This window comes from Kineococcus sp. NPDC059986, from assembly GCF_040702905.1.
Classification (GTDB): domain Bacteria; phylum Actinomycetota; class Actinomycetes; order Actinomycetales; family Kineococcaceae; genus Kineococcus.
The window spans coordinates 1-57671 of record NZ_JBFBND010000029.1; the positions used below are offsets into that span (position 1 = coordinate 1).

General features: G+C 71.1%; 54 protein-coding genes (1 of these 54 running past the window's edge). 16 read left to right on the forward strand and 38 right to left on the reverse strand.

The features are described 5' to 3' along the window. Window positions 1-91: 91 nt before the first annotated feature. The 5 genes from hrpA to AB0637_RS18620 form a co-directional block, all read right to left on the reverse strand. A complete protein-coding gene (gene hrpA / locus AB0637_RS18600) occupies window positions 92-4294 on the reverse strand; it encodes an ATP-dependent RNA helicase HrpA (protein ID WP_366174147.1) in 4203 nt (1400 codons plus the stop codon). A 29-nt stretch (window positions 4295-4323) separates the two neighbouring features. Continuing rightward, a complete protein-coding gene (locus AB0637_RS18605; protein ID WP_366174149.1) occupies window positions 4324-5700 on the reverse strand; it encodes an NtaA/DmoA family FMN-dependent monooxygenase in 1377 nt (458 codons plus the stop codon). A gap of 16 nt (window positions 5701-5716) precedes the next feature. Beyond that, the gene (locus AB0637_RS18610) at window positions 5717-6811 is read right to left on the reverse strand and encodes an ABC transporter substrate-binding protein (protein WP_366174151.1); all 1095 of its coding nucleotides are present in this window, start codon (window positions 6809-6811) and stop codon (window positions 5717-5719) included. A 63-nt stretch (window positions 6812-6874) separates the two neighbouring features. Further along, window positions 6875-7648 (reverse strand): ABC transporter permease, encoded by a 774-nt coding sequence (locus AB0637_RS18615; RefSeq protein ID WP_366174152.1) that lies wholly within the window; start codon window positions 7646-7648, stop codon window positions 6875-6877. Further along, on the reverse strand, window positions 7645-8493 hold the full coding sequence (locus AB0637_RS18620; RefSeq protein WP_366174153.1) for an ABC transporter ATP-binding protein: 849 nt from the start codon (window positions 8491-8493) through the stop codon (window positions 7645-7647). Before AB0637_RS18620 ends, AB0637_RS18615 begins: the two co-directional genes overlap by 4 nt. 127 nt (window positions 8494-8620) lie before the next feature. On the opposite strand from AB0637_RS18620, the gene AB0637_RS18625 reads away from it, so the two are divergent. The 3 genes from AB0637_RS18625 to AB0637_RS18635 are packed head-to-tail and all read left to right on the forward strand — an operon-like array spanning window position 8621 to window position 10727. Then, window positions 8621-9790: a glycerol dehydrogenase gene (locus tag AB0637_RS18625; RefSeq protein WP_366174155.1), complete on the forward strand. Its 1170-nt coding sequence runs from the start codon at window positions 8621-8623 to the stop codon at window positions 9788-9790. Window positions 9791-9797: 7 nt separating this feature from the next. Next, window positions 9798-10136 (forward strand): YnfA family protein, encoded by a 339-nt coding sequence (locus AB0637_RS18630; protein ID WP_366174156.1) that lies wholly within the window; start codon window positions 9798-9800, stop codon window positions 10134-10136. 24 nt (window positions 10137-10160) lie between these two features. Then, on the forward strand, window positions 10161-10727 hold the full coding sequence (locus AB0637_RS18635; protein WP_366174157.1) for a TetR/AcrR family transcriptional regulator: 567 nt from the start codon (window positions 10161-10163) through the stop codon (window positions 10725-10727). A gap of 34 nt (window positions 10728-10761) precedes the next feature. On the opposite strand, the gene AB0637_RS18640 is transcribed toward AB0637_RS18635, so the two are convergent. The 3 genes from AB0637_RS18640 to AB0637_RS18650 are packed head-to-tail and all read right to left on the reverse strand — an operon-like array spanning window position 10762 to window position 12195. After that, the gene (locus AB0637_RS18640; RefSeq protein ID WP_366174158.1) at window positions 10762-11190 is read right to left on the reverse strand and encodes a low molecular weight phosphatase family protein; all 429 of its coding nucleotides are present in this window, start codon (window positions 11188-11190) and stop codon (window positions 10762-10764) included. A gap of 43 nt (window positions 11191-11233) precedes the next feature. Then, window positions 11234-11761, reverse strand: coding sequence for an N-acetyltransferase family protein (locus AB0637_RS18645; RefSeq protein ID WP_366174220.1), 528 nt, complete (start codon window positions 11759-11761; stop codon window positions 11234-11236). 38 nt (window positions 11762-11799) lie between these two features. Next, window positions 11800-12195, reverse strand: coding sequence for a metalloregulator ArsR/SmtB family transcription factor (locus AB0637_RS18650; RefSeq protein ID WP_366174160.1), 396 nt, complete (start codon window positions 12193-12195; stop codon window positions 11800-11802). A gap of 100 nt (window positions 12196-12295) precedes the next feature. Between AB0637_RS18650 and arsB the strand changes: the two genes are divergently transcribed. After that, window positions 12296-13423 (forward strand): ACR3 family arsenite efflux transporter, encoded by a 1128-nt coding sequence (arsB, locus tag AB0637_RS18655; protein WP_366174161.1) that lies wholly within the window; start codon window positions 12296-12298, stop codon window positions 13421-13423. Window positions 13424-13759: 336 nt separating this feature from the next. On the opposite strand, the gene AB0637_RS18660 is transcribed toward arsB, so the two are convergent. Together AB0637_RS18660 and AB0637_RS18665 are read right to left on the reverse strand one after the other, a co-directional pair. After that, complete coding sequence (locus AB0637_RS18660) at window positions 13760-14308, reverse strand: hypothetical protein (RefSeq protein WP_366174163.1); 549 nt, start codon at window positions 14306-14308, stop codon at window positions 13760-13762. A 72-nt stretch (window positions 14309-14380) separates the two neighbouring features. Further along, the gene (locus AB0637_RS18665; protein ID WP_366174165.1) at window positions 14381-14515 is read right to left on the reverse strand and encodes a hypothetical protein; all 135 of its coding nucleotides are present in this window, start codon (window positions 14513-14515) and stop codon (window positions 14381-14383) included. Window positions 14516-14604: 89 nt separating this feature from the next. Here AB0637_RS18665 and AB0637_RS18670 point away from each other — a divergent pair, with 89 nt between their 5' ends. The 7 genes from AB0637_RS18670 to AB0637_RS18700 all read left to right on the forward strand — a co-directional run bounded on the left by AB0637_RS18670 (window position 14605) and on the right by AB0637_RS18700 (window position 20369). Then, complete coding sequence (locus tag AB0637_RS18670; RefSeq protein ID WP_366174167.1) at window positions 14605-15561, forward strand: hypothetical protein; 957 nt, start codon at window positions 14605-14607, stop codon at window positions 15559-15561. Between the two features lie 317 nt (window positions 15562-15878). Then, the gene (locus AB0637_RS18675) at window positions 15879-16112 is read left to right on the forward strand and encodes a helix-turn-helix domain-containing protein (protein ID WP_366174168.1); all 234 of its coding nucleotides are present in this window, start codon (window positions 15879-15881) and stop codon (window positions 16110-16112) included. 445 nt (window positions 16113-16557) lie between these two features. Then, window positions 16558-16797, forward strand: coding sequence for a hypothetical protein (locus AB0637_RS18680; RefSeq protein ID WP_366174169.1), 240 nt, complete (start codon window positions 16558-16560; stop codon window positions 16795-16797). Next, window positions 16695-16994 carry an ANTAR domain-containing protein gene (locus AB0637_RS18685; RefSeq protein ID WP_366174221.1) on the forward strand — a complete coding sequence of 100 codons (300 nt, stop codon included), beginning with the start codon at window positions 16695-16697 and terminating at the stop codon, window positions 16992-16994. Before AB0637_RS18680 ends, AB0637_RS18685 begins: the two co-directional genes overlap by 103 nt. A 36-nt stretch (window positions 16995-17030) precedes the next feature. Further along, window positions 17031-17219, forward strand: a complete 189-nt coding sequence (locus AB0637_RS18690; RefSeq protein ID WP_366174171.1) for a hypothetical protein — start codon at window positions 17031-17033, stop codon at window positions 17217-17219. A 729-nt stretch (window positions 17220-17948) separates the two neighbouring features. Further along, window positions 17949-19769, forward strand: a complete 1821-nt coding sequence (locus AB0637_RS18695; RefSeq protein WP_366174172.1) for an EAL domain-containing protein — start codon at window positions 17949-17951, stop codon at window positions 19767-19769. 135 nt (window positions 19770-19904) lie between these two features. Next, the gene (locus AB0637_RS18700; protein ID WP_366174174.1) at window positions 19905-20369 is read left to right on the forward strand and encodes an ANTAR domain-containing protein; all 465 of its coding nucleotides are present in this window, start codon (window positions 19905-19907) and stop codon (window positions 20367-20369) included. A gap of 413 nt (window positions 20370-20782) precedes the next feature. Here AB0637_RS18700 and AB0637_RS18705 read toward each other — a convergent pair whose 3' ends face one another. The 11 genes from AB0637_RS18705 to AB0637_RS18755 all read right to left on the reverse strand — a co-directional run bounded on the left by AB0637_RS18705 (window position 20783) and on the right by AB0637_RS18755 (window position 32112). After that, a complete protein-coding gene (locus AB0637_RS18705; protein WP_366174176.1) occupies window positions 20783-21910 on the reverse strand; it encodes a glycosyltransferase family 4 protein in 1128 nt (375 codons plus the stop codon). A gap of 56 nt (window positions 21911-21966) precedes the next feature. Next, window positions 21967-24138, reverse strand: coding sequence for a glycogen debranching N-terminal domain-containing protein (locus AB0637_RS18710; protein ID WP_366174177.1), 2172 nt, complete (start codon window positions 24136-24138; stop codon window positions 21967-21969). Window positions 24139-24169: 31 nt separating this feature from the next. Further along, the gene (locus AB0637_RS18715) at window positions 24170-25126 is read right to left on the reverse strand and encodes a universal stress protein (RefSeq protein WP_366174178.1); all 957 of its coding nucleotides are present in this window, start codon (window positions 25124-25126) and stop codon (window positions 24170-24172) included. Further along, window positions 25126-26040, reverse strand: coding sequence for a universal stress protein (locus AB0637_RS18720; RefSeq protein WP_366174180.1), 915 nt, complete (start codon window positions 26038-26040; stop codon window positions 25126-25128). Before AB0637_RS18720 ends, AB0637_RS18715 begins: the two co-directional genes overlap by 1 nt. A 126-nt stretch (window positions 26041-26166) precedes the next feature. Continuing rightward, window positions 26167-26742: an ANTAR domain-containing protein gene (locus AB0637_RS18725; RefSeq protein ID WP_366174182.1), complete on the reverse strand. Its 576-nt coding sequence runs from the start codon at window positions 26740-26742 to the stop codon at window positions 26167-26169. Window positions 26743-26876: 134 nt separating this feature from the next. Next, window positions 26877-27614, reverse strand: a complete 738-nt coding sequence (locus tag AB0637_RS18730) for a GAF and ANTAR domain-containing protein (protein ID WP_366174184.1) — start codon at window positions 27612-27614, stop codon at window positions 26877-26879. Between the two features lie 100 nt (window positions 27615-27714). After that, window positions 27715-28161 carry a pyridoxamine 5'-phosphate oxidase family protein gene (locus tag AB0637_RS18735; protein ID WP_366174186.1) on the reverse strand — a complete coding sequence of 149 codons (447 nt, stop codon included), beginning with the start codon at window positions 28159-28161 and terminating at the stop codon, window positions 27715-27717. 135 nt (window positions 28162-28296) lie between these two features. After that, window positions 28297-29511 (reverse strand): histidine kinase, encoded by a 1215-nt coding sequence (locus AB0637_RS18740; RefSeq protein WP_366174188.1) that lies wholly within the window; start codon window positions 29509-29511, stop codon window positions 28297-28299. Beyond that, the gene (locus AB0637_RS18745) at window positions 29477-30154 is read right to left on the reverse strand and encodes a response regulator transcription factor (protein WP_366174190.1); all 678 of its coding nucleotides are present in this window, start codon (window positions 30152-30154) and stop codon (window positions 29477-29479) included. The genes AB0637_RS18740 and AB0637_RS18745 overlap by 35 nt, the downstream gene beginning before the upstream one ends. Beyond that, window positions 30151-31122, reverse strand: a complete 972-nt coding sequence (locus AB0637_RS18750; RefSeq protein ID WP_366174192.1) for a universal stress protein — start codon at window positions 31120-31122, stop codon at window positions 30151-30153. The genes AB0637_RS18745 and AB0637_RS18750 overlap by 4 nt, the downstream gene beginning before the upstream one ends. Before the next feature lie 96 nt (window positions 31123-31218). Further along, window positions 31219-32112 carry an SPFH domain-containing protein gene (locus AB0637_RS18755; RefSeq protein ID WP_366174222.1) on the reverse strand — a complete coding sequence of 298 codons (894 nt, stop codon included), beginning with the start codon at window positions 32110-32112 and terminating at the stop codon, window positions 31219-31221. Window positions 32113-32505: 393 nt separating this feature from the next. Here AB0637_RS18755 and AB0637_RS18760 point away from each other — a divergent pair, with 393 nt between their 5' ends. Together AB0637_RS18760 and AB0637_RS18765 are read left to right on the forward strand one after the other, a co-directional pair. Beyond that, on the forward strand, window positions 32506-33480 hold the full coding sequence (locus tag AB0637_RS18760; protein WP_366174194.1) for a hypothetical protein: 975 nt from the start codon (window positions 32506-32508) through the stop codon (window positions 33478-33480). A 125-nt stretch (window positions 33481-33605) separates the two neighbouring features. Next, on the forward strand, window positions 33606-34001 hold the full coding sequence (locus tag AB0637_RS18765) for a DUF1003 domain-containing protein (protein WP_366174196.1): 396 nt from the start codon (window positions 33606-33608) through the stop codon (window positions 33999-34001). 725 nt (window positions 34002-34726) lie between these two features. Here the strand turns inward: AB0637_RS18765 and AB0637_RS18770 are convergent. From AB0637_RS18770 to AB0637_RS18815, 10 genes are all read right to left on the reverse strand, one after another. Continuing rightward, the gene (locus AB0637_RS18770; protein WP_366174198.1) at window positions 34727-35164 is read right to left on the reverse strand and encodes a BON domain-containing protein; all 438 of its coding nucleotides are present in this window, start codon (window positions 35162-35164) and stop codon (window positions 34727-34729) included. Window positions 35165-35238: 74 nt separating this feature from the next. Continuing rightward, the gene (locus tag AB0637_RS18775; RefSeq protein ID WP_366174200.1) at window positions 35239-35514 is read right to left on the reverse strand and encodes a pyridoxamine 5'-phosphate oxidase family protein; all 276 of its coding nucleotides are present in this window, start codon (window positions 35512-35514) and stop codon (window positions 35239-35241) included. After that, window positions 35420-36661, reverse strand: coding sequence for a YbhN family protein (locus AB0637_RS18780; RefSeq protein ID WP_366174202.1), 1242 nt, complete (start codon window positions 36659-36661; stop codon window positions 35420-35422). The genes AB0637_RS18775 and AB0637_RS18780 overlap by 95 nt, the downstream gene beginning before the upstream one ends. An 88-nt stretch (window positions 36662-36749) precedes the next feature. Next, the gene (locus tag AB0637_RS18785) at window positions 36750-37448 is read right to left on the reverse strand and encodes a hypothetical protein (protein ID WP_366174203.1); all 699 of its coding nucleotides are present in this window, start codon (window positions 37446-37448) and stop codon (window positions 36750-36752) included. 49 nt (window positions 37449-37497) lie between these two features. Continuing rightward, window positions 37498-38565, reverse strand: coding sequence for a zinc-dependent alcohol dehydrogenase (locus AB0637_RS18790; RefSeq protein WP_366174204.1), 1068 nt, complete (start codon window positions 38563-38565; stop codon window positions 37498-37500). A 48-nt stretch (window positions 38566-38613) separates the two neighbouring features. After that, window positions 38614-39195, reverse strand: coding sequence for a general stress protein (locus AB0637_RS18795; protein WP_366174205.1), 582 nt, complete (start codon window positions 39193-39195; stop codon window positions 38614-38616). Next, window positions 39195-39857: a BON domain-containing protein gene (locus AB0637_RS18800; RefSeq protein ID WP_366174206.1), complete on the reverse strand. Its 663-nt coding sequence runs from the start codon at window positions 39855-39857 to the stop codon at window positions 39195-39197. Before AB0637_RS18800 ends, AB0637_RS18795 begins: the two co-directional genes overlap by 1 nt. A gap of 367 nt (window positions 39858-40224) precedes the next feature. Further along, window positions 40225-41814, reverse strand: coding sequence for an amino acid permease (locus AB0637_RS18805; RefSeq protein ID WP_366174207.1), 1590 nt, complete (start codon window positions 41812-41814; stop codon window positions 40225-40227). Further along, entirely contained in the window at window positions 41811-43241 is a 1431-nt protein-coding gene (locus tag AB0637_RS18810; protein WP_366174208.1) for a glutamate decarboxylase, read from the reverse strand. The genes AB0637_RS18805 and AB0637_RS18810 overlap by 4 nt, the downstream gene beginning before the upstream one ends. Before the next feature lie 155 nt (window positions 43242-43396). Next, on the reverse strand, window positions 43397-45832 hold the full coding sequence (locus AB0637_RS18815; RefSeq protein WP_366174209.1) for a phosphoketolase family protein: 2436 nt from the start codon (window positions 45830-45832) through the stop codon (window positions 43397-43399). Between the two features lie 788 nt (window positions 45833-46620). On the opposite strand from AB0637_RS18815, the gene AB0637_RS18820 reads away from it, so the two are divergent. Further along, window positions 46621-47283: a BON domain-containing protein gene (locus tag AB0637_RS18820; RefSeq protein ID WP_366174210.1), complete on the forward strand. Its 663-nt coding sequence runs from the start codon at window positions 46621-46623 to the stop codon at window positions 47281-47283. 779 nt (window positions 47284-48062) lie between these two features. Here AB0637_RS18820 and AB0637_RS18825 read toward each other — a convergent pair. Together AB0637_RS18825 and AB0637_RS18830 are read right to left on the reverse strand one after the other, a co-directional pair. After that, window positions 48063-48947 (reverse strand): universal stress protein, encoded by an 885-nt coding sequence (locus AB0637_RS18825; protein ID WP_366174211.1) that lies wholly within the window; start codon window positions 48945-48947, stop codon window positions 48063-48065. A 562-nt stretch (window positions 48948-49509) separates the two neighbouring features. Further along, window positions 49510-50076 carry a flavodoxin domain-containing protein gene (locus tag AB0637_RS18830; protein ID WP_366174212.1) on the reverse strand — a complete coding sequence of 189 codons (567 nt, stop codon included), beginning with the start codon at window positions 50074-50076 and terminating at the stop codon, window positions 49510-49512. A gap of 362 nt (window positions 50077-50438) precedes the next feature. Between AB0637_RS18830 and AB0637_RS18835 the strand changes: the two genes are divergently transcribed. Together AB0637_RS18835 and AB0637_RS18840 are read left to right on the forward strand one after the other, a co-directional pair. Beyond that, window positions 50439-51155 carry a pyridoxamine 5'-phosphate oxidase family protein gene (locus AB0637_RS18835; RefSeq protein WP_366174213.1) on the forward strand — a complete coding sequence of 239 codons (717 nt, stop codon included), beginning with the start codon at window positions 50439-50441 and terminating at the stop codon, window positions 51153-51155. 235 nt (window positions 51156-51390) lie between these two features. Then, window positions 51391-52242 (forward strand): universal stress protein, encoded by an 852-nt coding sequence (locus tag AB0637_RS18840; RefSeq protein ID WP_366174214.1) that lies wholly within the window; start codon window positions 51391-51393, stop codon window positions 52240-52242. A 298-nt stretch (window positions 52243-52540) separates the two neighbouring features. Here AB0637_RS18840 and AB0637_RS18845 read toward each other — a convergent pair whose 3' ends face one another. From AB0637_RS18845 to AB0637_RS18865, 5 genes are all read right to left on the reverse strand, one after another. Next, complete coding sequence (locus AB0637_RS18845; RefSeq protein WP_366174215.1) at window positions 52541-53146, reverse strand: universal stress protein; 606 nt, start codon at window positions 53144-53146, stop codon at window positions 52541-52543. Next, window positions 53146-54108 (reverse strand): carbamate kinase, encoded by a 963-nt coding sequence (locus tag AB0637_RS18850; protein ID WP_366174216.1) that lies wholly within the window; start codon window positions 54106-54108, stop codon window positions 53146-53148. The genes AB0637_RS18845 and AB0637_RS18850 overlap by 1 nt, the downstream gene beginning before the upstream one ends. A 1-nt stretch (window position 54109) precedes the next feature. Continuing rightward, entirely contained in the window at window positions 54110-55081 is a 972-nt protein-coding gene (gene argF, locus AB0637_RS18855) for an ornithine carbamoyltransferase (protein ID WP_366174223.1), read from the reverse strand. Window positions 55082-55146: 65 nt separating this feature from the next. Then, the gene (locus AB0637_RS18860) at window positions 55147-56463 is read right to left on the reverse strand and encodes an arginine deiminase (protein WP_366174217.1); all 1317 of its coding nucleotides are present in this window, start codon (window positions 56461-56463) and stop codon (window positions 55147-55149) included. Further along, on the reverse strand, window positions 56460-57671 hold the final stretch of the coding sequence (locus AB0637_RS18865; RefSeq protein ID WP_366174218.1) for a cation-transporting P-type ATPase. Its footprint extends 1593 nt past the window's final position; the window shows 1212 of its 2805 coding nt (coding positions 1594-2805); the start codon falls outside the window, past its right edge; the stop codon is at window positions 56460-56462. The genes AB0637_RS18860 and AB0637_RS18865 overlap by 4 nt, the downstream gene beginning before the upstream one ends.

The following is a 57671-nucleotide window of genomic DNA, read 5'->3' on the forward strand; positions in this document are numbered from 1 at the left end:
AGAACCCTCGTCCCTACGTCTGGGTCAAGACCGCCGAGCAGATCCTGGAGTCGCTCGGCGACTACTGCCAACGAATCATCGACTCACGACACTAGCCGAACTCGGCCAGGGCTTTGAGCACCCTCTCGTCGCTCACCGGGTGGGCCGTCGGAACCCCCTGGGCGAACTTCTGCAACCGCAGTTCCTCCAGGGTCCAGCGCAGGCGCGCGAGGTCCGGGGGCACCTGTCCCCCGCCCGCACCCGCGGCCCGCCGGACCGCGGCCCGCCACGCGTCCCGGACCCGGGTGAACTCGGCCATCCGCACCCGGTCGCGCTGGGGGTTGTCCGGCATGGTCGCCAGCCGCCGGTCGATGCCCTGCAGGTACCGCAGCAGGTCCGGGAGCCGGTCGACCCCCGTCTGCGCCACGAACCCCGCGTGGACGAGGCCGGTGAACTGCTCGCGCACGTCCGCCAGCGACGGCACGAGGGCCAGGCTGCTCGTGCGGGAGATGTTCCGCTCGACCGCGGCGGCCGTCCGCAGCACGCGCAGGGTGCGGTCGACGGTGGTCCTCGTGAGCTCGTCGAAGCGCGGGCGGGCGGCGGCCACGAGGGCGCCGAACGCGTCCCGCGTCCGGACCTGCGCACCCCCGAGCTCCTCTAGCAGGTGGGCCGCCGCCGCGTGGGCCGCGTCGGCCACGACGGCGTTCGCGTTCCCGTGCGGGGCACGGGCCAGGAGCAGCTTGGCGTCGTTGGCCAACCCGTCCTGCACGGCGCGGGCCGGGGACGGGAGCGCGAGCAGGAGCAGCCGCAGCACGCCCTCGCGGTGCGCCGTCCGCGCGGCGGCCTCGGTCGGGAACGTGCGCAGCCCGACGGACTCCCCCTCGTCGACCAGGGCCGGGAAGGACGTGACGTCGGTGCCGCGCACGACGCTCGTGTGCGTCACCGGCACCGGGTCGGGCAGCTCGTCCCACTCCGTCGCCCCCGTGCGCTGCACGTCGTCGGCGGCCGCCGTGAGGGTCTCCTCGACCGTCGTCTCCAGCTGCGCCCGCAGCCGGGGGAAGTCCTTGCCCGCCGCGATGACCGTCCCGTCGGCCCCGCGCACGCGGAACGTGGGCCGCAGGTGCGCGGGCACCTTGGACCAGTCGACGTCCTGTTCGTAGATCTCCGTCCCGTCGCCCAGGAGCGGCAGTTCCCGTTCGAAGGCCGCCCAGAACTGTTCTCGCCGCGGGTCGACGCGTTCGAGGAACCGCGCCGCCTTGTCCGGAGCCGGCGCGAGGTTCTTGCGCAGCTCCTTGGGCAGCGAGCGGATCATCGCGGTCACCAGGTCGAGCCGGAACCCCGGGACCTGCCACAGCAGGTCCCGGTCGTCGAAGCGGTTGACGACCTCCACCGGGACCTCGACGGTGAGCCCGTCGGCCGCCGACCCCGGTTCGAAGACGTACTCCAGCACCAGGTCCAGGTCGCCCTGGCGCCACGAGCGCGGGAACTGCTCCTCGCTCACGGCGTCGTCCTCGGTGACGAGCATGGCCGGGTCGAACGTCAGGAGGTCGGGGTCCTCGCGCCGGGCCTGCTTCCACCAGGCGTCGAAGTGCCGACCGGAGACGACGTCGGCCGGGACCCGCGCGTCGTAGAACGCGAAGAGCACCTCGTCGTCGACGACGATGTCGCGTCGCCGCGCGCGGTGCTCGAGCTCCTCCGCCTCGGCGAGGAGTTCGCGGTTGCGGTGGAAGAACGCGTGCCGGGTCTCGAAGTCGCCCTCCACGAGCGCGTGCCGCAGGAACAGGTCGCGCGAGAGCTCCGCGTCGATCCCGCCGTAGGTCACCGTGCGGCCCGCGACGACCGGCACCCCGTACAGGGTCACGCGTTCGGTCGCGACGACGGCCGCCCGCTTGCGCGACCACCGCGGTTCGGAGTACGTGCGCTTGACGACGTGCTCCGCGAGCGGCTCGATCCACCGCGGGTCGATGCCGCCGACGACGCGCGCCCACAGCCGCGACGTCTCGACGAGTTCGGCGGCCACCACCCAGTCGGGGTTCTTGCGCCCCAGCGCCGACCCCGGCGAGAGCGCGAACTTCGCCCCGCGGGCGCCGAGGTACTCCACCTGGGCGCGGCGCGGTTCACGGCGCCCGCCCCGATCCCCGGCCTTCGTCCCGGTCTTCTCCTCGCGGACGTCCTTGAGGCCGATGTTCCCCAGCAACCCCGCGAGCAGCGAGCGGTGCACGGCGTCGGCGTCGTACCCGGGATCGGGGAACACCTCCCCCTCGGCGAGCTCGGCCGGTTCCGGCCGGTCGACCTCGAACTGCAGGTCGCGGACGACCCGGCGCAGCTGGGAGAACGTGTCCTGCCACTCCCGGATGCGCAGGAAGTGCAGCATCTCGGACTTCACCCGGCGGCGGAACGCCGAGCTCGACAGGTCGGCCTGCAGGTGCTGCAGGTAGGACCAGAGGTTGAGGTAGGTGAGGAAGTCGGACGTCTCGTCGCGGAACCGCGCGTGCAGCTGCGCGGCCCGGTCGCGCTGTTCCAGCGGCCGTTCCCGCGGGTCCTGCACGGACAGCGCGGCCACGATGACGAGGACGTCCCGCAGGCAGCCGTTGCGCTGGCCCTCCAGCACCATCCGGCCCAGCCGCGGGTCGATGGGCAGCCGGGCGAGGTCGCGGCCGGTGCGCGTCAGCCGCGGCACCCCGCGGTCACCGGCACGGGCGTCCTCCAGAGCGCCCAGCTCGGACAGCAGCGCCAGACCGTCGGCCACGGCGCGGGACTCGGGGGGTTCGACGAACGGGAACGCCGCGATGTCGCCGAGTCCCAGCGACGTCATCTGCAGGATGACGGCGGCCAGGTTGGTGCGCAGGATCTCGGGGTCGGTGAACTCCGGACGGGACTCGTAGTCGGCCTGGGAGTACAGCCGGATGCAGATCCCGTCGGCGACACGACCGCACCGACCGGCCCGCTGGTTCGCCGACGCCTGCGAGATCCGTTCCACGGGAAGGCGTTGCACCTTCGTGCGGTGGCTGTACCGGGAGATGCGCGCCGTCCCGGCGTCCACGACGTACCGGATCCCCGGGACCGTCAGCGACGTCTCGGCGACGTTGGTGGCCAGCACGATCCGCCGGTTCCCGGAGGTGCGGAACACCCGGTGCTGCTCCTCGGCGGACAGCCGGGCGAACAGCGGCAGGATCTCCGTCCCGCGCAGTTCCCGGGTCTTGACGAGGTCGGCGAGGGCGTCGGCGGTGTCGCGGATCTCCCGCTCCCCCGGCAGGAACACCAGGACGTCCCCCGGGCCCTCGGCGGCGAGTTCCTTGACGGCGTCGAGGATGGCCTCGGTCTGGTCGCGGTCGTCGCCGACCAGAGCCGTCAGGTCGTCGCGGTCGTCGAGGGAGTCGCCGTCCTCCTCGCCGAGGTCGCCGAGGAGTTCCTCGGCCAGTTCGGTGGCCAGCAGGGGCCGGTACCGCACCTCGACGGGGTACGTGCGCCCCGACACCTCCAGGACGGGCGCCCCGCCGAAGTGCCGGGAGAACCGCTGCGGGTCGATGGTGGCCGAGGTGATGACGAGCTTGAGGTCGGGCCGGCGCGGCAGCAGCTGCGCGAGGTACCCGAGCAGGAAGTCGATGGTGAGGCTGCGCTCGTGGGCCTCGTCCACGATGAGCGTGTCGTACTGCAGGAGCTCGGGGTCGCGCTGGATCTCGGCCAGCAGGATCCCGTCGGTCATGACCTTGACGAGGCTGTCCTCACCGACGGTGTCGGTGAACCGGACCGCGTAGCCGACGGTGCCGCCGAGTTCGGTGTGCAGTTCCTCCGCGACGCGTTCGGCCACGGCGCGGGCGGCGATCCGCCGGGGCTGGGTGTGCCCGATCCGCCCGCGGACCCCGCGACCGACCTCGAGGGCGATCTTCGGCAGCTGGGTCGTCTTGCCCGAGCCGGTCTCGCCCGCCACGACGATCACCTGGTGCCCGGCGAGGGCGCGGGCGATCTCGTCCTTCGCCTGGCTGACCGGCAGCTGCTCGGGGTACTCCAGCTCCGGGACGGACGCCGCCCGCCGCGCGGTGCGCGCCTCGGCCGCGGCCGTCAGCTCCTCGAGCTGGTCCAGGTCGGCGGCGAACGCCTCGGCCGGACGCCGGGCCAGCGCGGCGAGCCGGCGACGCAGCCGGTGCTCGTCGCGCAGCGAGACCGTGGCCAGCCGCTGCGCCAGCGCCCGCGCACGGGGGTCGTCGGGCAGGGCACGGGCCTCCGGACCCGGGCGGCGGCCCGCGGGTCGCCCGGAGCGCCCCCGGGAGGAGGACGGGCGGGAGCTGCGGGAGCGCTGCGGGGTGCGGGACATGACCCGCCGAGTCTAGGTCCGCCCGGGCCTCAGCCGCCCCCGGGATTCCGGTCGCCTCCCGGCCGGCGGTGCGCGGCGGCGGGGTGCGTGCGGGGCAGGACGGGTGAGCGCGATCCGGTCAGGCGTTCGCGGAGCGTCTCCCCGTCCCGGTACCCGCCGGTGACGGCCCCCCGGGCGCGCAGCAGGGGCAGCACCTCCTCGACGAACTCGAGGGTCGAGCTGGGCTGCAGGACCGGGGACAGCAGGATGCCGTCGAGGTCTGCCCCCTCGGCCCGGGCGCAGATCTCGTCGGCCACCTCCTCGGCCGTCCCCACGATCGGCTCCGCCCCGACGCCGTGGACGCGCCAGGCGTCCAGGACGTCCCCGACCGTCTGGTCCGCGAAGCGCTCGAGCTGCGTGCGGGACAGCTCGGTGCGCAGGTCGGCCATCGGCGTCCGGAGCGGGTGGGCCGACAGGTCGATGCCGGTGAACATCGCGTAGCTCGCCACCGTCGCCTCCGGGGTCTGGGACCGCAGCACCGACGCGTGGCGGCGCCGGGCGTCACCGGTGCTCGCGCCGATCACGCAGGCGACCGCGGCCATGACCTGCACGTCCGAGGCCACCCGTCCCGCCTGGACGGCCTCGGCGCGGACGGCGGAGGCGTGGCGACGCAGTTCCGCCGCCGATCCGCTGCCGATGAACACCGCCTCGCCGTGCCGGCCCGCCAGTCGCCGCCCCGCGGTGGACGAGCCGGCCTGGAACAGCACGGGTGTCCCCTGCGGGGAGTAGGACGCGTTGCCGTAGCCCTGGGACCGGAAGAAGCGGCCCTCGTGCTCCACGGCGTGCACCTTCGCCGGATCGGCGAACCGTCCCCGCTTGTCCCTCTCGACGGCGTCCGACTCCCAGGCGCCCTCCCAGTACGCGTAGGCCACCTCGAGGAACTCCTCGGCCATGGCGTACCGCTCGTCGTGGGCGACCATGTCCATGCCGAAGGCCCGCACGGCCGTCTCCGCGGTCCCGGTCGTCACGACGTTCCAGCCGATCCGGCCGCCCGACAGGTGGTCCAGGGTCGCCATCCGGCGCACGAACGCGTACGGGGGTTCGACCAGCACGGAACCGGTGACCACCAGCCCGAGGTTCCTCGTGGTGGCCAGCAGGGCCGAGGCGACGACCACGGGGTCGAGACGGGGCAGGTCCAGGCTCTCCTCGGTGGCGACGGGCGGCCGGACGCCGTCGACCTCCGCCCACCCCCAGGCGTCGCCGAGGAAGAGGAAGTCGAACTCGGCCTCCTCCAGCACGTTCCCGAGCTCCAGCCAGTACCGGAGGTCGTCGAAGCGGTACCGCTGGTCGTCCTCGTGGCGCCACGTCACCGTGCCCCCGACGTTCACGGCGACGTTCTCGAACAGTCCGAGCCTCAGGTCCTTCACCGTTCGCGACCTCTCCTCACGGGACGGGCCAGACCAGCTGGCCGCTCGAGTACAGCGACGGCACGAGGTCCGGCACGACGACCTTCGACAGGTCCGGGACAGCCGGGATCTGCCCCATCTCCACGAGGAAGTCCCCCTCGGTGGTGACGGCCGCGTCGTCGATCTGCCCGAGCACCTGCCCCTGCGGCAGCGAGGAGTCGACGAGCTTCGTCTCGGTCTGCCACACCTGGACGTTGTGCTCGCTGTCGTACCCGGCCTGCGACAGCTTCGCCGCGTCCGCGACGCACTCGTCCGCGTGCTGCTCGCAGTAGGAGAAGGCCCGCAGCTGGGCGCGCAGGAAGTCCTCCACGGCCGAACGGTGCTGCGTGAGGAACGCGGGGTTGACGATCGTCGTGGCGATGGACCCGGGAACCCCGTAGTCCTCGGGGTTCCACTCGGTGATCTTCACGCCCTTCGCCGCGAGGGTCAGGGGTTCGTTGGACTTGTACCCCGTGAGGGCCTGGACCTGCCCGCGGGCGAGGACCGTCGGGTCGTAGCCGACGGTCACCTGGGTGATCTTCGCGACGTCGACGCCCGCGGCCCGCAGCATGGCCTCGATCGTCACGGGCAGCGCGCCCTTCTGCCCCAACGTCTTGCCCTCGAGCTGCTTGAGGTCGGTGATGTCGGGTTTCGTCATGAGCGTGGCGACCGGGACGTGCCCGAACATCGCGACGGCCTGCACGTCGACGCCGTTGGCGACGTTGACGAGGACGTCGCCGTTGCCGGCGATGGAGGAGATCTGCGCCGTCCCCGCGGCGACGAGTTGCGCGTTCTGCGCCGTCTCCCCCGTGCCCGGCTGGACCTCGACGTCGAGGCACACGTCGTCGAAGTAGCCGAGGGCCTTGGCCGCGATCGGGTCGAGGATGCTCGCCGACGCCTGGTACTGGAAACCCGTGACGTAGGTGATCTTCCCGGCCGCCTCGTTCTGCCGGCACCGGTCCGCGGAGACGGCGGAACCGCGGCTGCCGGTGGGCGTGGACCCGCCGTCGGGTTCCTGCGCGGAACCGCTGCACCCGGCTAGGAACAGGGTGGCGGCCGCGCCGACGGCGAGGGCGGTGCGGGTGGCGTTCACGGCGGCTCCTGGGGTTCTGCGGTGCGGGCGGGGTCGGCGTCGGTCGGCTGAGCGGGGGTCGGGTCAGCGGTGCTGGGACTCGTGCCAGGACAGGGCCCGGCGTTCGATGGTGGAGACGAGCAGCAGCATGAGCGTCCCCATGAGGGCCAGGCACGCGATGGCGGCGAACACGCGGTCCAGCTGGGAGTTCGAACTCGCGACGCTGATGAGCGTCCCGAGCCCCGAGCGGGCCCCGGCGGCCGCGAACTCGGCGACGACGGCCCCCACGAGCGAGAGCGGGAACACCACGCGCAGGGCGGAGAAGACGTAGGGCAGCGCGCTGGGGAACCGCAGCCGGACGAGCACGTCGAGCCGGGAGGCGTCGACCGTGCGGAACACCTGCAGGACGTGCCGGTCGACCGACCGCAACCCCGTCACGGTGTTCATGAGGACGGGGAAGAACGTGATGAGGCCCGTCACGAGGACCTTGGGCGTCAGCCCGAACCCGAACGCCACGACGAGGGCCGGGGCGATGGCCACCACGGGTGTGACGTTGAGGACGACCGCGAGCGGGGTGACGGCCCGCCGGACGAGCGCGGACTCCCCGACCAGGACGGCCAGCACGACGGCCGACACCCCGCCGGCGAGCAGCCCGAGCAGGGCCTCCTGCAGCGTCGTCCACGCGTTCGTCAGGTACAGGTCGGGCTGCTCGAGGAACTGCCGGCCGACGCTCGACAGGGTCGGCAGGACGTACGGGTTCTCGCGCGCGACCCACGTCCACAGCAACCCGACGACCACGACCGCCAGGACCGTCGGCGACCAGGTCCGCGGGTGCACGAGGTGGGCCAGCCGCCTCACGCCACGTCCCGTCCCGGCGCGGTGGGGCTGCCCGCCAAGGGGTCCCACGCCGTCTCCAGGAGGGCGCGCACCCGGTGCTCGTGCTCGTGCATGGCGACCGAGTCCAACAGGCCGTGGTGCCGGGGCCGGTCGAGCTCGACCTCCACCACGCCCGCGACACGTCCCGGGGCGGCGGCCATGACGACGACCGTGTCCGACAGCAGCACGGCCTCGGCGATCGAGTGCGTCACGAAGACGACGGTCGTCCGCAGCTCCTGCCACACGTCGAGCAGCTGCAGCTGCGCGGACTCCCGGGTGAACTCGTCGAGGGCGGAGAAGGGTTCGTCCATGAGCAGGACGTCCGGTTCGAGGGCGAACGCACGCGCGAGCGCCGTCCGCTGCTGCATGCCGCCGGACAGCTGTCCGGGCCGCCGGTGCAGGACGTCGCCCAGCCCGAGCCGCGTGAGCAGGGCGACGGGGTCGGAGGCGAGGCCGCGCCGGGCCTCGCGCCGGCTCGCCCCGCGGTTCACCTTGTCCAGGACGCGGACGTTGCCGAGGACGTCGAGCCACGGCAGCAGGGCCGGGGCCTGCGGGACGAACCCCACGACCTTGGCCGCCCGCGCCTCGGCCGTCGTGCGGCCGCAGATGCGGACGTTCCCGGCGTCGGGTGCCTCCAGGCCGGCGACGAGGCGCAGCAGGGTGGACTTGCCGCAGCCCGAGGGCCCGATGACGCTGACGAACCGCCCGCGCGGCACCTGCAGGTCGACGTGGGCCAGGGCCTGGACGGCGTCCGGGCCCGTGCCGTACGTCTTGCAGGCGTCGTTGACGGCCACGAAGGGCGCGTCGGACGGCGTCGGGCTGGACATGCGGTGACCCTACTCAGCGCAGGCCGCCCCGACGGTGACACCCCGCCGTCGGCGCCGGGGGGCGCAGGCGCACCATCGACGTCGCCACCCCACCGGTGGCGACGACGACCGGTCCAAGGAGGAACCCGTGTCCGAGAACCCCGCACCCGTCCCCGCCCCCGTCCGAAGCCTCGTCAGCCCCGGCCGCTACGTCCAGGGCCCCGGAGCCCTGAGCCGCCTGGGCGAGCACCTCCGCCCCCTCGGCCCGACCCCGGTGGTCGTCGCCGACGACGTCGTGTGGGGACTCGTGGGCCACGACGTGACGGCCTCCCTGCAGGCCGCCGGCCTGCCCGTGCACCGGGACGTGTTCTCGGGGCTCGCCACGGCCGCGACCATCGACCGCCTCGTCGACGTCGTGCGCGAGCACGGGGCGGACGTCCTCGTGGGCGTCGGGGGCGGCAGCACGATCGACTCCGTCAAGGCGGCCGGGCACCTGGCCGGGATCCGGTGGGCGAGCGTGCCGACCGTCGCCTCCACCGACGCGCCGACGTCGGCCCTCGCGGTCGTCTACACGGCCGAGGGCGCGTTCGAGGAGTACCGGTTCTTCCCCCGCAACCCCGACCTCGTCCTCGTCGACACCCAGGTCGTCGCGAACGCGCCCGCGGCCCTGCTCGCGGCGGGGGTCGGGGACGCGCTCGCGACGTGGCTGGAGGCGCGGGCCACGGCGGCCTCGGGGTCGACGACGATGGCCGGCGGCCGGCCCACGCTGGCGGGCACCGCGCTGGCCCGGTTGTCGTGGGACGTGCTGTGGGACAACGCCCTGCCCGCGCTCGACGCCGTCCGCGACCACCTCGTCACCCCGGCCGTGGAGAAGGTCGTCGAGGCGAACACGCTGCTGTCCGGGCTGGGGTTCGAGTCGGGCGGTCTGGCCGCCGCGCACGCCGTGCACAACGGCCTGACCGCCGCCCCGCAGGCCCACGGGCTGGCGCACGGGCAGAAGGTCAACCTCGGCTCGGTGACGCAGCTGGTGCTGGAGGGCGCCCCCACGAGCGAGATCCGGGACTTCGTGGAGTTCACGACGCGGGTGGGCCTGCCGAACACCCTCACCGAGGTGGGCCTGACGGTCGACGACGTCGACGTCCTGCGGGCGGTGGCCCAGGCCGCGACCGTCCCGGGTGAGACCATCCACAGCATGCCCTTCCCCGTCAGCGCCGCCGACGTCGTGGCCGCGCTGCGGTCCGTGGAGCGGTTCTCCACCCGGGTGCGCGCCGAGGCCGGGCTGCCCGCGCCGGTGCGCCACGTCGCGCCCCACCACTGAGACCGCCGTGGACGTGCTGCGCTCCGTCGTCCTCTTCGTCCTCGCGGCGCTGCTGGAGATCGGCGGGGCGTGGCTCGTCTGGCAGGGGGTGCGCGAGCACCGCGGCCTGCTGTGGATGGGCGCCGGCGTCGTCGCGCTCGGGCTGTACGGGTTCGTCGCCGCCCTGCAGCCGGACGCGTCGTTCGGGCGCGTCCTGGCCGCCTACGGCGGCGTCTTCGTCGTCGGGTCGCTCGTGTGGGCGGCCGTCGTCGACGGCTACCGGCCGGACCGCTGGGACGTGGCGGGAGCCCTGGTCTGCGTGGTCGGTGCGGGGCTGATCGTCTTCGCGCCCCGGTCGGGGGCCTGAGCGCGCGAGGGTTAGGGTCGCCGGGTGGACGCGAGGGCGCAACGCAGCTTCGAACGCCTGTCGGCGGCCGTGCTGGAGCTCGCGGCGGACAAGGCCCCCGAGAGCTTGTCCGTGTCCGAGATCGCCCGCACGGCGGGCGTGCACCGCTCGACGTTCTACGAGCACAGCGACTCCCCGTCGGCCCTCCTGCGCGCCGTGCTGCGCGACGAGCTCGACGACGCCCGGGAACGCCACCTGGACGGCGCGGCCGACCGCGACTGGGCCTTGGCCGTGGCCGCCGTGACGCGGGAGGTGCTGGAGCACCTCGAACGGCACCGGTCCGTGTACCTGCGCAGCCTCGCCAGTCCCGCCGACGGCTCGCTGCGGACGCTGCTGGCCGAGCACTTCGCGGCCTCGATCCTGCTGCTGGCCGACCGGGGCGTCCTGCGCTCCCCCGTGGCCGACCTCGACATCGTGGCCCGCTTCGTCTCCCAGGGCACGGTCGGCGCGGTCTCGGCGTGGCTGGCACGGGACGATCGGGACCCGGACGCGTTCCTGGAGGTCTTCGCCCACCTCGTGCCGCCGTGGTGGCCGACCCGCGCCGGGGGCTGAGGCCGGCCCCGGGCGGTCGCGCGCACCGTTCCCGTCAGCCGGCGGACCCGTCCCGCGTCGCCCCCAGACGCGTCGCGAGCCGCTCGACCCGGCGGGCGATGTCGTCGCGGACGAGCCGCATCCGCTCCGGGCCCTCGATCCCGCGCCGGGACGGCTCGTCGGTCTCCCAGACCTCGACCGGGGTGCCGTCGACGGGCTCGACCGTCGCCTCGCCACCGAGGACGACGACCAGGTCGGCCGCGCGGACGAGGTCGTCGGTCAACTGCTGCGGGCGCTCGGCGCTGATGTCCACGCCGACGTCGGCCAGGCTCTGGACCGACAAGGCGTTGAGCCCGACCCCGGCCCGGGTGCCGGCGGAGTCGACGGACACGGCGTCCCCGACGGCCTGACGCATCAGGCCGGCGGCCATCTGCGACTTGCCGCCGTTCTTCACGCACACGAACAGGACGGTGGGCTTGGGCACGACGATCTCCTGGGGACGTGACGGATGCGGGACGGCGGAGGTGTCAGCGGGCTGACGAGGCCGCGGTCCCCGCGACGGGGCTGCGGCGTTCGACGAGGACGGTGTCGCGCCACTGCCCGGCGAGCGGGCCGTGGGTCATGAGGGCGATGCGCTCCCGATGGCCGACCTCGCGGAAGCCGGCCGCTCGGTGCAGGGCCCTGCTGGCGAGGTTCTCGGGGAACAGGGAGGACTGGATCGTCCAGAGGCCGCCGGCCTCGGTGGAGGTGACCAGCTCGTCGAGCAGTCGTCGCCCGACGCCGCGCCCGCGAGCGCCGGGGGCGACGTAGACGGAGTGCTCGACGACGCCGGCGTAGACCGGGCGGGACGAGACGGGTGAGACCGCGACCCAGCCGAGCAGGGCGCCGCTCCCGTCCCGGGCGACGAACCGGTGGTCGGGGTGCTTGCCGGCGTCGAACACGGTCCAGGTGGCCGGGGCGTCGGCTTCGAAGGTCGCGTGGCCGGTGGCGATCCCCGCGGTGTGGACGGTGCGGACCTCGGGCCAGTCCAGCTCGGTGAGCGGGAGGACCGCGATGTCGTGCGGGCCGTCGGGGGACGGTGTGGTCACGGTCCTCAGCAGGTGGAGGCGCTGGTGCGGCCGGACGGTGCGGCCAGGACGGCCGCGACGGCGTTCATGGCCTCGGTGACCAGGGTGTAGTAGGCCCAGACGCCCCTCTTCTCCCGCGTGAGCAGGCCCGCGTCGACGAGGACCTTCAGGTGGTGGGAAACGGTCGGTTGGCTCAGACCCAGCGGCTCGGTGAGGTCGCAGACGCAGGCTTCACCGCCCTCGTGGGCGGCGACCAGGGACAGCAGTCGGAGGCGGGCGGGGTCCGCGAGCGCCTTCATGGTGCGCGCGAGGGTGGTGGCGGCCTCGGCGGTGAGCGGTGCGCGGACCAGCGGGGCGCAGCAGGCGACGGGGTCCGCGCCCGGACGGGTGTCGTCGAGCGTCGTCGAGGTGAGCGTGACCATGGCTCCATGGTGCCGCAGGCATCGAGGGCTGTCGATATTGACAGGTGTCGATGTCCGGTGCCAGGGTCGCACCGCTGTCGATCGATGGAGGGGACTGCTCGTGAGCGACGTCGTCGCAGGAGGACCCCGGACCGGCGCCGACGCCCCGGTCCTGGCCCGACTCTCGGTGCTGGACCGCTTCCTGCCCGTGTGGATCGTCGCGGCGATGGCCCTCGGGCTGCTGCTGGGCCGACTCGTCCCCGGTCTCGACGACGCCCTCAGCGCCGTGGAGGTCGGCTCGGTCAGCCTGCCCATCGCCGTCGGCCTGCTGCTGATGATGTACCCGGTCCTGGCGAAGGTCCGCTACTCCGAGACGGGCCGCATCGCCGCCGACCGCCGCCTCCTGGTCACCTCCCTGGTCCTGAACTGGCTCGTCGGCCCCGCGCTGATGTTCGCCCTCGCCTGGCTGCTGCTGCCCGACCAGCCCGAGTACCGCACCGGGCTGATCATCGTCGGCCTTGCCCGCTGCATCGCCATGGTGCTCATCTGGAACGAGCTGTCCTGCGGGGACCGCGAGGCCGCCGCCGTCCTGGTGGCGATCAACTCCGTCTTCCAGGTCCTGGCGTTCGCCGGCCTCGGGTGGTTCTACCTGCAGGTCCTGCCCGGCTGGCTGGGCCTGCCGACGACCAGCGCGGACTTCTCCGTCGGCGCGATCGTCGTCTCGGTGCTCGTCTTCCTGGGCATCCCCCTGGTCGCCGGCGTCCTGACCCGCACGCTGGGCGAGCGGGCCAGGGGACGCGCCTGGTACGAGGACCGCTTCCTGCCCACGATCGGCCCGGTCGCGCTGTACGGGCTGCTGTTCACCATCGTGGTCCTCTTCGCCCTGCAGGGGGACGCCATCACCTCCCGCCCCGGCGACGTCGCGCACATCGCCCTGCCGCTGCTCGCCTACTTCGCGATCATGTTCGCGGGCTCCTTCGTGCTCGGTCGCGCGATCGGCCTGAGCTACGCCAAGACGTCCACATTGTCCTTCACCGCCACCGGCAACAACTTCGAGCTGGCCATCGCGGTGGCGGTCGGCACGTTCGGCGTCACCTCCGGGCAGGCCCTGGCCGGGGTCGTCGGCCCGCTGATCGAGGTGCCCGTCCTCGTGGCGCTGGTCCACGTGGCCCTGTGGGCCGGGCGCCGCTTCTTCCCCGGTGACCCCACGGTGCCCGCGAGCGCCGCTGTCCCGTCCCGCCGCCCCTGACCTCCCCCGCAGTGATCGTCCGGTCGGCCTGGCCGCCGTCGGGTTCCCCACCGGAGTGGTCCACGGGCGTACCGGCGAGCGGACCGCCGGCGTCGGGGGAGAGCGCGCGGCGCCCCTGGAACGACAGAGCGGGTGCCCACCCTCAGGTGGACACCCGCTCTGCGATCCGGTCGGGCTGACAGGATTTGAACCTGCGACTCCTTGACCCCCAGGTATGTGCGCGGGGTTCGCAGACGTTCGCCGACGTCCGCGTCGCCGCACGTCAGCTGGTTCCGCGGCCGCCGGTGACCGGGCGGGTCCGCCGTCGTCCGGCGCGCGTTGCTGTCGCCGTTGCTGTCATCCCGGTGAACCGGCTCCCCCGGTGATCGCGTTCTGGACGGCCCGCCTGGTCGTCACGGACTCGACGAACCAGTAGGTGCTCGCGACCTCGTCCGGGCCCCCGCACAGGATGCGGTTCGCCACGTCTCGCGCTCCCGGGCGCGGAACGCCCACCTGCTCGGGCGCGGGGTGGGTCATCTGCGAGCGCCGGTAGCTGGTGGCCGTCAGCCACATGCCGGCCTGGTTGCCCAGCGGGCCGAGACGGGCGTCGTCCCTGAAGGAGCCTGAGGCGTTCGGCCAGTGCGGCTTCCCGTAGGAGACCACGATGTCGACGTCTGCCGCCTCGTTCGGTGGCAGTGCCCCGGTGAGCGCCGCGCCGGACTGGTGCTCCCCGATGTCGGGAGCGGGTCCGCTGAAGGCTGCCGACCGGTACCGGGGTCGCTGCAGGTCCCACGTCCACCTGATCCGTGCGACGCGGAAGGCGCCCGGCGCGGCTTCTTCACCATCGAGGGCCCAACCGGCCGACGGTAGTCCGTGCAGGACGAGGTCTCCCCGTTCCCTCGCCACGGCGGCAGCCCTCGGGGCGACCTTCACGTGGAAGCGGTGTCCGCCGGGGAACCTGCGGTTCGGTCCGTGGGCCTAGAGGTGCACCGCGTCGGCTGCCCCCAGGGGGTCGAGGTAGAAGTCGGTCCCCTTCGCGGTGATGCGCCAGACGTTGCCCAGAGCACCCTGACCACCGAGGCCGAAGGCGATGAGGATCTCCTGCCTCTCCACGGTCACCACGGTAGGCGCCTGACGCGTCGTGGAGTGCCTCTCCACGACCATCGAACGGTGACCACCACGACACGCGGTATCGGAGGGCCGTGGGACCTGAGGCCGACTTCGAGCAGGATCTGCGCGAGGGCCTCATCGCGGCGCTCCCCTTGAGAACCAGCGAACGCGAGGCCGTTGCTCTGCGCAGCACCGAGCAACTCGTCATCGACCACCTGACCTGGGCGTCCCGGAGGATCTCCCGCCGGGCTCGTCGGGTGCACCTGTCGGATGCCGCCCGTCGCGGCGGCGCCATCACCGATCCTGCCGTGGGTCGCGGTCTTCAGCACGTCCTGCTGCAGGCCCGAACAGGCCAGGACCTCACTCCCCACCTCAGCCGGCAGACCCGCTTCGCCTACGCCTGGCGGCGGCGCTCCGGTCAACCGTTGCGCCTCGGTCTCGACCGCCTGCTGCACGCGTGGGGCGTTCACCACCTGCACCTCGGTACCCGCATCGAGGAGGACGGGTTCATCGAGAGGACCGAACCCGTGCTGATGGCCGTCGTGCGGCCCGACGACTTCTACGCCGTCGACGTGGTGCCGCACGACGACGCCGATCCGTTGTGGACCGTGAACGTCGACCTGTTGACGACCATCGCCCGCACCTGGCCCGACGCCGGTCTCATCCACCAGGTCCACGGTGCCGTCGGTCTCGCGGGCCCTCATCACATCCCCACCGACCGACTGGTTCTGCGGCGGACCGGCATCTCGTCCTGCGTGGCGATCGACGGCGACGTCTTCCTCCCCGGCAGTCTGAGCCTCGCCGGCCACCCCCTCGCCTTCGGTGAGCAGGCCACCTCCGTGATGGTCGGTGTCCAGGACCTCCAAGCACTGATGAGCCAGGACGGGGGCCGGTGGTACCGAGACCTCGTGGCCGAGAACATCACGAGCCCTGTCCCCGAACACCCGAAGTGGACGTTGGGACTGAAGGAGGGAGCGGTCACCTTGACCGAGCACGTGTCGGGGCTGGTGGCTCGCCTCTCCTACCTCACCCTCGTGCCGTGGTCGTGACGTGCCGGGCGGCCAGCGCTCGCTCGTACTGCCCCTTGTTCCGCACACCGCCTTTCATGGTCGAGCTCCGGCGCCCCAGGATCGGCGTACCTGCGCGTCCGCCGGGACCGGCCTGGCGCAACGGCTCGTGAACACGGGATGTGACCGCCGTCCTCGGAAGTCGCACTGCTGCGGTGGTTCGACCTCCACCGAGGTCTGTTGTCACAGTGACGGCCGTTGTGTCGACAAGGCGCGAGACGGCGAGACCGGAGTTCATTCCCGAACGGCCACTGACGATGCAGTCCCGTAGACGCAACTCACCGCATCGAGGAGCAGTGATGGACGCGAGCGACCCTGTGCACGACGACCTCTTGAGAACGACCAAGGAACTCGCCGTCTACCTCCACGCGCCCCTGTCTTGGATTTACCACCACGCGCAAGACATCCCGCGGTACCGCGTCGGCCGCGGACTGCGCTTTCGTCGCTCGGAGGTGGCAGAGTGGGTGGCAGCGCAGAGGATCGTCGACAGTACGACGTCCGCGCGGGCCTCGACCTCTCTCCTGGGAACCTGAAGGGTGTCGAACTAGACGGATCTGCAGGAGAACTGGTATCCGACCACATAAGAAACCCTGGGAGGAAGCACGCCATGCGCCACCCCTGACGACATGCACTTCAATGGACGAAGACCTCGTCGTGTTCGGTCAAGCCTCGTCGGTTCACCACGTCGCGCCCACCTCGAACGAGGCTTTCCGGTGCAACGCCTGACGAACACGACAACTTGCTCGTTCACCGCATCGTGTGAGTAGACCAAGGCCGGCGGCTTGGAGGAGTGGTGCACGGTGCAGTCGTTCGTCGATCGATCGGTGGTCCAGCCGATCGTGGCGGGCTTGACCATGCCCGTCGACGAGACGCACCGAGGCAACGCTCGGTCATGCGAAGGGCGAGCGATCGCGCGACAGCTGGATCACCGGCCGCAGCCGTCGTCATGACGCCCTGCCGTGGAGGAGTCTCGACACCATGAGCCTCGAGATGTGGTGGCCCCACCTACGGCAGGACTCCCGTGACTGGCTGATCGCCCACAACGGTGAAGAACTCAGCCAGCCCGTCATCCACGACATCCAGCGGGTGGCAGGCCCCGTACCCGCGCAGGCGTGGTGGGTGGGCCACGCAGGACGCACCAGTCTGCAGTTGTCCGACGCAGCCGTCGACTGGATCGAGGAGGTAGCCAACGGGGAGACCGCCCCCACCCCCACCTGAAGTCGGGGCAGACCCCCGCGACGCAGTCCCGAGCGGTCTTCGAGCAGGTCGAAGGCGTCCTGATGACCAAGCTGCACTGCACCGCCGAAGAGGCCTTCCAGCACATGGCGCTGCGTTCCCAGCGCGCCAACCGCAAGCTGCGCGACATCGCCCAAGACGTCGTCGAGCAGCTCTGGACTCCCCGCAGCCGACCTTGACTGGCCTCTTGGTGTTACCAATCGCAGACTCGGGTCATGGTCCCGGTGCCTGACGACAACCGCTCCGACAACCGCGATGGTTCCGCCGCGGGCACGGCCGAACGTCTCGCCCGCGAAGGTCGGCGTCCTCGACAACTCCAGGAGCAAGCCCGAGCCCTGGTCGACGCGGCCCCTCAGCTGGCGGGTGAGGTGGCCGCCGTCGAAGGCGAGGTGGCCCAGACGTAGCAAGAACTCGCGGTCACTGATGAACAGCAGGGCCGAGACGGGGACGCTGCCCGTCTAGGCGCCCGGGCCGACCACGCCCAGCTCTTCGCCCGAGCCGAGACAAGGGAAGCGCACCGCTGATTTCTCTACTGCGGATGCGAGGTGACTCAGACAGCGATTCGGGTCCAGACCGACTTCACGGTCATCCCGCGTTGTGCGAGATCCTGAGCTGCCGGCGAAGTCCGGGACATGACGATCTCCGGATGCAAGCTTCCCGTGCCGCAACTGACGGCCGCACGGGACCACGCCCATCGTCGAGGAGCCTGGGGTGAGTACCGCCCCAGCCACGTACCCCCGGTTGACCTCCTCGGGCGAGGCGGGAACCGTAGCCAGCCGAACCTCTCGATGTGGGCTACAGTCCTCCTCACCGAGGGCTCCTCGCGCGCTGTCTCGCCACCCAGCGCCGTTTTCGGTCGACGTCTTCTGGACGCGCTGAAGGACAGCGGCGCCCGAACGACCGACACCCCGCATCTCGCCTCGAACCGTGTTCCTCACTGCAACGGTTCGTCGTGCAGATCAACCGCTGCTCCCTCCCGCCTGCCAGTGGGATCGCCCGCAGCCGGTGGGATCGACGTCGTCGCGCGTCGCGGACGGGACGCCATGACCGACGACGACAGATCCGATCGCCAGGCCTCTGAGGACGAAGACCTCGAAGGAGACAGGCCCGGACCCATCGCGCTGGTCCACGCGGTGGCCCGGTTGTCCCGGGCCTCGACCGGTGACTTCGCCGCCGACACGATGCTGCGCGAGCTGTGCGAGAGCGCAGGTGCCTGCCTGCAGGTGGACAGCGTCGGGGTCATGGGCCTCGGTGGTGAGAACGGCGCCTCCTCTCGCGGTCGCTTCGTGCACGCCACCACCGGAACCGAGGAACCGGAGAGGCTGCAGGAAGCCCTTCAGCAGGGACCCTGCCGTGACGCGATGGACTCAGGGTTGCCGGTGGTCATCAGCGACCTGCGCGAACAGCGGGGGCGGTGGAGCGAGTACACCGGCTCGGCACTGCGAGCGGAGATGCTGGCGGTGGTCGCGCTACCGCTGCGCAGCCGGGGGAAGTCCTGGGGCAGCCTGGACCTCTACCGCCGCCAGGCCGGCCCCTGGGATGGCGCCACCCTCGACCTCGCGGCGCTGCTGGCTGACGTCTCCGTCTCCTACCTGGTCATGGCCCACGACCGGGACGAGGCGAAGGAGTCCCGACGCGAGCTGGAACACCGCTCGATGCACGACCAGCTCACCGGCTTGCCCAACCGTGGCCTGCTCTACGACCGCATCGAACACGCCCTGCTCACCGCCCGGCGCCGCCACTCCACGGTCGCGGTCATGTTCATCGACTTCGACCGCTTCAAAGGCATCAACGACACCTTCGGTCACGGCGCCGGGGACCGGGTCCTGGTCGAGGTCACCGCCCGCATGGCCACCACCCTGCGCTCGGGTGACACCCTGGGACGTCTGGCCGGCGACGAGTTCGTCCTGCTGTGCGAGAACCTGCCTGACGACCCCGCCCAACTGCACCTGACCCTGTCCCTGATCACCTCCCGGCTGCGCGAGGCCTTGGCGCAGCCGGTGCGCGTGGACGGTCTGGACCTGCTCGTCTCCGCCAGCATCGGCGTCACCACCGCACGCGACGCCCCCGACGCGGACACCCTGCTGCACGACGCGGACACCGCGATGTACGCGGCGAAGGACGCCGGACGCAGCCGGGTCGTCATCCGCGACCACGTCTTCGGCGACGTCCACGGTTTCGGTCGACGCCTCGAACGTGACCTCCCCCACGCCGTCGAACGTGACCAACTGCGCCTGCACTACCAACCGATCTTCAACGCCGTCACCGGCCGCGTCGAGGTCGTCGAAGCGCTGCTGCGCTGGCAGCACCCCGACTACGGCCTGTTGGAAGCCGTCGACTTCATCGACCGTGCCGAGAACAGCAGCGCCCTACCCGGCATCAGTCGCTGGGTCCTGGAGGCAGCCTGCGCCCAGCTGGCCGCGTGGCGTACCGCGCTGGGGCCTGCTGCCCCCGACCGGGTGTTCTGCAACCTGCACCCCCGCGACCTCATCGACCCCACCACCTCGGGTGTGCTCGCCGCGAGCCTGGCCGCCCACGGCCTGCACCCGAGCGACGTCGGCCTGGAGGTCCTCGAGGACGCCTTCACCGACCCCCTGCTGCTCCCCGCACTCGATGTGTACTCCACCGCAGGGCACCCGCTGGCCGTCGACGACTTCGGCACCGGCTACTCCTCCCTGTCCCGACTGGTCGGGCTACCGGTGGACTACGCCAAGATCGACCGCAGCTTCGTCACCGCACTCCCCGAGGACCCGCGTTCCCGGGCGTTGGTCGACGCCGTCCTCGTGGTGGCCAAAGGACTGCGCGTGCGGGTCATCGGCGAAGGGGTCGAGACCGAAGGGCAGCGGCGCCACCTGGCCCGGGCCGGAGTGGATCTGCTGCAGGGCTACTACCTCGCCCGCCCACAACCCGCTGACGCGATCAGCGCTCTCCTGAAGGCACGGGCCGCTCCGTGAGACCTCGGCGGTCGCTGGTGGTCAGCGCCGCAGCGTCGGCGGCGCGTTCTCGGCAGTCCCGCCCCACGGTGGGAGCAACGGCTCGAACCCTCGGCGACCTCGCCCGACTCGGCGGGCAGCACGGAAAGGACGGCCATGCCTCAGAGCGACTTCCCGCCCGCACCGGAGCCGGCACCGGCACCGGCACCGGCACCGGCACCGGCACCGGAGCCACCCGACGCCACGATCGTCGACGTCGAGTCGTTGGGCAATCAGCTCAGGGCGCTGGAGCGGGAGACGGCGACTCTGAGCCAGGCTCTGGAGAGCCGCCAGCGTCTCGGCTTCACCACCGGTGTCCTGGCCCAGCGCTACGGCCTGGACCCTGACCAGGCGTGGAACCTGCTCAGCCGCATCTCCCAACACCTCAACGTCAAGGCCCGCCGGGTGGCGCAGGTCATGTTCGACGTCTACCGCGGACGGCGGGGCACCACCGATGCTGCTCTGGCCACCAGCATCGCCCGCCTGCTACCCCAGACAGCCGTGCCCGGGGGAAACCATGCCGCAGGCAGCCGCGCCAGGGAGCTCCCCACCGGCCAGAGTCCAGACCCGGATTCGACGTGAGGACCTCCGATCGAAAACTTCCGAGAGGGGATCGTGTCCATGCTGCCCCCCGGGAAGTTCCTGAGGAGCTGCATGAGCTGACGACCTGCCTAGCAGATCGACGCCTACCGTGACCCGCTGCCCAGCCCGTGAACCTGACCAGAGTTGTGCCGGCGCAGCTCGGATCCGCTTCATCATGGAACTCGCTGACCCGCCCCACCCTGCGAACAGCCCGAGGCGCCACTCGTGAGTGCCCTGCATCCCGGCGCGTGGAGCAGCTGATGCCCTACTCCAGGAGATCCACACCGTGTCAACCCCCCTCTCACACCACGAGATCAGCCGCCCCCGCAACGTCGTGGAGGTGCTGCCTTCCGACCTCCAGCGCCCGTCCGGACCGACGTCGTTTCCGGTCCCACCGACCCTCGAGTTCTTCTTCACACTTGCCAGGGAACCGCATCATCGGCGAGGCGAGCAGGGGTCAGCAACCGCTTCACGTAGCTGGACCCTCGAGCCGAAGACGTCTTCCGCAGATCGACGACTTCTGTTCGTCCTGCATCGACGAGTACCCGACGGTAAACCGCTTCGTACCCTGCCGCCATCGCCTTCACGTCGAAGCGGAGCACGGTCCGCGCCCGCACGATCGAAGGGTCGAGCCTCTGGATCTCACGCAGTCCGGCGACGAGCCCATCGAGGTCGTCGCGGACGAAGCCCGTGACTCCGTCCTCGACCACCTCGGGTACCGATCCTCTGCGCAGCGCGACGACGGGCGTGCCGGAGGCCATGGCTTCGATGAGCACCATCCCGAACGGTTCTTCCCACTCGACCGGGAAGAGCAGACAGCTCGCCCGGGCCAGGAGGTCCCGTTTCTCAGCTCCTCCGACTTCCCCGACCCACACGACCCGGGAAGACAGCCGAGGCCCGATCTGGCGGTCGAAGTACTCCTTCTCCGCGGGGTGCGCCGCCCCGGCGAGCACCAGCCGGACGCCCGCACGCTCTGCCGCATCGATGGCGAGGTGAACGCCCTTCTCGGGCGAGAACCGGCCGAGGAACAAGGCGAAGTCCTCCTTCAGGTTCCGCCACGGGTAGGCGCCGGTGTCGACGGCGTTGTGCACCAGTCCCACCCAGGGCAAGGTCGGCGCCTGGTGCTGCTGCGCCGCGGAGATGGCCACCAGGTGCGTCTGGTTCCCGATCGCCCCGTAGTAGTCGCCGATCTCCCCCGTCACCGGGCCGTGCGCCGTCACCACGGTGGGTGCGCTCCGCTGGGCCGCCTGCAGCGGACCCGCTGTGCTGTGGTCGTGGACGATGTCGGCCCCCAGACCCGCCAGCAGGTGTCCCGCCCGAGCAGCGTGCAGAACCTCAGGGTTCGCCTGGCCGACCCGTGGGCCCTGCGGGTGCAGGGTGGTCGCCAGGAAGTCCCCCTTCGTGCCGTGGCGCCCCGCACCGATGAGGGTGACTCGGTGGCCGCGGTCCACGAGCGCATCGACGACACCCGCCACCACGGCCTCGATGCCCCCGTAACCAGCAGGTGGGACCTCGAACCACGGGGTGGCGATCTGCACCACGTGCAGTCCGTCCCGTTGCGCTACCGGTCCCGGGGTGGACCTCGACGTTCGAGTGCTCATGCGGTGTCACCGATCTCGTTGATGGCGGACAGGATGGTGTCGCCGCTCGTCAGCGTCGCGCGGCCGTCGTCGATGAGGAGGTCCGTGTCCTGACCGCCCAGTTTCAGGTGTTCGATCGAGAGTCGTCCCAGGGTCCGTGGCCAGGCGGGCCTCCAGTCGAGGGGACCGCCGGCACGCGGTTCAAGCTGGGTGCGCAGCAGCGAACTGATGAGCTGCACCGGTGTCGCCGCCGCCCAGGCCTGTGGGGAGCAGGAGGTGGGGTAGGGCAGTGGCACGGGGTACTCCCCGCGGTCGAAACCGCAGAACAACTCGGGAAGCCTGCCGCCGAACGCTTCGGCCGCGTCGAACAGCGCACACGCCACGCGCTGAGCCTCCTCGACGAACCCGTAGCGCATCAGGCCGGCCACCAGCAGGGCGTTGTCGTGGGGCCACACCGAGCCGTTGTGGTAACTGATGGGGTTGTAGGCACCCATCGAGGTGGCGAGCGTCCGAACTCCCCACCCGGTGAACATCTCGGGCGACATCAGGTGTCCGACCAGCTCCGCTGCCCGGTCCTGCTGCACGATGCCCGACCAGAGGCAGTGCCCCACGTTGGAGGTCAGGGCGTCGACGACGGACTTCTCGCCGTCCAGAGCGACGGCGTACCAACCGCGCTGCGGCATCCAGAAGGCCTCGTCGAAGGCGGTCTTGAGCTTCTCCGCCCGTTCGTCCCAGAGGGTCGCTCCCACCGGCTCACCGGCGGCCCGGGCCAGTCGTCCGCGCGCCAGGTAGGCGGCGTAGACGTAACCCTGCACCTCGCACAACGCGATCGGTCCTTCGGCCATGCGCCCGTCCGCGTGGTTGATGCCATCGAAGGAGTCCTTCCAGCCCTGGTTGAGCAACCCCGTGGCGGTCGCGCGCTGGTACTCCACGAACCCGTCACCGTCTCGATCCCCCGACGCCAGGATCCACTCCAGCGCCCGGTCTGCGTGGGGGAGCAGCTCCGCCACGGCTTCCGGGAACTCCCCCTGTCGTGAGAGTTCGCCCAGCACGGTCACGAACAGGGGCGTGGCGTCCGCCGTGCCGTAGTACGTGGAAGCCCCACCACGAGCCAGGGGGAAGTCCACTCCCATCCTCGTCTCGTGCAGGATCCTGCCCGGTTCCTCCTCGGTGTCGGGGTTGGAAATCGTGCCCTGCGCCCTGGCGAGGGCACGCAGGGTCCCCAACGCCAGGCCGGCGTCGAGCGGGAGCACCATGTACGAGGTCAGGAGGGAGTCGCGACCGAACAACGCCATGAACCAGGGCGCCCCGGCCGCGATGACCTCCGCGCCGGGATCCACCGGGTCGCTGATCCGCAGACCCCCGAGGTCGTCCAGGCTCCGGTGGAGCGTGCGCTGGACCATCGGGTCCGCACTGGTCATCACCGGGGCCCGGGCACGCCACTCCTGCAAGCGCAGGAGCGGAACGGCCTGCTCGAGCGGTCGGTCCACCGGGAACGGCGGGGTGACGTCGTGGCCGTCGACACTGGGTCGCACCAGGACGTGCGCCTCCCACCGGGCACCGCCCGCGAGCTCCACCTCGAAACGCAGGCCGTCCACCGTGGCCTCGCCACCCTCCGCGCGGATCTGCACGCCGCGGCGGTGGTCCGCCAGACCCAGGGAGAGCGCCCCACCCTGCGCGTGCACGGTCAACCGGCGCTCCGGGGGCCGGCGGCGGTCCTTGACGTCGAAGATGTCGGCGAAGTCGGCGGCGATGAAGAGGTCCACGGTGACGCAGATCGCCGCGCGGGACAGGTTGCGGACCTGCACGTCCTCCCGCATCCCGTCACTGACGTAGCGGCGGCGTCGGACCAGCAGCTGACTGGCGCCCCCCGCCCCGACGACGCGGGCGAGGATCTCGGCCCGGAACGGTTCGGCCTGGTGGACGGCCAGCACCTCCGGACGGTGACCGTCCACGCGCAACTCCCACCGCGAGAGCAGTCGGGTGTCCCGGTAGAAGAGCCCGTGAGCGCGTCGAGCGTCGATGTCACCCAGGCTATCGCTCACGGCGAACGTCGCTCCCTCCACGAGCGTGAGGGATCCCGGTTCGATCGCCGGCGGTTCCTGGTCGATCGAGGTCGGGCCGAGTTCCTGCGGGACGGACGGTGGGGTGGTGATGACGGTCTCCCTGGAGTCGGTGTCACGGCGCATCGTCGAGGTGGTGTCGGGGCGGTGCACTGGGTCAGGACCCCTCCACCCCTGGGCGAGGGCCCTCCGGCTGGACGATGACAGTGGGGATCGTGCTGCGCCGCAGCGTGTTCCTGCTGGTGAAACCCGGCAGCAGGGAGGCGAGGGCACCTCGCCCCCTGATGCCCAGCACAAGAAGTTCTCCCCCCTGCGCCTCCCGCACGAGGCCTTCGGGCACGGAGGCCGCTCCGACCACCCGCCGGTCCGCCGCGAGGCCGGGATGCTCGCCTGCGATCCGTCGAACGGACGACGACGACAGCTCCGGCTCCGCTCCGCACGGATGACGCCGCCGGGAACGGGCTCCGCTCGTCCCGGGTCCACCGCCCGGGGCTCCGGGTGGCACCACCTGGACGACCAACGACCCGCCCCGACGGGACGCCGCCGCACCGGCGGCGGGGTTCAGAACCGCGTCCCCGGCGACCGTCCCGTCCCACCCCACCACCACCCCGGAGGCGCCGGACGGTTCCGGCCCCGGGGCGACGACGACGGGGCACGCCGACCGGGCGGCCACCTGCAGACTGGTGGAGTCGAAGAACGGGCCGATCTCCCGTCCCCGCAACTCGTCCCGACGTGCACCGACCACGACGAGCAGGGCCACCTCGGACGCCTCGCCAGGACGTCCACGACACGACCTCGAACCAGCCACGACCTCACCTGGACGCTGGGGTCGGTTCGGTGCAAGCGTCGTCGACTGCGGGTCAACCATTCTCGTGCGCTGCGTTCGGCCTCCTGCAGGACGTCGTGGGAGAACAGTCCGGCGTCCGGTGGGTCGCAACGCACGGAAGAGGTCGATCTCCACCCGCCGCCGGGTCGCTTCGGCACCCGCCCACGTCACCGCCTCCTGACTCGAGGCTCCACCGTCGATAGCCACCACGATCCGAGGGCGGTGATCGTCCCTCGACACCGGATCGGGTCCGGTCTCGACGAGCTCGTCCTGAGCTCGAGTCGTCATCACGGCTGCACGCGGACGACCGCGACCGGGCACTGTGCGCGCTGGAGAACTCCGTGACTGACGGAGCCGAGCAGGAGGTCCACGAATCCGCCGTGACCGCGGCTCCCCACGACGAGGAGGTCTGCGTCGAGCCCACGCCGAACGAGGACGGTCACCGGCTCCCCCTCGCTCGCGTACCGACGGACGTGGACGTCGGGGAACTTCTCCGACCAGGGCGTGACGGTCCTGTCCAGGAACCGTTCGCTCTCGGCGACGAGCCGACGTTCGACGAGGTCGTGGTCCTTCCGCACCGAGGCGAGCCTGTCGTGGTGGAACTGCCACGTGGCGATCACCTCGAGGAACGCACCCCGTCGATCCGCCTGCTCGAACGCGAACGCGAGGACCGTCTCGGTCGTCGGTCCCGGACCGTCGATGCCGACCACGACGTGCGGGGTCCGCTCTGCGGCCGCGGGGCCTCGGCTCCGCTCCGGAGAAAAGTTCTCCCGGAGCACCACGACGGGGCACCGCGCGTGGGTGGCGACCTGCGTGGAGACCGACCCCAGGAGCATCCCGGCGAGTGCACCGCGACCGTGCGACCCGAGCACCACCAGTGCGGCCCCCGCCGAGCAGCGCACCAGGACGCCGGCCGCAGACCCCGTGACGGCGGAACCCGTCACGTGGACGTTCGGCACCGCACGACGGACGCCCGCGACCGCTGCCGCGACGGCGTCTTCGGCCGCCCCCTGCACGACGTCCTCGTCAAGGTCATCGGAGATGCCGTCGAACGTGTCGTGCAGTGCGTCGATGCGGTGCACGTTGAGGAGGTGGAGGGGGCGCCCGGACCGGTCCGCCTCCTCGCAGGCCCAGGCGAGGGCACGGCCCGACGTCGGTGTCCCGTCGATGCCCACGACTACCGCGCGGGGTGTGGCGTTCACGTCAACTCCGGTCACCGTCGATGAGTGTGCTCGGACGCCATGCTGTCCGCCGCGACGTACGCACGTCAGAGCAGAACGTCCTACCGTGCGGCGCGCCGCCACCCCGGAGTCGGGATCGAACCGCGATCAGGAGCCGTCCGTCGAGGGTGGCGGTGGAGAACCGCGGGGCAGGTCGTCGAAGAGGCGGCGGGCCGCCTCGACGAGCGGTATCCCCTCGTCGGCAGCACGCCGCTGCAGTTCCTCCATCGCCTCCAGGGGTTCGAGGCCCCCGTCCAGCAGGGCACCCACCGCCTGGTCGACGAGCTGCACGTCGGAGAAGCTCCGCAGCCCGCCCGAGCGACCCGACCGCGGATCGAGGTCTCCGTCGAGGACGACGGCGGCCGCAGGACCGAGCACCTCGCGCAGCTCTTCTACGAAGAGGGCGAAGGCCCCGGCGACGCGAGCACGGAAGATCAACTGGTCGCCGGTCGTGTTCTCGAGGGGGATGGCCACGGACGCCGCACTCTCCCGTCCGGCGGTCGTGTCGACGACCGGTTCCGCCACGTCCACCACGAGGGGACCACCGGGACGCTGCAGGACGAAGGACAACCGGTCGCACGAGGGAACGAGGGCGACGACGGCATGGAGTAGTTCCTCGAGAGCGGCCGGCAGTTCCGCCGCGGAGGAGGCATTCCCGGCGTCGAGCGCTGTGAGGTGGCGCACGAGAGCTGTTGTGGTTCTCAGAAGGCTCTCCCCACGTGCACCTGCAGCGGTCCTCGTCCGCTCCTGCGTCAGGGACGGTCGAGTTGTCGGACGGGACGGACGCGGCTACCGGTCACCTGCGGCCGCGGGGCGCCTCACGGGGCTTCCTGGGTGCTCCTCACCGACCGGGCCCTCGCGCTGCGGACGGCCCCGTCGATCAGGTTCTGGGCGACGAGTGACACCTTCAGGCCCTGCTTGCGGCTGATTTCCATCAACCGGTCGCGTGCTTCGGCGGCGGAGCAACCCGTCCGGGAACGCATCACCCCCATCGCCTGGTCGATGACCGCGCGGGTGCTCAACGCTTGCTGCAACTGCTCCGCGAGCCGCTGCGACGTGGCCAGGATCTGGGCGTTGTGGACGGAGACGGCCGCTGGGCCGGAATACGCCTCCCCGACCCGTACTGCCTCGGGGCCGAAGGCGTTCTTCTCGTGCGCGTAGACGTTCATCGCGCCCAGCACCTGGTCCCCCAGCAGCAACGGCAAGGACAGGGCGCTGTGGACACCCAGGCGACCTACCCGCGGCCCGAACCGGGGCCACCTCTCCTCACCACCCAGGGAACCCGCCACCTGGGTCCGGCCGGTGGCGACGGCCATCAGGCAGGGCCCCTCGCCGATGCCGTACTGCACGTCGTCGACCTGCTGGACGAAGTCCGCGGTCGCCACCACCGTCTGGGGCCGGTCCGCCTCCAGCATCGTCAACCCGGCCCCGTCCGCCCCCGGGATGGCGTGGACCGCGAACTCCGCGATGCGGGTCAGCGTGTCCCGGAGCGGTTGATGTCCGGTCAGCAACCTGGACAGGCTGATCAGACTGTCGTTGAGATCGTCCTCGGCCATCCGCGCCTCGATCCTCCAGAAGTGACGAGCGACCGCGCTGCGATCCTGCGGCGGACCCTACACTTGACGCCGACGGCGGTCGGCGCTGAGCGGAACCGCGTCAGGCCGTCACGGGCCCTACCGGACCATCCGGCGCGGCCGCCCGCTCGGCCGGCGTCCTCCGCCGCAGCCGCTGCCCACTCACGTGTTCCAACGAGAGACCGAACAGCTGCTCGCGGACCTCACCACTGTGCAGGCCGAGGTGCCCCCGCACTCCCACCGGGCCGGGCTCCTCGATGAGGTAGGCGGTTCCGAGGACGGTGACGCTCCAGCCGTTCTCACCCGACGGGTCGATCTGCTCGACGTGGAAGGCGATGACGTGGTCGCGAACGGCCCCCGCCACCTCCCCTCCGGCGTCTGCGACGAAGTTCAGGACACCGTCGGAGACCTCGTAGTCCAGGACCGTGACCGCCGGCATCGCCCGGGACGTGTGCAGAGCACGTCCCACCCCCGCCGAACCCAACAGTCGTCGGCCCTCGACCGCTCCGATCTCCCCCACCACGCGCATCCGGCAAGGCTGCCCTGCCCCGGTGTGGCAGCGGTAGGGAAGAACGTCCCCGCGCGCCGAGGCCGCCTGGTGGTTCTGGCAGTTCCGGAGTCAAGTGCGACCGAGGGGTCGGTCGGAGGCTCGCGGGTCCCGGGTTCACGGGGGTCCGGCCGGACCCGGGCGGATGCGCGGCAGCGGCACGAACCAACGGACCTCGGTACCTCCCCGGGTGCCGCCGCGGACGGATGCCCAGCCCCCCAGGACGCGAGCCCGTTCCCGCACGTTCGCGATCCCGGACGACGCGCCCAGGGAGGAGTCGGGCACACCGGCCCCGTCATCGGTGATCGTGACGGCCAGGCTGACACCGTCGACGATGGAGATGTCCACCGACGCCTGGCGCGCCCGTGCGTGTCGGGCGACGTTGGACAGCGACTCCCGCACGACGGCCGTCGTCTCGCGACGGAGCACGTCCGACAGGGTGCCCAGCCGGCCCTGGACGACCAAGCTCGGGCTGAAACCCAGCGCGGCGCCCGCATCGCCGAGGAGAGAATCGAGATCGGCGCGACCGTCCGGGTCGGTCTGCCGCTCCTGCAACGAGAAGGTGACGCGCCGAAGGTCCCTGATCGTGGCGTCGAGGCTGTCGACCGCCCGGTCCACCGCGTCCCCGGCGCCCGGGGCCACCGTCGCTGCCTGCAGCGACATCCCCACGGCGAACAGCCGCTGGATCACGTGGTCGTGGAGGTCCCTGGCGATCCGCAGCCTGTCCTGCGCCACCGCGTGCTCGACCCGGGTGCGGAACCGGCCGGCCAGCCGGTGCGCCGTGCCCACGTGATCGAGGAACATCACGGTGCTGCGACGGTCGAGGCGTCCCCGCCATCCGGGGTCGCGCAGCCACCCCACCGCCAGCACCACCCCCGGTCGCTGGTCCACCTCGGGGAGCACCACCGCGGCCCGCGCCACCTCCCAGCCCAGGACCTGCGGCGCCACGACGTTCGGGCCCACCAGCCCCTCCAGCGCTTCGCCCGCGGGGACGATCGTCGCCTCCCGCGTCCCGCGGGGGAGGTCGGGACCCGCCACGGAGCTGATTTCCACCAACCCCGTCCCGTCGTCGGCGAAGAGGACGAGGACATCGGCCCGCTCGAGGACACCCAGGGTTTCGAGCACGTCGTCCAGACCCGCCCGCACGTCCGTCCGGTCTCCGAGCAGCACGTCGGCGGCGTCAGCTGCGGCTACCGACCACCCGGTCCGGCGGGTGACGGAAGTCGCAGCGCCCGAGCCGATCCCGAGTTCCGGTGGACCGATCGGGACCAGCACGGGGTTCTCCGCCACCGCCACGTCAGCGGTCGTGACCGAGGTCGGCCTGGTGCTCATCACGTCGTCCTCCTCCGGGCGAGACCATCAGTGCCGCCTGGGTGCGACTGCGCAGGTGCAGCTTGTCGAACACGCTGGAGACGTAGTTCTTGACGGTCTTCTCCGCGAGGTTCATGGCGCCGGCGATGTCGCGGTTGCTGAGCCCGTCGGCGATGTGTCCCAGCACGCGACGTTCCTGGGTGGTGAGCGCGCCGAACCGTTCGTCCCCACCGAGCGGATCGTCCAACCGCAGCTTGACCCGCTCGACCTGGGCGCGATCGATGGTGGAGCCGCCCGAGGCCGCGAAGAGGACCGCCGCCGTGAGGTCCAGCGTGCGGGCCTCCTTGCGCAGGTACCCGACGGCACCGGCGAGGACGGCGGCGAGGAAGGCGTCGTCGTCGTCGAAGGAGGTGAGCATCAGGATCCGCGTCCGAGGTGAGATGGCCCGGGCCTGACGCGCCGCCTCGACCCCCGAGCCGTCGGGCAGCCGACCGTCGACGACGGCCACGTCCGGTTGCAGTCTCGTCAGCGCTTCCAACGCCTCGGCGACCGACCCCGCCTCCCCCACGACTCGCGCCCGACCCGAGGCCTCGAGGATCGCCCGCAGACCGGCCCGGACCACAGCGTGGTCGTCGACCAGCAGGACCCCGGGGACGGCGGTCACTGGGTGCCGCCACCGGAAGCACCCACCGGGGGCCGGACCGCCTTGCCGTCTCCCTCGTCGTCCGCCTCGAGCGGAGTCGCCCCGGCCACGCGGACGCGGTCGGGAACGACGATGACGGGGGTCAGGGTGTGCTGGAGGACGTTGCTGCTGGTGGATCCGAGGAGCATCGAGGCGAAGGCACCGTGACCACGGCTCCCCACGACGAGGAGGCGGGCGGTGAGGGCCGCCGTCACGAGGCCGTCGGAGGCGAACCCGTCGACCAGCAGGTCGGCACGCACCACCAGTCCCGGGTGGAGACCCGCCACGGCCCGGGCCACCTGATCGAGACGGTGGCGCTGATCGGCTTCCTGCCGCGTCGAGCGGGCGACGTATCGGGTGGGCTCGAACCCGACGGGGACGACGCCTTCGAGGAACCACGCGTGGACGACGAGGAGTTCCTCCCCGACCGCGCTCGCCTGCTCGGCCGCCACGGTCACGGCCTCGTCGGCCGCTGGAGACCCGTCGTAGCCGACGACGACACCTCGGGCGCCCGGCACGGGTTCGGCGTGGATGACCGCCGTGGGACAGCGGGAGTGGGCAGCGACGTGCATGCTGGTGGAGCCCAGGAGCGCGCCGGCCAACGTCCGTCGGCGCCGGGCCCCGGTGACGACCATCCGCGCGGTCTCGGACGCTCTGGTCAGGGCGAGACGCGGGTGGGTGTGCACGAGCCGGGTGTCGACCTCGAGGTCCGGGAACGTGGCCGAAACCGAGGCCCGGGCCTCCTCGAGCTCGGTGAGCGCGAGGGCGTCGAGCTCGCCCATCAGGTCGTCGGGGTACCAGGCGCCCATTCCTGCTGCGGTGGTGCTCGGGTACTGCAGGGCGCGGAGGATCTCCAGGGAACTCCCTGACCTCTGCGCCTGCGCACCGGCCCACTGGACGGCGGCGGCCGACGTCGCCTGCTCGGCGAGTCCTACGACGATGCGGTTCATGTCGTTCCCTTCTGAAGCGTCCCGCGCTCCGTCGAACCAAGACGCGGGAGGAGTTCGGGGTCGGCCACCGGTGGCGGTCCGAGGAGTCGAGCCGCCTCAGGCGACGGGTGCGGGTACGGATCCGTTCGGTACCGAGACGTCCACGGAGACCGGACGGGGAGTCGCCGTCGTCGCCGGCGTCGCCGACTCACCCGTCACGGGTGTCGCCGCGGGCGGCGCGTGGAGTTCGGACGCGTCATGCTCACGGGCCAGGAACGCCCCCAGTTCGGCGATCGTGCTCATCAGCGGCGCCGGGAAGACCACCGTCGTGTTCTTGTCGACCCCGAGTTCGACCAGGCTCTGCAGGTTGCGCAGCTGCAGGGCCAGCGGGTGGCGCACCATGATGTCGGAGGCCTCTCCCAGCGCCTGCGCCGCCAGGGATTCCCCCTCCGCGGCGATGATCTTCGCGCGCTTCTCGCGTTCCGCCTCGGCCTGGCGGGCCATCGCGCGTTTCACGCTGTCGGGGAGCTGGATGTCCTTCAGTTCCACCAGGGTGACGGCGACGCCCCACTCGACGGTCTGGACGTCGAGGATCTCGCGGATGTCGACGTTGATGCGGTCGGTCTCGGAGAGGGTCTCGTCCAGCGTGTGCTGGCCCACCACCTTGCGCAGCGTGGTCTGGGCGATCTGGTTGATCGCCGCGCGCACGTCCTCGATGGCCACGACGGACTTCTCGGCGTCCACGATCCGGTAGTAGGTGACGGCCGACACGTCGACGCTGACGTTGTCGCGGGTGATGATCCCCTGCGACTGGATCGGCATGGTCACGATCCGCAGGCTCACCCGTCGCAGGACGTCGACGACCGGCACGATCACGTGCAGGCCGGCGGAGCGGACCCCGACGACCCGGCCCAGGCGGAAGGGGACGCCTCGTTCGAACTGCTGGACGATCCGCAGCGAGAGGGCGGCGAGGAGGAGGAGCAGAACAGCGAGACCGACGAAGAGGGGGATCACGAGCGGTTCCTCACGTGGAGGTACCCGGGGTGTCCGGCGCGAGCGAACTGCTCACGGAAGGCGGCGAGTGGCAGCGTTTCCGTTCCGGACCAGCTGTTTCCCAGCCCGATGACCGTACGCTCCCGCCTGCCCGAGGACAAGCGGGGTCACGACCCCGTCGTCGCGACGGGACGTTCGCCCCGGGCCACGGGCCTCGTGACGTCCTACGGTGGTGATATTTCGTGACGCCACGGGGACCCAGCTGGGTCGGCGAGTCGCCGTCCCACCCACGCCGATCAGATCCTGATCGCAGACCTCGGAGGTCCGTTCGTGGTCACGCCACCCGGTCTGAGTCGATCAGCACCTTCCACGCGGGAGGCCGCGGCGTCCGCGTCGCGGACGCCGCGCGACGTGGTGTCCGAGCGCTGGCTCACCCTGGACCACCTGACCCTGGCCCTGCTGCGGCTGCGGGAGGACCACCTGCTCGCGCGGCCGCTGCACCCCACGGATCTGCTCCCGCCACCACGGGAACGGTGGGGCCGTTCCTCCCTGCAGAACCTGGTCCGTGCCCACGTCGAGCACCTCGTCCTGGCGGCGGGGTGCGCCCCGCTCGTCGTGGCCGACCACGCCGGCGACGTCATGGGGGACGTCGCAGCGGAGTTCCCACCGGTGTGGCCACCGGTGGACCCCGCCGGCGCGTCTGCGAAGCTCCGCGCGTGGGCGAGGCACCTCGATGAGCGTTCTCGACGGTCCGTGGCACTGCGGCGACGTGGATCGACCGTGCCCGAACCGGGGGATCTCGGGTACGCGGTCCTGCGGTGCTACGACGCGGTGGACCGGACGCCCGCACGGCTCGTGGTCCACGTCGTCAGTGACGTCCCGCCCTCGGCCTGCCCGTCAGCGGCGGGGTGGGTCGGAGGTCTCCCGCTCGACGCCCGGCGGAACGGGGTAGTGGTGACCGTGCTCGACCTGCCCCGGCACAGCGACGAAGCCCGCAGCGACGAGGCCGTCTGCTCGATGGTCAGGGCCCACGGCCGGGAGCCGCTGGTCCTGGACCTGGGCACGACGGAATCCCCCCACATGGAGATCACTGCGGCGTTGGAACGTGTTCTCGCCCAGACCTCCGCCCTCCGGGACGGATCGGCGACGGCGTCCCGTGCTCAGGGACGCACCACCCCGGGGGTCCGGGGGCCCGTCATCGTGCTGCGAACGCCTGCGGGCTGGGGTTCTTCGCACGTCGGCCGCGACCACGACGACCGGTGTGACCTCACCGGTCCCCCCACCCTCGACCCGGTCGACCTGCCGCGGGTGGAGGCCTGGTCGCGGTCCCACCGTCCCCGTGCGTCGTTCCTCCGCGAGGACGTTCCCGTGGAACCGGCGAGATGACGACGTCCCGGGACCGGTCCCGTCCCACGCGACTCCACCTGCCCCAGCGCCACCGCTCACCCGCGAACCAGGTGCGCCACGACGACCAACCGCTGTCGGCACGGGTCGCGGACAAGGTGACCGCCGTGTTCGGGTCGTGGTTCTTCATCGTGGCCCAGACCCTCCTGATCGTCCTCTGGCTGGGGTACAACGGCTGGGCTGCAGGACGCTGGGTGGTCGACCACGAGTTCGACCCCTACCCGTTCATCCTCCTGAACCTGTTGTTCTCGACCCAGGCCGCCTACGCGGCGCCGTTGATCCTGCTGAGTCAGAACCGGACCGCTGAACGTGACCGGGTCAAGGCGGAACACGACTTCGAGGTCAACGTCCTCTCCCTGCGCGCGCTGGCTGAACTGCTGGGGGACGTCCACGACGTCGCTCAGCAGCACTACCTCCTGGACCGGATCGCCGACCTGCTCGGTGATCCGGTCAGGGCCGAGGCATCCGTCCCGGGAGCCGAGGACGTGTCCGCGACCGCCTGATCCCGGACAGGGTGGTCGGGAGTTGCGTTCACAGACCTGCCGGTCCTCCAGGACGCCTGTCGCGAACCAGACGGAGACCCACAACCTCTTTCGGCCCCGTCCCGGCCGGCCGTGTCCCGTCGTCCCGACACGGTGTCGTGGTGGGGTGCACCGGCCCCCTCCGACCGGCCTCCGACGAGGAGGCTCAGGGCAGAACCGGCCGGGCGCGGGACCCGCCCCTGTCCACCTGGAGCGCCGTCGACGGCCGCGGCGCGACGGACGAGGACGAGCAGCCGGTCAACTCGTCGCGAACGCTGCCGGTCGAGGTCGTCGCGTCGGGCAGCGACCAGGGTCGCTCCAGCGAGGAGCAGCGTCAGCGCGAGGAAGGAGAGTGGCACGAAGAACGAGAGCAGAACAGACATGAGCGGTCCAGACGGGAGGAGACCCACCGAGGTCTCCGGCCGTGAGCGGCGTGCTCCCGGGGGGGCGGCGTGAGCGGCGATCCCGTTCCGAACTGGCTGTGACCCAGCGTGTTGCCGCTACGCCCGGGAACCCCGCGCGTCAACCTCGAGGATCGACACCCGCCCTCACGCGGACAGGGGTCGCACGTGCGGCTGGACCAGGTCGAGCGGCCCGTCCTGAGTGGCAGCCCGGTCCAGCACGGTCCGGTCGATGACTCCCTGGACACCCCGCACGCGGAAGACCGTGCGCTCTGCGACAGCACGTTCGAACGCCGCACGAACCGTTCAGTGCAGCGTCACCACCCTGTGGTCGACGACGAGGTCGATCGTGTCCGGGAGGTCCTCGTCCTGTTCCAGCGCGGATTCCGCGTCACGGGCGATGTCGGTGTCGGTGACCTGGGACCACGCCGTCCTGATCTGGACCTCCTGGGCGAGGGCTCGCACCCCCTCGACCCGGAGCACGGCCTCCGTGGCCGCCACCTTCTCCGCGTGGCTCCCGACCTCCCCCAAGATCGGCGCCACCCCGTCGACGACGGTCACGCCGAGGACGGTGGAGTCGACATCGGGAGCCCGGACGAACTCCCGGACCACGGACGCTTTGAGTTTCCCGTCGGTGGTGTCCCCGTGCCTCGTCATACCGACATGGTCTGCGCGGCGACTCCACCCCGTCAGAGGAGGAAGTCCCCTGATCCGGAAGAACCGGCAGGACGCTTCGACCACCACCCCGAGTCGGTGACCGCGAACCGCCGGCCGGAGACGGAGCCGCTCAGCCGGACGACGTTCGTCTTCGACCCGCCCTACCACGGAGCGACGGCCACGGGGCGGAGAGCCGACAACCCGGCCAGGTCCGTGATCGTCTCGGCTCGTCCCCGCAGCACGACGCTCCACGCCGTCCGGGGCCACGACCGCGACCCCGTGACGCCGTCGACCTCGTAGGCGATGTCGCGTCCGGACGTGGAGGCTCGGAGTTCCGCCCCGTCAGCCGTCCGGAGCACCAGACTGTCGTGGACGTCCGCGTGGTCGACCGCGTGGTTGACCGGGAAGATGTCGACCCTCCCGTCGTCGTCCACCACCGCGGGACGCCCGAAGGACGCGACCCTCAAGTACCTCCAGCACTCGCTCTCGTCGAGGTGGTCCACACCAGAACCCAGTACACGCCTGGCCGTGCTCGAGTTCTCCTCCATGGTGGAAGTGTTGCTGCCTCCGCGGGTGCTCACCAGGGGCGGAGGCCCCGGTCGTCCCCGCTCGGGTGTGCCGCAACGTGCCGAGCCGGAGCGAGGACCAGGCGAGCAGGGCCACCGGGATCGGGATCCAGAACTCGAGCAACCGCCAGCCGACGACGCCCAGCAGGGCGGTGTCCAGCGGAACGCCCAGGGCGCCGAACGCCGGGACCATGACGCTCTCCACGATGCCGAGTCCACCAGGGGTCACCGGCACCAACGCCAGGACCCCTCCCAAGCCGTAGACGGTCAGCAGGCCGGGGAGCCCCAGCCGGAACCCGAAGGCGCAGAGGACCACCCAGAGGGCGGCGGCGTCGAACAACCAGTTCAGCACGGCCCAGGAGATCGCGGTCACCGCACGCCGGGGGTCGGAGGAGAACTCAGCGAGGCGGGCGGCGATCGTGCGGAGGAAGGACTCGGCGACCCGCGCGTCGACGAGTCCCACGCGATCGACGACCGCCCTGACGATGGCCACAGCGCGGTCGATGTGGCCGGCGACGAGCCAGACGGCCGCGGAACTCGTCATCACCAGGACGACGACGCCCCCGACGGCGGAGCCGTACAACGCGTTCCCCCCGACGGCGGCGAGGGAGAGGACGAGTCCCACGGCGAAGACTGCCCCGAGCACCACGTTCGACCCCGTGGCCTGAATGGCCGCGGCGGTGAGTGCCTCCTGCTGGGGAACTCCCGCGCGGACCAGCAACCGGTAGCGGACGGCCGCGGCCACCACAGCTCCCCCGGGGGTGACGTGGCTGGCCCCGAGGTTGGTCAGATCGATCCGCAGCAGCGTCGCGTAGCGCGGGCCGCGCCGGCCGAGGACGGTTGCCGTCACGAGGGTGTTCGCCAGCAGGGACGCCATCTCCAGAGCGACCGCCGACCCCACGAGGACCAACGACACGCTCTCCAGGGAGCGCAGGGCGTCCACGGCCGCGGAGTACTGGGGCACCACCACCCGCCACAGCAGGACGGCGGCCACGACGGCGGGAACGGTGACGCGCAACCAGGCTGGTGGGTGCCCAGCCGGCGCCCGGACCAGGCCGGGGGTGGGTGGAGAGCACCGGTTCCCCCGGGCACCTCCCCCGTCGGGGTCACGGACCGATCGGGGCGGGGACGAACGGTGTGACGGCGCGGGCCGCCGCGCGCTGCGGTGGGTGCGGACCGCGCACGCCGACCTCGGAGGGGACGACCGCGACCGTCCGCCGCATCATCCAGGACAGCGCGGAGAACGCGACGCCGGGGAAGTCGAGCCGCCCCTCCCCGACGACGAGGAGTTCGGCGTGCCGGGACGCCCTCGTCGCCTCGGACGGGGTCACGACCAGCAGGGTGGTCTCCCGGACCCTGGCGAACTCCCGGGCTGCGGCGACGACGTGGTCGCTGTCGACGTCGGGATCGAGCACCGCGACCACGCCGGCGGCACCCCCGCGGAGGCGCTCAGGGACGACGACGACGGTGCACCCGGCGGAGGGGGCCCGGAAGGGCCGGCCATCGCTCCACCGGCCGGACACCAGGAGACCGTCGGATCCCGGCACGCCGAACTCGCCGCGGGCCGGGGAACGCCAGGTGAGGTCCCAGGTGAGCCGGACCGAGGGGTTCTTCTCCCCCACCGCGGCCTGCAGCTCCGTCATGTCGACGCGGCCCTGCCCGAGCCCGGCGACCGTTGGTTCCCCGGGGGGCTCGAGGAGCAGGACGTGCAGCCGGTCGGTCGTGGCCTCCGCGTAGCGCGCCGCCCAGAGGACCGCGGTCAGGTCGCGGGCCGTGTCGCGGACCACCACGACCACGGGCGACATGACCCGGACCACGGGGTTCGGAGTCGTACCGTCGCCGTCCACCGTCGCCTCAGGAGGTGACGTCGGCGACGACGGTGTGGGCTCGCGGGACCGGCCACGCCGCCCCCTCGAACTCCACGACCAGCCGGGCGGGAACTCGACCGGACAGCACGTCGGCCATGGCCGCGTCGAGGTCCTCCAAGCGGCGGCTCTGCGCCATCACCCTCGTCCTCCCGGCCGCGTGCAGGGCGAAGACCTCGCTGAGGTCCTGCCGCGTGCCGACGATGGACCCCACCACGGTGATGCCCTTGAGGACGGTCTCGAAGATCGGGATGGCCATCGTCTCCTTCCCCGGAAGCGCGACGCACACCAGCCGACCCCCGGGGCGGAGGGAGGCGAAGGCCTGCTCGAAGACCCGGGGTGAGGCGGCGAGGACGACGGCCACGTCGAGCCCCCCGAGCGCGGTGATCGCCGCGACCGGGTCCACGACCGCCGCGTTGACGACGTGCCGGGCGCCGAGTTCCTGCGCGAGGTCGAGCTTGACCTCCTCGACGTCGACGGCGAAGACGGTGCCCCCCAGGATCTGGGCGTACTGGACGGCGAGGTGGCCGAGGCCACCGATCCCGAAGACCCCGACGTTCTCGGTGGGGACGACGCCGGCCACCTTCAGCGCCTTGTAGGCCGTCAGGCCGGCGCAGCTGAGCGGCGCGGCGTCGAAGGAACTGATCCCGTCGGGGACGGGGACGACGTAGCCCGAGTTCGCCACGGCGTACTCGGTGAAGGCACCGTCCACGGAGTAGCCGCTGTTCTGCTGCGCCGGGCAGAGGGTCTCCCGACCGTCCACGCAGTACCGGCACCGGCCGCAGGCAGAACCGAGCCAGGCGATGGCGACCCGTTCACCGACCGTGCGGTCGCCGACCTGGTCACCCAGCTCCTCCACGATGCCGATGCCCTCGTGGCCCGGGATCACCGGCAGCACCGGCTGGACGGGCCAGTCCCCCTGTGCGGCGTGGATGTCGGTGTGACACAGCCCGCACGTCTCCAGCCGGACGAGGACCTGGTGCGGTCCCGGCCGGGGGATGGGGCGCTGGACGATCTCGAGCTGCTGCCCGAACGCGGTGATGACTGCTGCTTTCACGGAGTCGACCTCTCTGCGGTGGAACCGGGGTGTGGCTGGGGGTGCTTCTCAGCGCGCGAGGACGTCCAGCGCGCGCGCCAGGTAGGCGCGCTCGACCAGTACCTCGAACCTCGTGGGTTCGATCGTGCTGCGGGAGCGGAAGTCTCGTCGGCCACGGGTCATCCCGTAGCGGACGCAGGAGAGGACGATGCCGAACACCACGCCCCAGGCGACGCCGAACAGCATCGAGCGCAGCACGTCCTCCCCGCTCAGGAAGACGAGGAGCACCCCGACGAAGAGGCCGAACCACGCCCCGGAGATCGCCCCGGAGGCGACGGCGCGCGGCCAGTCCATCCGACCGGTGATCTGTTCCACCATCCGGAGGTCGGTTCCGACGATCTGGGTCCGCTCCACCTCGAAGTCCTGCCGGGCCAGCTCGTCGACCAGGGTCCGTGCCTCGGCGTAGGTGGTGTGAGCGCCCAGCGAGGCCTGCTCGAGACCGAAGGGGAGGTACGGCTGGACGAGGGCACTGCGCACGGCGGTCACCTGTTCGTGGGCCTCGACGGTCTCCGCGATGCTGCGGAGCCCACCGCCGGAGTCGCGGTTCCTCGTCGTCGGGTTCCTGACGACGTTCTGCCGCTTCGACTGCATCAGAGCCTGACGACGAGTTCGTCGTGCACGGCGGTCACCCCGGGGGCAGCCCAGCAGGCGTGTGCTGCGGTGCGATGTTCGGCGGCGGAGTGCACGAAACCCCGCAGAGTGACCGTTCCCTCCGCGTCGGTGGTGAGGTTGATCGCCTTGCTGTCGAGATCGGCGGAGCGGAGGAAGGCGGCGTGGATGCGGTTCGCCATGTCGGCGGGCGCCGGACCGGTCTTGATGGTCGTCGTGTTGCGGACACCGTGGACACCGCGCAGGTGTTCCACCGCGTGCTCCGCGGCCAGGCGCTGGAACTGCCACCGGGTCTCGCCGCTGAGGGTAAGGACCCGGTTGTCCACGACGACGTGCACGGTCTCCGGGACGTTGCCGGACGCCGCGAGGGCCGACTGTGCCTTCGCGGCGATGTCAGCGTCCGTCAACGTCCAGGGGCTCTTCACGGTGATCTCCTGGGCGACGGCGCGCACCCCGTGGACCCTCATCACCGCCTTGGCCGCTCGGACCTTCTCGGAGTAGCTGGTCACCTCTCCGAGCAGGGTCACGGTCCCGTCCGAGACCGCGACTCCGATCTTCGTGCTGTCGACGTCGGGAACCCAGCTGAGTTCCTCGACGACGGCGTCCTTGAGCTTGCTGTCCGTCGTGGTCCGGAGGTTCGTCATACCCGTGATCCTGGGTGCCGACAGGTCAGCCCGACAGGGCAGGAGGTCCCGTCAGGACGAGGCGGTGACGGACGTCGTGGCACGGGCGCGGCAGTCGGCGTCGAGAACTCCTGCTGCACGACACCGAGGCTCACGGGTGGTCGTCCCACGAACCAGATGCACACCCTCACGTCGAAACGGCGAGGCTGTCGCAGCCATCCGCGGTCGTCTTCGTTGCGGCGGGGCATCACCGGCGAGGCCAGCCACCTCGAGCCGAGAACTGAACGGCCCGCTGCGGATCCTGCCGTTTCACGTCTTGACCACACCGCGTCCCGTTCTCGCTGGAAAACTCCGCCTGCGGTCCTCCGTCGGCCGGTGGCGGCGCCGGTCACGAGGTCTTCTCATCGGTGGGAGCGGACGGCGCAGCGGGCCCGGTGAAACTCACCTCATGACGCTCGTGTCCCAGCGGCGCCTCCTTCCACGAGGGCTTGCGGACGCGGAAGACGAGCAGAGCCGCGCCGACGAAGAGGATCAGGCCGGCTGCGACCAGCGACACGTAGCCGACCGGGTTGCCCACCGGGAGCTGGGTGGGCGGGAAGAACGCGACCAGGAGGGAGAACGCGACGGCCAGGAAGCCGACGCCGGCGACGAGCCACATGCCGACCGTGCCACCAGGAATCCGGAACGCCCGGGGAAGGTGGGGCTGGGTGTAGCGGAGTCTGATCGCCGCCGCGTACATGAAGAGGTACATGACGATGTACAGGCTGATCGTGACCGTCGAGATGAGGAAGAACGCCGCGCTGACGTCGCTGGTGACCAGGTAGATCGAGGAGACGGCGGTGACGATGACCGCTTGGATCAGCAGGATGTTGCGAGGGACACCCTGCTCGTTGGTCTTCTGCATCAGTGGAGGGAGGAGACCGTCGTGAGCTGTCGCCAGCAGAGCCCTGCTCGGTGCGGAGATCCAGGCCAGTGCGCCACTGAGCGCTCCGTAGCAGACCAAGACGGACAGGATCTGGACGATCCAGTTGGCGTGCCAGAGTCCGACCAGGACGACGCCGAGGGCGTCGAAGACACCGGTCTGCAGGACGATGTCCTCGTAGGGGACGAGACCGGCGACGGCGATGGAGCCGAGCAGGAAGACGGCGACGGAGACGAGCGACGCGATCAGCATGGCGGCCGGGAAGCCACGCTTCGGGTTCTTCATGTCGCCGACGTGCACGGCCTGCGCCTCGACACCGGCGAACAGCAGCATGATGTTGCCGAGGAACGCGAGGGAGCCGAACCCGGCGAGGGCCGGCAGGATGCGCGGCACGCTCGACCCGTCGACCACGTGGGTCACGGCACTGTTCGTCGTGGTGTTCCAGCCGAGGGTGTGACCCGTCGCGACCCAGTAGACGAACAACACGACGAGGACGGCACCCGGCACGATGGTGCCGACGACGAAACCGTACTTCGCGACCTTGGCCAGGAGGGCGTTGCCCTTCAGCGCCAGCAGCGTGGCCAACCAGTAGCTGACGATGCAGAAGACGCCGACGTAGACGTGCGTCTCGGCGAGCCCGGCGGCGTTCAGCGCATAGGCGGCTGCAGCTGCGGCGAAGGCGAGCCCGGTGGGGTACCAGACGACGTTCTGGATCCACTGGAGCCAGACGCCGACGAAGCCCCACCGCTGACCGAAGGCCTCACCGATCCAGGTGTAGACACCTCCTCTGCGGTTGGAGAACGCACTCCCGAGTTCTGCGGACACGAGGGCCGCCGGGATGAGGAACAGGATCACGGCGAAGCCGATGTAGACGAACATCGTCCATTCCTCGGCGGCCATGACCGGGAGCCCCCGGAGGCTCGTCACGACGGCTGCGGCGGTCAGGAAACCCACCGTCGGAACGGACATGGTGGCGATGCTCTTCGCCGAAGGGGTGCGCCCGGGCTGCTCGTCCGCGGACGCCGCCGGCGGGCGGGTGTCGGATCGCGGACTCACGAGACGACCTTCTCGGTCGCGACGACGGCCGTGGCGGAGTGGTTGAAGGACGTGCCCTCATGGGAGGCGAGAGGACGCGACGGTGGCCGGAGATCCAGCTTCCGGACGGCCTTCTCGAGGTCGGCCAGCACGAGGTCGGCCATGTCGAGGCTCAGACCGTGGCGCACGATGACGCGTTGCAGGATCGTCTCCTGCTGGTCGGCCGGGAGCGTGTAGGCGGGCACCAGCCAGCCGCGAGCACGAAGTTCGTCGGCGAGGTCGAAGAGGTTCCAGGCGCTGTCGCCGCTGTCGCGGAGGGTCCAGGCCACAGCGGGGATGCCTCTGCGGGGGTCGCCGTCGGAGACGATGTCGAACCGGCCTGTCGCGTCCAGACCTGCAGCGATGTGCTGGGCGACGAGGTAGGTGGCGGACTGCACCTTGCGGTAGCCGTCGCGCCCGAGGCGCAGGAAGTTGTAGTACGAGGCGACGACCTGCCCACCGGGACGGGAGAAGTTGAGGTTGAAGGTCGGCATCTGGCCACCGAGGTAGTTGACGTTGAAGATCAGCTCTTCGGGGAGGTCGCTCGTCGTCCGCCAGATGACCCAGCCGCTACCCAGGGGCGCGAGGCCGGTCTTGTGGCCGGAGACGTTGATCGATTTGACGCGCGGAAGCCGGAAGTCCCAGAGGATGTCGGGTGCGCAGAACGGGGCGACGAACCCGCCGCTGGCCGCGTCGACGTGGATGTCGATGCTCTGACCCGTACGCGCCTCCAGGTCGTCGAGGGCCACGCTGATCGCAGCCACGTCCTCGAACTTCCCGGTGAACGTCTGACCGAAGGTGACGACGACTGCGATGGTGTTCTCGTCGAACCGGTCGAGCACCTGTTGCACGGTGAGGACGTGGTTCTCGTCCATCGCCGCCTGGCGGATCTCGACGTCGAAGTAGCGGGCGAACTTCTCCCAGCAGACCTGTACCGGGCCGCAGACGATGTTGGGCGACGCGGTCGACCTGCCCTCGGCGATCCCTCGCGCCTTCCAGCGCCACTTGGCCGCGAGACCGCCGAGCATGGCCGCTTCGCTCGATCCCGTCGTCGAGGTACCGAGCGTGGTCGCCGCCTCGGGAGAGTGGAAGAGGTCGGCGAGCATGTGGATGCAGCGCGTCTCGAGTTCGGCGGTCTGCGGGTACTCGTCCTTGTCGACGATGTTCTTGTCGAGGGAGTCGGCCATGAGCTGGCGCACCTCGGGTTCGACCCAGGTCGTGCAGAACGTGGCGAGGTTCATCCGCGCCACGCCGTCGAGCATCAGCTCGTCGCGGACGAGCTGGTAGATCTGCCGGGGCTCGTGCTCTTCCTGCGGGAAGCGGGTCTTGGGTGCGCGGGTAGTCATGGAGTCGGTGGCGAAGAGATCGTCCATCGATTCGTCCAGCGCGGCCGTTGCGGGCTTCGTCATGGACCAAGAGTCGCCCGGCCGGGGCGCCGCCCCCAGAGGAGAACGTCCCCCGGTGACCGAGATCGCACCGCTGGTGGTCGGTGACCACGGAGGACGTGAGGCGACCAGGTCCCGCCGTCACCGTGGTTACCGTCCCAGCCCACCGACGGGCGTGCTCAGCCCCGTCCTTCCCTCGACGCGTCCCAGGTCCAGTCGCGGATCTCGGGAAGGTCCTCGAAGTGCTCACGGACGTAGCTGTGGTGGTCCCGCAGCCGCTGCTCGCAGAAGTCCGCGAGCTCCGCTCCGCCGGGGAGCAGGTCCCCCACGCGTTCCAGGACGGCGAGGACCAGGTGAAACCGGCTCATCCGGTTCAGGACCACCATGTCGAACGGCGTCGTCGTGGTCCCCTGCTGTTCGAAACCCCGCACGTGGAACCGCTGCGGTGCGGGACGCCCGTGCAGCAGCTGGTGAACCGCGCGGGGGTAGCCGTGGAAGGCCATGACCACTTCGGTGCGGTCGCCGAAGAGGGCGCGGAAGTGCTCCTCGTCGAGGCCGTGCGGGTGCTCCTGCCGGGGCAGCAGGGCCATGAGGTCCACGACGTTGACGAAGCGCACCCGCAGGCTGGGGGCACGATCGCGCAGGATCTCGGCCGCGGCCAGGGCCTCCTGGGTCGGGACGTCACCCGCGCACGCCAGGACCACGTCGACCTCACCGTCCGCGGCTGCACCGCCCGGGTCGTTACCGGCCCACGTCCACGCCGACGCTCCGGCGGCGCAGTGATCCTCGGCCTCGGCGAGGGTGAGGTACTGCAGGTGCGGCTGCTTGTCGGCCACGACGAGGTTCACGTGGTCGGTGCTGAGCAGGCAGTGCCGCGCGATGGCGAGCAGGCAGTTCGCGTCCGGCGGCAGGTAGACCCGCGCGACTCCCGGAGCCAGCGGCAGGACGGTGTCGATGAGCCCTGGACCCTGGTGGCTGAACCCGTTGTGGTCGTTGCGCCAGCAGGTGCTGGTCAGCAGCACGTTCAGTGAGGAGACCGGTTCGCGCCAGGGCACGTCGACGCTGTGCTGCAACCACTTCACGTGCTGGACGAGCATGGACGCACTCACCATGGCGAACGCCTCGTAGGTCGCGAAGAACCCGTGCCGGCCGCTGAGGACGTAGCCCTCCAACCACCCTTCGCACAGGTGCTCCGAGAGGACCTCCATGACCCGTCCGTGCGGGCTGATGCCGTCCTCCCCCGGCTCGGCCGCCGCGAAGCAGCGGTCCGTGGCCTCGAAGACCGCATCCAGCTTGTTCGACGCGGTCTCGTCCGGGCAGAACAGCCGGAACGTCCCGCCGCCGTCGGGTGTCGTGGTCCGCCGGTAAACGTCGCGGAAGAGCTCACCGAGGGGGTGGGTCGTCGGGGCGAACGCCGCACCCGGCCGCTGCACCTCGACGGCGTAGTCGCGCAGGTCGGGCAGGTCCAGCGGGCGCCGGAGGCGACCACCGTTGGCGTAGGGCGAGGCGCCGGGTCGGAGATCACCCTCCGGGGCCAGCGCCTTGACGTCGGGCGCCAGACGACCATCACCGTCGAACAGTTCCTCCGGCCGGTAGGACCGCAACCACTCCTCCAGGAGCGCGAGGTGCGCCGGGTTCTCCCGGACACCGGCCAACGGCACCTGGTGGGCGCGCTGGGTCCCCTCGATCGGCACGCCGTCCACGACGGCCGGTCCGGTCCACCCCTTGGGGGTGCGCAGGACGATCGCGGGCCACCGCACCTGAGCGCCGACACCGGAGAACCCGCTGCCGGAACCGGCCCGTGCTGCGTCCTGGACGGCGCGGATCCGGTCGTGAGCTCCGGCCAACGCCGCCTCGAGGTCGGCGAAGACCGCCGCAGGTTCGTGGCCGCTCACCACCACCGGGTCCCAGCCCTGGGAGTGCAGGTAGGAGCACACGTCGGCGTCGCTCTGACGACCCATGACGGTGGGTCCGGAGATCTTGTACCCGTTCAAGTGCAGGACGGGCAGGACCGCTCCGTCGCGCCGCGCGTCCAGGAAGGCCGGCAGTCTCCAGGAGGCCGCCAATGGCCCGGTCTCGGCCTCGCCGTCACCGACGACGCAGCAGACCAGGAGGTCCGGGTGGTCGATGGCCGCCCCAGCCGCGTGCGCGAGGGCGTAGCCGAGTTCGCCGCCCTCGTGGATGCTTCCGGGGGTCTGGACACTGACGTGACTGGGGATCCCGCCCGGTGTCGAGAACTGCCGCGCCAACCGGCGCAGGCCTGCGGTGTCCTCCGTGACGTCGGGGTAGAACTCCGAGTAGCTGCCCTCCAGGTAGGTGTTCGCGACCAGGGCGGGTCCGCCGTGTCCTGGTCCGGTGACGTAGAGCACTGGGGTACCCGTTCGACGGATCAGCCGGTTGACCTGCACGTAGAGGGCCGAGAGACCGGGGCTGGTCCCCCAGTGCCCGAGGAGACGCGGTTTGACCTGCGCGACGGTGAGTGGTTCGCGGAGGAGGACGTTGTCCTGCAGGTAGATCTGCGCCGCTGTGAGGTAGTTGGCCGCAGCCCACCACCGCAGGTCGCGATCGATGTCCTCACTGCTGTACCTGACCGTTGGAGCATCGACGACCGTCACGGGACCTCCAGGAGTGGGGTGACGAACCGCCCGGCACGGTGGTGGCGGGCGTTCGACGATGGGTTTCGCACGAAACGCGCCCGCAGGCCCACGACAGAAGGCCCATCGTTCGACAACGATCGCCAGTCGACCGCGGACAACGCGTCAGCTCGGCGAGCGGGAGGCGATCGAACGCTCTCCCGCTACGACAGATCCCCGAGGGCGCCCGGCTCGAGCTCCTGCTCACGGAAGGCGGCACATCGCAGCGTTCCCGTTCCGGGCCGGCTGTTTCCCAGCAGCTCGAAGCTACGCCCCCACCTCGTGGTGGTCAACCGTCGCACCGGGGTGATCGAGCGGCGACTCGACAGCGGGCGTCTGAGGTCGGCCCTGCTCACGACACCACGTGAAACACCTCCACCAGGCCCACCGTGCAGTACGTGAACTGCTGCGTCTCACGGGACGAGCGTTGAGGAAGTCGAGTTGCCTGCTGTTCCTACGTCGTCGTGAGGAATCCGGCTGCATCAGACTCCGTCGTGGAGGCGTCACGATCATCCCACGGGTGGTGCGTTGACCGCTGAAGACCGCCTGACCGTCGCAGACCGCCCTCTCGTTCCCTGGTGCTGGTGGACGCACCGCGAGCAGCGACGACTTCTTCGACAACCCCCCGACCTTCTCCGCCACCCCGATGACCTCGGCCCGCACTCCGGAGCCGGTCGCACCGCCGTGCAGTCGCTCCCGCTGGTGTCACGTCCAACCCGTCGGGACCTCCTGCCCTGTCCCGGACTGTCGACCGGGACGAGGATCGAGGTATGGCCAACCTCCAGACCACGACGGACAGCAAGCTCAAAGAATTGGTCATCGACGAACTCAGGTGGGTCCCCGATGTCGACAGCACCGAGATCGGTGTCGCAGTCACCGGCGGGATCGTGACGCTCCTCGGTCAGGTGGGCAGCTACTCCGAGAAGGTACGGGCGGCGAAAGCGGCGATGCGGGTCCACGGTGTCCGCGCCGTCGCCCAGGAGATCACAGTGCGCAGCCCCTGGATGATCACCGATGCGGAGGTGGCCGCGGCAGCGGAGACTGCACTGGAGGCCTCCATCAACGTCCCGGAGACGGTGCGCGTGGTCGTCGACAACCGGGTGATCACCCTCAGCGGCGAGACGGGCTGGCAGTTCCAGCGGATGGCTGCCGAGCACGCCGTAGAGCACCTGCGGGGTGTGCAGAGGGTGCGGAACACGATCACCCTCACGGCCGTTCCCGCCCCCGTCGACATGGCCGACCGCATCCACGCCGCCTTCGTGCGCTCGGCAGAACTCGACAGCAAGGCGATCAACCTCTCCACCACCGAAGGCGGGACGGTGACGATGCGAGGCTTCGTGCGCTCGGCTTCCGAACGCCGAGCTGCGACGCACGCGTGCTGGGCTTCCCCCGGGGTGACTGCGGTGCACGACGAACTGGTCGACAACTTCTGATGCGCGAACGAGTGGCCGCTCGATGTCTGCCCCCTTCCCGTGCCAGCCTCGACACAACGGTCGTGTTCTCTGGTTCTCGTGCACTCGGGGCGACCGCACGTTCTGCACGGGGCCTGGTGGACGATCCGATCAGGTCACTCAGCCAAGCGTGGCGGATGCCGCGCGCCGAAGGCGCCCGGGAAGCTCACCTGGAGTAGCCCGAGCACCAGACCCCGGCGCGCGTGGCCGGACCGCCCGATGCGGACAACGTCAGCGTGCAGTTCCGTGAGCAGGCAGGAACGGATTCTCGGGGGCACCACGTCCTCACGGCAGCGCAGCCGTGCGAAGGATCCTGACCTCTTCCTCCAGGTCGCGGATCTGCGTCGTCGCTCTGACCGGCTCGGAGCTTCCGCGGCGGCTCGCGCGCCATCGACCTGGCCGCGGTCGATGAGATCTTGTCCGCCCCAGCGGTAGAGCAGCAGGTCTCGGCGACGCCGAGGGATCCGGCGACATTGCTGACGGTGCGGCCGGCGGTGATCAACGCCAGTGCTCGGTGACGGAAAGCCGGCGGGTACGCCCTGACCACAGGCGATCCTCTCGGGTGTCCGAGCGGCCACCGTCTCCCGATCCGCGATTCCGGAGAAGCAGGTCGTGATCAGCCTGCCCGGGAAACCGGGTCAAACTCCCTGCGGCGTTCACGTTCGATCGTGTCAGTTCGGGTCCGGGTACAGGAAGCAGAACCGCCCGGGCACGACGAGGATTGGTCCTGCGGCGATCGGGGATGCTCGAGGCGCTCAGCTTCAGGCCACCAGGGCGGCACCGAACGGGGAACGGGACTCCAGGGGGACGATCATGACAGGCAGCTCGGCGGCGTCCAGGACGGCGTCGATGGTGTCGCCGAAAGGGTCGGAACCGCTCTCGGCCACACCGCGCCCACCGAGCACCACGATGTCAGCGTCCGCTGCCGCCGCGAGGACGTCGGTGGACGGGCTCGTCCCGCGAAAGGACCCGGAGCGGATGTGCAGATCCGGGTTGCGGTCCTGGATGCGCTGCACGACCTCGGTCAGGCGCCGCACCGGTTCCCCTGCCTCGGGGAGCGCAGACGCCGGCGGGTCCGCGTCCGACCTCGCCGGCCCGACGCCAGGAGGACAGTGGACGACCGTCAGCGTGGCGTCCGTGCCCCGCGCGAGTCCCACTGCAGCTTGGAGGACGGCAGTCGAACGGTTCGAGCCGTCGTCGCAGACGACAACGCCGTAGCCTCCCCCGCGAGCGTGGCCCGCGACACTTGCCGCCCAGCCACGAGGGACGACCACCACCGGGCACGACGCGGCCCGGGCGATGAGAGTTCCCACCGGCACGCCACCGGGTCGCAGCGTCCGCCCACCCTGGCGCGCACCCACGACCAGGACGTCGGCGGTGCGGGTCGCGCTGGTCAGCGTCTCCTGCAGGGACTGCCAGGACAGCTGGTGGCGGATCACCAACGTGGGGCCGACGCTCTGCGCCACCTGCTGTGCCTGCTCGAGAACCCTCTGATCGGCGAGCGTCCACGGATCGGGCGAACCGTTGCGCTCCACGGCGTGGACGAGGTGCAGTTCCGAGACCGTCCGGTCGGCGAGGGTCGCAGCCCACCGGACGGCCTCATCGGCGTCACCTCGACGGTCGACACCCACGGCGATGACTCGCATGAACAGCCCACTTCCCGTCGTGACGGTGTCGACCGGCACCGGGACCCGGGCTGACCGCTTCCGTCATGCAGGAGCCTCGCGGTGGCGAGCCTCATCCTGACCGTGCCGCCGTGAACACCGCGCCGCCAGGGTCGCAAGTCCTCACTCCTCATCGAAACTTCTGTTCGACTAAGTCAGCTCCGGCCGCGCCGGCTGCGAAGTCCTCGGAATGGACCGAACCCGCTGGACCGCTGGAGACCAGGTCCTGTCCGGAGGGGTCCAGCTCGACCCTCCCCTTCGAGCGTTCGGGCCAGCTCCTCAGCACGGCTGCACAGGGAAGGGCACCGGTCCAACCATCATCGGCGTCGAGAGCAGGATGAGGGCTTCCACGAGCGAGAACCAGGGCTCGGCGATGGGGAATCGGGCGTCTTCAGGGTGAGGAGACCGACCGCGAGCGGGACGCCGTACCCGATGCTCAGGACGATCACCCCGACGGCGGCGGGGAACGCGAAACGTCGGGTTCCGGCGGTTTCTCGAGACGACTCCTCCCCGGCGCGGGCCCACACCGGCACCACCCCCGTCGTCACGATCCCGGGGAGGGTGCCGCACGCCTTCCCACACCGTTCGCCACCGCTTCCGCAGCCAGTCGTCGTCCCCACTCCCGGGCGCGCGGGACCTCACCGACGCAGGTCGTGTTCGCCTTCGTCACCCGGAAGCTCTCCGGGCGGGCCAGCCGGCTGCTCCCCCGACGACGGGCGGCGCGATCGAGCTGCACGGCGGCGTTGCCGCTGAGGAGGACCGGTCCGTCGGCGCGGGAGGCGAAGGCGGCGAAGTGGGGGCTGAGCACCGTGGTCGGGTCAGCGATCCAGTCGCGCATCCCCCGTCCGGGCGCGCCGGGCTCGAGCGCGAGGTTCCGCTCGGGTTGCAGGGCCCAGCTCCTGGCCTGGGCCCTGGTGGCCACCCTGCTCATCCCGTGGACGTGGGTCGGGCCCCCGATGACCATGAGCTCGTTGCCTTCGCACCAGCCCGGGGAGACGTCGTTGACGTTCCGGACCGTGACCTGCTGATCCGCTCCGAGACCCTCCGCGATGGCGTCGGCGATCTGTCGGGTGTTGCCGAACATCGATTCGTAGATCACGACGGCGCTCATGGATCCTCCTCCGGTTGCAACCAGCCTGGTGGGACGGGACCGGGGGAGGTAGGGGAGTTGGTCCCCTGTCGGGGTCCTCGTCCGGTCCGGAAAGACCCGGGTCGGTGATGACGTCGCGGACACGCCGAACGGTGAGCGGGAACCCCGGGTCCACGATCGCTGTCGCAGCGGGCCGACGTGCGTGATCCCTACCGATGCCCACGCCCGCACCAGCAGAATCATCGGGTATCCGCGGCTGTGTCCGCCGGGGTGCCGTCGATCCCGATCCGGGATGCGCCCGGCCGGGTGGGGATCGCCGATCTCGCGCTCGAGGGGCCTTTCTCCCCTACGTCGCAGACCGCCCGATGAGGAGGATCGGTCGAGTGACGAGCACATCGAACCGCGGCACCGGAAACTCGGGGCAGCTGAGCCCGCGTCTCCCGACCGAGGGTGACCGCTACCACCTCGACTGCGGCGACCTGGGACGACGCATCACCGCCCGCAGGGCCGCGCTCGGTCTCGAACGGTCCGACCTCGCACATCGGGCCGGCATCTCGCTGCCCTACTTGGAATACCTGGAGAACGCCCCGTCCCATCCCCCGCTCTCCACCCTGCGGGTCCTGGCCCGGATCCTGCACACCACCGACGTGGACCTCCTCGGCGGCACCCAGGGCCGGCCACCGGGTCGAGGGGCTCCCTCGCCCGGCTCGCAGCTCGCCCTCCTGCCGGAGGAGGAGTGCTGGCAGCTGATCTCCGATCACGGCGTGGGACGGATCGCCCACCCCCTCCACCAGGACGTCCTGGTCGTTCCGATCAACTACGCCGTCGACCACGGCACCCTGTGGATCCGGACCTCGCCGGACTCGCAACTGGCCGCGCACACGGATCCCGAGGGCCGGGTGACCGTGGAGGTCGACCGCCTCGACGACGTCACGAGCGGCGGATGGAGCGTGCTGCTGCACGGAGACGCGCGGCACGCGGAACCCGGCACCAGCACGACCCCGGAACCGGTCGCTGTGCACCCCTGGGTGCAGCAGGACCGCTCCCTCCTGCTGACCGTCCGCGTCCGCGCGATCAGCGGGCGGAGGATCACCTGGTGAAGCGGCTCTCGTCCGGGGCCACGCCACCGTGCGGTTCCTCCTCGGCGACCGGATCGAACTCCCCGCCCGCCGTTCTCTCGACCGCACCCGGAGACGGCCGCGGAGCACCGTCCGCGAGCTCAGCTCATGCGGTCGACGGACAGCGTCCGCGGTCGTGTCGTCCGCCCGGGCAGCACGTGCGTCCGAGATCTCGGCGTTGCGACGCGGATCCGGCAGCACGTTGCGAGGAGACGCCGTGAGCGATGGCCGGATCGACGACCGGGCGGTGGTGGTGGGGTACGACGGCTCCCCCGACAGCACCGCGGCCCTGTTCCTGGCTGCGGCCGATGCCGGGACCACCGGGTCGGCGTTGTGGGTGTCCGTCGTCGGGGACGACCGCGTGCAGTCGCCACCCCCGCGGGCGTACGAGCGGATCGGCGCGACCTCGGCCGCCGAGATGCTCGACCGCGCGCAGGCCTTGGTGCTCTCCCGTCACCCGACCCTCGAGGTGCACCACCGAACGGCCCGGGGTCCCGTCGCCGCCGCTCTCCTCGCGGTCGCCGCCGACGCCCGGTTGCTGGCGGTCGGGGCCCGAGGAGCGGGGCACGAGTTCGCCCCCGCCTGGGGCGAGGTCACCGGTCGGGTGACAGGGCAGGCCGCCTGCCCGGTCCTGGTCGCGCACGCCGGGAACGACCTCCTGAGCGCCACCGGACGCGACGCCCCGAGGATCCTCGTCACCCTGACGGGCGAAGCGCTCGACGACACCGTCCTGCACGAGGGTCTCGAACTCGCCCAGCGGTTCCGCGGAGCCGTCCACGTCCTCACCCTTCCCGCCGATCGGGGCCGGGCGTCGTGGTGCCGGCTGGAGACCCTGCACCGGGACAGCCATCTCCTCGACTGTCGGTTCTACGACGACCACGTCGAGGCGCTGAGGCGCGCGGTGGCCCGTGCTGACCTGGTCGTGGCACGGGTCGAGGGCCTCGAAGCCGTCGCCGGGATCCTCCCCGGTGCGAGGTCGCAGGCCCTGCTGGCCCGGCTGGGTCGTCCCGTGCTCGCCGTTCCCCCGTCGCTCGACCTGCGCAACCGGCTCGTCACCGGTGCCCGCTGAGGTTGGACGTCGCCCTCCCGACGTTGCCGAACCCCGGTCCTGGAACGGGTGCCGGGTTCCGCTGCCGGCCAGGTTGCGAGCCGTGCACTGCCCGGTTCCCACCACCCTGGAGGTACTCCGTCAGTGTTCGAGAACATCGAGTCGCCGTCACACGACGTGTCGGCGGTCGTTCGGACCGGTTTGCCTTCTGCGCTGCTGCTCGTCGCCGTCGGCGGGATCGCCCTGGGTGCTCTTCTGTCCTGAACGGGCCCGCCAGGAGCCGGCTGAGCTCTGTTCGCGGCGATCGGGCGCAGCGCGGTCACCCCCACCGCGATGACGGCCGGAAGGGACGGGTCCGGTCGAAGGAGACCGGTCGACCGTGTCGTGCAGGTCCGCTGCTGTGGAGCACGATCGACGGCGAACCCACGGCGAGGGACAGCTGGACCGTCACACCCACAGACTCCTCCGACGACGCCGTGCCGTCGCACCCGACGACGACATCACCGGTCGCCGCGTCCCAGCCCCGAGGGACGAGGACCACCGGGCACGACGTCGAGTGGATCAGGTGACCCACCGGATGAGCCCAGTCGTCCCGCCAGGTGTCGCGCCCGCGTGCCCCGAGGACGAGACCGGCTGCTCCGTCCGCTGCTTCGGCCAAGGTCGCCCACGGCGAGGACCAGGAGAGGTGGCAGTGCACCTCGAGATCGGGGGCTCGGGAGGCCACGACGGCCTGCGCCGCCGCCAGGACCCCCCAGTCGGTGCGCGCGAACGGACCTGACGAACCCCCTCTGTCGATGGTGTGGACGATCTGCAGGGCCGCCCCGGTGGTCGTCGCCGCGGAGACGGCCCACCGCAGGGCGCCGTCGGCGTCTCCGCGTCGGTCCACACCGACGACGACCTGGTGCGTCGACGGATGCTGTCCCATCAGTGGACCCTCGCGACCGACCGGTGGCCCTGGTGGTCCGCATCCGGGGGCAGCAGGCCCCTCTCGATCCTCGTTCCGGCCGCGCCGGACAGGACGGCACCCGCGTCGGTGAGCGCACCGATGGACGCCGGACGACCGGTGGCCTGGACGAAGCGCCGGCACGCTTCGACCTTGGGCCCCATGGAACCCGCCGGTAGGCGCAGCGCCGCGACCTCGCTCACGTCGAGACGGTCGATCGGTTCGGCTGTCGGGGTGCCGTAGTCGCGCTGGACGGCGGCGACGTCGGTCAGCAGCAGCAGCCGGTCGGCGTTCACCGCCAGGGCCAGGAAGGCGGCGACGTAGTCCTTGTCGACCACCGCCTCCACACCTCGCACCTGACCGTCGGTTCCACGGACGACGGGAGCGCCTCCGCCGCCGGCGCAGATCGTCACGGCGCCACCGGTCAGCAGGCCGGAGATGGTGTCGATCTCGATGATGCCCTGGGGTTCCGGTGAAGCGACCACGCGTCGCCAGACGTCCCCGTCCTGCGCGATGTCGAAGCCCGCATCTGCTGCCGCCTCGCGTGCGAGGGCCTCGGGGTGGCCGGCACCGATGAACTTCGTCGGACGGGAGAACCCCGGGTCCCCCGGGTCGACGAGGGTCTGGGTGACGAGGGCGACGACCGGTTTGACCACCCCCGCGTTCGCGAGGGCCTGCACGAACCAGTAGCCGATCATCCCCTGGGTCTGAGCCACGAGAGCGTCCAGCGGGTACGGCCCGCTGAGCGAGGTGTCTCCCTCACTCTCCAGGGCCAGGAGACCGACCTGGGGACCGTTCCCGTGGCACAGCAACACCTCGTGCTCGTGGCACAGCGGAGCGAGCGCCGCTGCGGCGGCCCGCACGTGGGCCTCCTGGACCGCAGCGTCCGGTCGCTCACCGCGACGTAGGAGAGCGTTGCCGCCGACGGCGACCACGAGACGCACCTCACTGCCCCAGTGCGTCGACGAGGAGCGCCTTGATGGTGTGCAGCCGGTTCTCGGCCTGGTCGAAGACGATGGAACTCGACGATTCGAAGACCTCGTCGCTGACCTCTGCCCCTTCCAGTCCGAACCGTTGCTGGACCCTGCGTCCCAGCTCGGTGCGGGTGTCGTGCACCGAGGGCAGGCAGTGCATGAAGCGCGTGTCTGCTCGTCCGGTCGCGCGGAGGAGGTCGGCCGTGACCCGGTACGGGGTCAGGAGCGGGACACGTTCGTCCCAGGACTCCTCCGGCTCGCCCATGCTCACCCAGACGTCGGTGTGGACGAAGGCGGCGCCCTCCACAGCGGCGGTGACGTCCTCGGTCAGCAGGATCCTCGCCCCGCTCACCTCGGCCAGTCGGTGTGCCGTCTGCACCACCTCCGGCGCCGGCCAGAGCGCCTTCGGCCCGGCGAGGCGCACGTCCATGCCGAGGAGGGCGCCGGTCACCAGTAGCGACCGGGCCACGTTGTTGTGCACGTCACCGACGAAGCAGAAGCTGATGTCCTGGACCGGACCCGGGTGGAACTCCCGCATGGTCATGACGTCGGCAAGGGCCTGGGTCGGGTGCCACTGATCGGTGAGACCGTTCCAGACCGGTACCCCGGCGTGGTCCGCCAGTTCCTCCACGGTCTCCTGCGCGAAGCCGCGGAACTCGATGCCGTCGAACATCCGGCCCAGGACCCGTGCGGTGTCCCGGATGGACTCCTCGCGACCGATGTGCGATCCCTCCGGTCCCAGGTACGTCACACTCGCGCCCTGGTCGTGGGCGGCTACCTCGAAGGCGCAGCGGGTGCGGGTCGAGCTCTTCTCGAAGACGAGAGCGATGTCCTTCCCCTGCAGGAGCGGCACCTCGACGCCCGCAGACTTCTGCAGTTTGAGCAGCACCGCCGCGTCGAGGAGCCGGACGAAGCCGGCTTCGTCGAGATCGGTGATCTGCAGGAGGCTGCGGGGATGGCGTCCCCCGGCCCGAGGGGTGACGGACTCGGGGACCGTCGTCTGCCGGTTCACGCCGGGCCCCGCTCGATGGGGCAGGTCATGCACCGGGAACCGCCACGGCCCCGGCCGAGTTCGCTCCCGGGGATGGCGATGACCTCGATACCGTTGTCCTGCAGCATGTCGGCGGTCACCGTGTTGCGGTCGTAACCGACGACGACACCGGGCGCCAGGGCGAGGAAGTTCGTCGCGTCGTCCCACTGCTCCCGTTCTGCGCTGCGACTGTCCTCCTCGGCGACCAGGACGCGGACACGGTCCAGCCCCAGGGCCTCGGCGATGGTCGCGAAGAGGTCGTCGCGGTGCTCGACGTGCAGACCGCCGGTGTCGACCTCGACGACCTCCTCGAGGTCGGTCGGGGTGATGATCCACGTCCGCAGCCCCGCCGGGTCGAGGTAGGGGTACTTCACGAAGGTGTCCACGTCGACCATCGTCAGGACGGTGTCCAGGTGCATCTGCGCGTGGGAGTGGGGCAACCGGACGGCGATGACCGTCGTGGCGCGAGCACTGCGGAAGAGTTCCCGGGCCAGGATCTCCACGCCCATCGGTGTGCTGCGTTCCCCCATCCCGATGAGCACGACACCGCGCCCGAGGACGTGGATGTCGCCCCCCTCGAGCGTCGCGGGCTGGTGGTCGACGTCGTCGCCGCCGTAGTAGGTGGGGAACGAGGCCTGCGCGAAGAGCGGGTGGAACCCGTAGACCGCACGCGAGTGCAGGGATTCGCGACGGCGAGCGGCCTTGGCCATCGGGTTGATCGAGACCCCCTCGTAGATCCACGCGGAGTTGTCGCGCTGGAAGAGGGTGTTGGGCAGGGGCGGGAGGACGAAGTCCTCCAGGCCCAGGGTCTGCCACCGCAGGCTGCGGGCGTGCAGGGGTGACGCGTCGCTGCGGGTGATCCCCCCGACGAGGAACTGCGCCAGGGTGGCGGCGTCGTAGTGCGCGACGAGGTCGCGCAGCGGGCGGGCGAGCGTCGGTCCCACGTTCTCCGCGGTGAACGTCCGGTCGAGGACGAACTCGCGTGCGGCCTCCACCTCGAGGGTCTCCGCGAGCAACTGCCCGAACTGGTGGACCACGACCCCGTGCTGGACCAGGACGTCGGAGAACGCGTCGTGCTCCTCCCGCGCCCGGGAGGCCCAGAGGACGTCGTCGAAGAGGAGTTCGCGGCAGTTCGACGGGGTCAGCCGGTCCAGTTCCAGTCCGGGCCGGTGGATCACCGCCTGGCGCAGGCGACCGACCTCGGAGTGGACACCGAGGACACTTCCGGGGAACGGCGACCGGCCCCGGTCGAGGGTGGCGGTGGTAGCAGTGGTGGTGATGGTGGTGCTGGTCATGAGTTCCTCCGGGACGTGGTGAGGGTTCGTGGCGCGGTGAGCGGGACGTCGAACACGGGGTGGCGCCTCCTGCGCAGAAGCCGGTGGAGTTCGTCCAGACCCCAGACGACGAGCGGGAAGGGCAGGATCACCGCGACCTGGTCGAGGCTGAGGGAACTGGTGCCGAAGACGTCCTGCAACCACGGTAGGTAGACGACGGCTGCGGTGAAGGCGATCTCGAAAGCGATCCCCCAAAGCAGCAACGGGTTGCTGCGCAGACCGATCGCGAAGAGCGAGGCGCGGTCGGTGCGGGCGGCGAAGGCGGTGCCGATCTGGCAGGCGACGATGCCGACGAAGGTCGTGGTGGTCGCCTCCAGGTAGGCCTGGTGCAGCGGGGTCCCGACCCCGGTGGCATCGCCGGGGTTCCACCCGGCCCGGTGCAGGACGAGGAAGTAGGCCGCCATGACCAGGACGCCAGACGTGGTCCCCAGCAGCAACCAGGCCCGCAGCAGGAGCCGGCGATCGACCACCCCGCTGGTGCGAGACCGAGGTGGTCGCGTCATGAGTCCCGGTTCGGCCGGTTCGCGCCCGAGGGCCAGGGCGGGGAGGGTTTCCGTACCCAGGTCGATGGCGAGGATCTGCAGGACGGTCAACGGAAGCGGTACCGCACCACCGGAGAGCGCGAAGACGAGGAAGGGGACGAGTTCCGGGACGGCGTGGGCGAAGATGTAGAGGATGAACTTCCGGACGTTGTCGAAGACCCGGCGTCCCGCCGCGATGGCGGTGACGATCGTCGTGAAGTCGTCATCGGTGAGGACGAGCGTCGCCGCCTCGCGGGCGACGTCGGTCCCGGAGCGACCCATGGCGACACCGACGTCCGCGTGCCGCAACGCCGGCGCGTCGTTCACCCCGTCCCCCGTCATCGCCACGACCTGGCCCCGCGCCTGCAGCGCTTCACAGATCCGGAGCTTGGACTCCGGCGAGCTCCGGGCGAAGACGATCTCTGAGTTCGTGTCGAGCACCGCGTCGAGCGCTGCGTCGCCCAGACGATCGACGTCCTCACCGGTGAGGATCCGCGACGCGGCCGTGCCGATCCCCACCTGTCGGGCGATCTCCGCGGCCGTCGGACCGTAGTCACCCGTCACCACGTGGATGCGGACACCGGCCCGGTGGGCCTGCTCCACCGCACCCGAGACCCCGGGCCGGGGTGGATCGACCATGCCGACGAG

Excerpts from the sequence above, each read along its gene's own strand:
- hrpA (WP_366174147.1), bottom strand. The coding sequence starts at position 4,294 with ATGTCCCGCACCCCGCAGCGCTCCCGCAGCTCCCGCCCGTCCTCCTCC.
- AB0637_RS18620 (WP_366174153.1), bottom strand. The coding sequence starts at position 8,493 with ATGTCCAGCCCGACGCCGTCCGACGCGCCCTTCGTGGCCGTCAACGAC.
- AB0637_RS18650 (WP_366174160.1), bottom strand. The coding sequence starts at position 12,195 with ATGGTCACGCTCACCTCGACGACGCTCGACGACACCCGTCCGGGCGCG.
- AB0637_RS18675 (WP_366174168.1), top strand. The coding sequence starts at position 15,879 with ATGGACGCGAGCGACCCTGTGCACGACGACCTCTTGAGAACGACCAAG.
- AB0637_RS18680 (WP_366174169.1), top strand. The coding sequence starts at position 16,558 with ATGAGCCTCGAGATGTGGTGGCCCCACCTACGGCAGGACTCCCGTGAC.
- AB0637_RS18690 (WP_366174171.1), top strand. The coding sequence starts at position 17,031 with ATGGTCCCGGTGCCTGACGACAACCGCTCCGACAACCGCGATGGTTCC.
- AB0637_RS18700 (WP_366174174.1), top strand. The coding sequence starts at position 19,905 with ATGCCTCAGAGCGACTTCCCGCCCGCACCGGAGCCGGCACCGGCACCG.
- AB0637_RS18710 (WP_366174177.1), bottom strand. The coding sequence starts at position 24,138 with ATGCGCCGTGACACCGACTCCAGGGAGACCGTCATCACCACCCCACCG.
- AB0637_RS18715 (WP_366174178.1), bottom strand. The coding sequence starts at position 25,126 with ATGACGACTCGAGCTCAGGACGAGCTCGTCGAGACCGGACCCGATCCG.
- AB0637_RS18730 (WP_366174184.1), bottom strand. The coding sequence starts at position 27,614 with ATGGCCGAGGACGATCTCAACGACAGTCTGATCAGCCTGTCCAGGTTG.
- AB0637_RS18735 (WP_366174186.1), bottom strand. The coding sequence starts at position 28,161 with ATGCGCGTGGTGGGGGAGATCGGAGCGGTCGAGGGCCGACGACTGTTG.
- AB0637_RS18740 (WP_366174188.1), bottom strand. The coding sequence starts at position 29,511 with ATGAGCACCAGGCCGACCTCGGTCACGACCGCTGACGTGGCGGTGGCG.
- AB0637_RS18750 (WP_366174192.1), bottom strand. The coding sequence starts at position 31,122 with ATGAACCGCATCGTCGTAGGACTCGCCGAGCAGGCGACGTCGGCCGCC.
- AB0637_RS18785 (WP_366174203.1), bottom strand. The coding sequence starts at position 37,448 with ATGTCGCCCGTGGTCGTGGTGGTCCGCGACACGGCCCGCGACCTGACC.
- AB0637_RS18795 (WP_366174205.1), bottom strand. The coding sequence starts at position 39,195 with ATGCAGTCGAAGCGGCAGAACGTCGTCAGGAACCCGACGACGAGGAAC.
- AB0637_RS18800 (WP_366174206.1), bottom strand. The coding sequence starts at position 39,857 with ATGACGAACCTCCGGACCACGACGGACAGCAAGCTCAAGGACGCCGTC.
- AB0637_RS18810 (WP_366174208.1), bottom strand. The coding sequence starts at position 43,241 with ATGACGAAGCCCGCAACGGCCGCGCTGGACGAATCGATGGACGATCTC.
- AB0637_RS18820 (WP_366174210.1), top strand. The coding sequence starts at position 46,621 with ATGGCCAACCTCCAGACCACGACGGACAGCAAGCTCAAAGAATTGGTC.
- AB0637_RS18825 (WP_366174211.1), bottom strand. The coding sequence starts at position 48,947 with ATGCGAGTCATCGCCGTGGGTGTCGACCGTCGAGGTGACGCCGATGAG.
- AB0637_RS18830 (WP_366174212.1), bottom strand. The coding sequence starts at position 50,076 with ATGAGCGCCGTCGTGATCTACGAATCGATGTTCGGCAACACCCGACAG.
- AB0637_RS18845 (WP_366174215.1), bottom strand. The coding sequence starts at position 53,146 with ATGGGACAGCATCCGTCGACGCACCAGGTCGTCGTCGGTGTGGACCGA.
- AB0637_RS18860 (WP_366174217.1), bottom strand. The coding sequence starts at position 56,463 with ATGACCAGCACCACCATCACCACCACTGCTACCACCGCCACCCTCGAC.